58 protein-coding genes (2 of these 58 cut by a window edge) are annotated in these 57671 nt (G+C 46.7%); 50 read left to right on the forward strand and 8 right to left on the reverse strand.

The window, feature by feature from the left end; translation table 11 throughout:
- The 12 genes from FN782_RS05675 to FN782_RS05725 form a co-directional block, all read left to right on the forward strand.
- Positions 1-667, forward strand: partial view of a helix-turn-helix transcriptional regulator gene (locus FN782_RS05675; RefSeq protein ID WP_142505065.1) — the 3' portion only. Its footprint begins 305 nt before the window's first position; only the last 667 of its 972 coding nucleotides appear in the window; the start codon falls outside the window, past its left edge; it ends in the stop codon at positions 665-667.
- A gap of 645 nt (positions 668-1312) precedes the next feature.
- Positions 1313-2287: a sugar-binding protein gene (locus tag FN782_RS05680; protein WP_185956069.1), complete on the forward strand. Its 975-nt coding sequence runs from the start codon at positions 1313-1315 to the stop codon at positions 2285-2287.
- Positions 2284-3789: a sensor histidine kinase gene (locus FN782_RS05685; protein ID WP_142504823.1), complete on the forward strand. Its 1506-nt coding sequence runs from the start codon at positions 2284-2286 to the stop codon at positions 3787-3789. Before FN782_RS05680 ends, FN782_RS05685 begins: the two co-directional genes overlap by 4 nt.
- Positions 3767-5344, forward strand: a complete 1578-nt coding sequence (locus tag FN782_RS05690) for a response regulator (protein ID WP_142504824.1) — start codon at positions 3767-3769, stop codon at positions 5342-5344. The genes FN782_RS05685 and FN782_RS05690 overlap by 23 nt, the downstream gene beginning before the upstream one ends.
- 178 nt (positions 5345-5522) lie before the next feature.
- A complete protein-coding gene (gene xylF, locus FN782_RS05695; protein WP_142504825.1) occupies positions 5523-6590 on the forward strand; it encodes a D-xylose ABC transporter substrate-binding protein in 1068 nt (355 codons plus the stop codon).
- An 82-nt stretch (positions 6591-6672) separates the two neighbouring features.
- Entirely contained in the window at positions 6673-8169 is a 1497-nt protein-coding gene (locus tag FN782_RS05700; protein ID WP_142505066.1) for a xylose ABC transporter ATP-binding protein, read from the forward strand.
- Positions 8147-9370 (forward strand): sugar ABC transporter permease, encoded by a 1224-nt coding sequence (locus FN782_RS05705; RefSeq protein ID WP_425462683.1) that lies wholly within the window; start codon positions 8147-8149, stop codon positions 9368-9370. Before FN782_RS05700 ends, FN782_RS05705 begins: the two co-directional genes overlap by 23 nt.
- Positions 9371-9497: 127 nt before the next feature.
- A complete protein-coding gene (locus FN782_RS05710) occupies positions 9498-10616 on the forward strand; it encodes an ADP-ribosylglycohydrolase family protein (protein WP_246064882.1) in 1119 nt (372 codons plus the stop codon).
- Between the two features lie 49 nt (positions 10617-10665).
- Positions 10666-10938: a 4a-hydroxytetrahydrobiopterin dehydratase gene (locus FN782_RS05715; protein WP_185956070.1), complete on the forward strand. Its 273-nt coding sequence runs from the start codon at positions 10666-10668 to the stop codon at positions 10936-10938.
- Positions 10939-10966: 28 nt separating this feature from the next.
- Positions 10967-11302, forward strand: a complete 336-nt coding sequence (locus FN782_RS05720) for a tRNA-binding protein (RefSeq protein WP_142504828.1) — start codon at positions 10967-10969, stop codon at positions 11300-11302.
- Between the two features lie 424 nt (positions 11303-11726).
- Positions 11727-12005, forward strand: a complete 279-nt coding sequence (locus FN782_RS16690; protein WP_185956071.1) for a hypothetical protein — start codon at positions 11727-11729, stop codon at positions 12003-12005.
- A gap of 32 nt (positions 12006-12037) precedes the next feature.
- Complete coding sequence (locus FN782_RS05725; RefSeq protein ID WP_142504829.1) at positions 12038-12658, forward strand: sterol desaturase family protein; 621 nt, start codon at positions 12038-12040, stop codon at positions 12656-12658.
- 58 nt (positions 12659-12716) lie between these two features.
- Here the strand turns inward: FN782_RS05725 and lepB are convergent, their stop codons facing one another.
- Both lepB and FN782_RS05735 read right to left on the reverse strand, forming a co-directional pair.
- Positions 12717-13304, reverse strand: coding sequence for a signal peptidase I (gene lepB, locus FN782_RS05730; RefSeq protein ID WP_142504830.1), 588 nt, complete (start codon positions 13302-13304; stop codon positions 12717-12719).
- A gap of 143 nt (positions 13305-13447) precedes the next feature.
- Complete coding sequence (locus FN782_RS05735) at positions 13448-15799, reverse strand: FdhF/YdeP family oxidoreductase (RefSeq protein WP_142504831.1); 2352 nt, start codon at positions 15797-15799, stop codon at positions 13448-13450.
- 221 nt (positions 15800-16020) lie between these two features.
- On the opposite strand from FN782_RS05735, the gene FN782_RS05740 reads away from it, so the two are divergent.
- Positions 16021-16287: a hypothetical protein gene (locus FN782_RS05740; RefSeq protein WP_246064859.1), complete on the forward strand. Its 267-nt coding sequence runs from the start codon at positions 16021-16023 to the stop codon at positions 16285-16287.
- Between the two features lie 92 nt (positions 16288-16379).
- On the opposite strand, the gene FN782_RS05745 is transcribed toward FN782_RS05740, so the two are convergent.
- The 3 genes from FN782_RS05745 to FN782_RS05750 form a co-directional block, all read right to left on the reverse strand.
- Positions 16380-16814, reverse strand: coding sequence for an OsmC family protein (locus FN782_RS05745; RefSeq protein WP_142504833.1), 435 nt, complete (start codon positions 16812-16814; stop codon positions 16380-16382).
- Positions 16815-16836: 22 nt separating this feature from the next.
- A complete protein-coding gene (locus FN782_RS16695) occupies positions 16837-16986 on the reverse strand; it encodes a hypothetical protein (protein ID WP_185956072.1) in 150 nt (49 codons plus the stop codon).
- Between the two features lie 143 nt (positions 16987-17129).
- A complete protein-coding gene (locus FN782_RS05750; RefSeq protein WP_246064860.1) occupies positions 17130-18737 on the reverse strand; it encodes an alkaline phosphatase family protein in 1608 nt (535 codons plus the stop codon).
- A gap of 226 nt (positions 18738-18963) precedes the next feature.
- Here FN782_RS05750 and FN782_RS05755 point away from each other — a divergent pair, with 226 nt between their 5' ends.
- The 4 genes from FN782_RS05755 (at position 18964) to FN782_RS05770 (ending at position 21646) form a co-directional block, all read left to right on the forward strand.
- A complete protein-coding gene (locus FN782_RS05755) occupies positions 18964-19821 on the forward strand; it encodes a cytochrome c oxidase assembly protein (protein WP_142504834.1) in 858 nt (285 codons plus the stop codon).
- Positions 19822-19943: 122 nt separating this feature from the next.
- The gene (locus FN782_RS05760; RefSeq protein WP_142504835.1) at positions 19944-20525 is read left to right on the forward strand and encodes a DeoR family transcriptional regulator; all 582 of its coding nucleotides are present in this window, start codon (positions 19944-19946) and stop codon (positions 20523-20525) included.
- Positions 20526-20542: 17 nt separating this feature from the next.
- The gene (locus tag FN782_RS05765; RefSeq protein ID WP_185956073.1) at positions 20543-21004 is read left to right on the forward strand and encodes a FixH family protein; all 462 of its coding nucleotides are present in this window, start codon (positions 20543-20545) and stop codon (positions 21002-21004) included.
- Positions 21005-21046: 42 nt separating this feature from the next.
- Positions 21047-21646: an SCO family protein gene (locus tag FN782_RS05770; protein WP_142505069.1), complete on the forward strand. Its 600-nt coding sequence runs from the start codon at positions 21047-21049 to the stop codon at positions 21644-21646.
- 89 nt (positions 21647-21735) lie between these two features.
- Here the strand turns inward: FN782_RS05770 and FN782_RS05775 are convergent, their stop codons facing one another.
- Positions 21736-22281, reverse strand: coding sequence for a methyltransferase family protein (locus FN782_RS05775; protein WP_142504837.1), 546 nt, complete (start codon positions 22279-22281; stop codon positions 21736-21738).
- A gap of 258 nt (positions 22282-22539) precedes the next feature.
- Between FN782_RS05775 and FN782_RS05780 the strand changes: the two genes are divergently transcribed.
- From FN782_RS05780 to kynB, 7 genes are all read left to right on the forward strand, one after another.
- Positions 22540-22935, forward strand: coding sequence for a PaaI family thioesterase (locus FN782_RS05780; protein WP_142505070.1), 396 nt, complete (start codon positions 22540-22542; stop codon positions 22933-22935).
- Positions 22919-23824 carry a SagB/ThcOx family dehydrogenase gene (locus tag FN782_RS05785; protein WP_142504838.1) on the forward strand — a complete coding sequence of 302 codons (906 nt, stop codon included), beginning with the start codon at positions 22919-22921 and terminating at the stop codon, positions 23822-23824. The genes FN782_RS05780 and FN782_RS05785 overlap by 17 nt, the downstream gene beginning before the upstream one ends.
- A gap of 49 nt (positions 23825-23873) precedes the next feature.
- A complete protein-coding gene (locus tag FN782_RS05790) occupies positions 23874-24176 on the forward strand; it encodes a hypothetical protein (protein ID WP_142504839.1) in 303 nt (100 codons plus the stop codon).
- 70 nt (positions 24177-24246) lie between these two features.
- Entirely contained in the window at positions 24247-24417 is a 171-nt protein-coding gene (locus FN782_RS16700; protein WP_185956074.1) for a hypothetical protein, read from the forward strand.
- A 94-nt stretch (positions 24418-24511) separates the two neighbouring features.
- A complete protein-coding gene (gene kynA / locus FN782_RS05795) occupies positions 24512-25348 on the forward strand; it encodes a tryptophan 2,3-dioxygenase (protein ID WP_142504840.1) in 837 nt (278 codons plus the stop codon).
- A 24-nt stretch (positions 25349-25372) separates the two neighbouring features.
- On the forward strand, positions 25373-26644 hold the full coding sequence (kynU, locus tag FN782_RS05800) for a kynureninase (RefSeq protein WP_142505071.1): 1272 nt from the start codon (positions 25373-25375) through the stop codon (positions 26642-26644).
- Complete coding sequence (kynB, locus tag FN782_RS05805; RefSeq protein ID WP_142504841.1) at positions 26641-27264, forward strand: arylformamidase; 624 nt, start codon at positions 26641-26643, stop codon at positions 27262-27264. The genes kynU and kynB overlap by 4 nt, the downstream gene beginning before the upstream one ends.
- A 40-nt stretch (positions 27265-27304) precedes the next feature.
- On the opposite strand, the gene FN782_RS05810 is transcribed toward kynB, so the two are convergent.
- Positions 27305-27724 (reverse strand): hypothetical protein, encoded by a 420-nt coding sequence (locus FN782_RS05810; RefSeq protein WP_142504842.1) that lies wholly within the window; start codon positions 27722-27724, stop codon positions 27305-27307.
- A 239-nt stretch (positions 27725-27963) separates the two neighbouring features.
- The gene (locus FN782_RS05815) at positions 27964-28434 is read right to left on the reverse strand and encodes a cupredoxin domain-containing protein (RefSeq protein WP_185956075.1); all 471 of its coding nucleotides are present in this window, start codon (positions 28432-28434) and stop codon (positions 27964-27966) included.
- 283 nt (positions 28435-28717) lie between these two features.
- Between FN782_RS05815 and FN782_RS16705 the strand changes: the two genes are divergently transcribed.
- From FN782_RS16705 to infB, 26 genes are all read left to right on the forward strand, one after another.
- Positions 28718-28858: a hypothetical protein gene (locus FN782_RS16705; RefSeq protein WP_185956076.1), complete on the forward strand. Its 141-nt coding sequence runs from the start codon at positions 28718-28720 to the stop codon at positions 28856-28858.
- 385 nt (positions 28859-29243) lie between these two features.
- Entirely contained in the window at positions 29244-30404 is a 1161-nt protein-coding gene (gene sucC / locus FN782_RS05820) for an ADP-forming succinate--CoA ligase subunit beta (protein ID WP_142504844.1), read from the forward strand.
- A 42-nt stretch (positions 30405-30446) separates the two neighbouring features.
- Entirely contained in the window at positions 30447-31352 is a 906-nt protein-coding gene (gene sucD / locus FN782_RS05825; protein ID WP_142504845.1) for a succinate--CoA ligase subunit alpha, read from the forward strand.
- 58 nt (positions 31353-31410) lie between these two features.
- Positions 31411-32520 (forward strand): DNA-processing protein DprA, encoded by a 1110-nt coding sequence (gene dprA / locus FN782_RS05830; protein ID WP_142504846.1) that lies wholly within the window; start codon positions 31411-31413, stop codon positions 32518-32520.
- Positions 32521-32703: 183 nt separating this feature from the next.
- Positions 32704-33000 carry a hypothetical protein gene (locus FN782_RS05835; protein ID WP_142504847.1) on the forward strand — a complete coding sequence of 99 codons (297 nt, stop codon included), beginning with the start codon at positions 32704-32706 and terminating at the stop codon, positions 32998-33000.
- 130 nt (positions 33001-33130) lie between these two features.
- The gene (locus FN782_RS05840) at positions 33131-33310 is read left to right on the forward strand and encodes a hypothetical protein (protein WP_142504848.1); all 180 of its coding nucleotides are present in this window, start codon (positions 33131-33133) and stop codon (positions 33308-33310) included.
- A 96-nt stretch (positions 33311-33406) separates the two neighbouring features.
- Complete coding sequence (locus tag FN782_RS05845; RefSeq protein WP_142504849.1) at positions 33407-34720, forward strand: MDR family MFS transporter; 1314 nt, start codon at positions 33407-33409, stop codon at positions 34718-34720.
- A gap of 269 nt (positions 34721-34989) precedes the next feature.
- Positions 34990-37065 (forward strand): type I DNA topoisomerase, encoded by a 2076-nt coding sequence (gene topA / locus FN782_RS05850; protein WP_142504850.1) that lies wholly within the window; start codon positions 34990-34992, stop codon positions 37063-37065.
- A gap of 21 nt (positions 37066-37086) precedes the next feature.
- Complete coding sequence (gene trmFO, locus FN782_RS05855) at positions 37087-38397, forward strand: FADH(2)-oxidizing methylenetetrahydrofolate--tRNA-(uracil(54)-C(5))-methyltransferase TrmFO (RefSeq protein WP_142504851.1); 1311 nt, start codon at positions 37087-37089, stop codon at positions 38395-38397.
- A 254-nt stretch (positions 38398-38651) separates the two neighbouring features.
- Positions 38652-39191 (forward strand): ATP-dependent protease subunit HslV, encoded by a 540-nt coding sequence (hslV, locus tag FN782_RS05860; protein ID WP_142504852.1) that lies wholly within the window; start codon positions 38652-38654, stop codon positions 39189-39191.
- A 2-nt stretch (positions 39192-39193) separates the two neighbouring features.
- Positions 39194-40606 (forward strand): ATP-dependent protease ATPase subunit HslU, encoded by a 1413-nt coding sequence (gene hslU / locus FN782_RS05865; RefSeq protein ID WP_425462684.1) that lies wholly within the window; start codon positions 39194-39196, stop codon positions 40604-40606.
- Between the two features lie 17 nt (positions 40607-40623).
- The gene (gene codY, locus FN782_RS05870; protein WP_142504854.1) at positions 40624-41403 is read left to right on the forward strand and encodes a GTP-sensing pleiotropic transcriptional regulator CodY; all 780 of its coding nucleotides are present in this window, start codon (positions 40624-40626) and stop codon (positions 41401-41403) included.
- A 180-nt stretch (positions 41404-41583) separates the two neighbouring features.
- The gene (gene rpsB / locus FN782_RS05875; protein WP_142504855.1) at positions 41584-42288 is read left to right on the forward strand and encodes a 30S ribosomal protein S2; all 705 of its coding nucleotides are present in this window, start codon (positions 41584-41586) and stop codon (positions 42286-42288) included.
- Between the two features lie 109 nt (positions 42289-42397).
- Positions 42398-43048, forward strand: a complete 651-nt coding sequence (gene tsf, locus FN782_RS05880) for a translation elongation factor Ts (RefSeq protein ID WP_142504856.1) — start codon at positions 42398-42400, stop codon at positions 43046-43048.
- Positions 43049-43157: 109 nt separating this feature from the next.
- Positions 43158-43883 carry a UMP kinase gene (gene pyrH, locus FN782_RS05885; protein WP_185956077.1) on the forward strand — a complete coding sequence of 242 codons (726 nt, stop codon included), beginning with the start codon at positions 43158-43160 and terminating at the stop codon, positions 43881-43883.
- Positions 43884-44441 carry a ribosome recycling factor gene (gene frr, locus FN782_RS05890; protein WP_142504857.1) on the forward strand — a complete coding sequence of 186 codons (558 nt, stop codon included), beginning with the start codon at positions 43884-43886 and terminating at the stop codon, positions 44439-44441.
- 245 nt (positions 44442-44686) lie between these two features.
- The gene (locus FN782_RS05895) at positions 44687-45475 is read left to right on the forward strand and encodes an undecaprenyl pyrophosphate synthase (RefSeq protein ID WP_425462685.1); all 789 of its coding nucleotides are present in this window, start codon (positions 44687-44689) and stop codon (positions 45473-45475) included.
- 20 nt (positions 45476-45495) lie between these two features.
- Positions 45496-46293: a phosphatidate cytidylyltransferase gene (locus FN782_RS05900; RefSeq protein ID WP_142504859.1), complete on the forward strand. Its 798-nt coding sequence runs from the start codon at positions 45496-45498 to the stop codon at positions 46291-46293.
- 16 nt (positions 46294-46309) lie between these two features.
- Entirely contained in the window at positions 46310-47467 is a 1158-nt protein-coding gene (locus FN782_RS05905) for a 1-deoxy-D-xylulose-5-phosphate reductoisomerase (RefSeq protein ID WP_142504860.1), read from the forward strand.
- Positions 47468-47501: 34 nt separating this feature from the next.
- The gene (rseP, locus tag FN782_RS05910) at positions 47502-48836 is read left to right on the forward strand and encodes an RIP metalloprotease RseP (protein ID WP_142504861.1); all 1335 of its coding nucleotides are present in this window, start codon (positions 47502-47504) and stop codon (positions 48834-48836) included.
- A gap of 155 nt (positions 48837-48991) precedes the next feature.
- Entirely contained in the window at positions 48992-53281 is a 4290-nt protein-coding gene (locus FN782_RS05915; RefSeq protein ID WP_142505073.1) for a PolC-type DNA polymerase III, read from the forward strand.
- A 279-nt stretch (positions 53282-53560) separates the two neighbouring features.
- Positions 53561-54040, forward strand: coding sequence for a ribosome maturation factor RimP (gene rimP / locus FN782_RS05925; RefSeq protein ID WP_142504863.1), 480 nt, complete (start codon positions 53561-53563; stop codon positions 54038-54040).
- A gap of 6 nt (positions 54041-54046) precedes the next feature.
- On the forward strand, positions 54047-55159 hold the full coding sequence (gene nusA, locus FN782_RS05930; RefSeq protein ID WP_142504864.1) for a transcription termination factor NusA: 1113 nt from the start codon (positions 54047-54049) through the stop codon (positions 55157-55159).
- A gap of 63 nt (positions 55160-55222) precedes the next feature.
- Positions 55223-55501 (forward strand): RNase P modulator RnpM, encoded by a 279-nt coding sequence (gene rnpM, locus FN782_RS05935; RefSeq protein ID WP_142505074.1) that lies wholly within the window; start codon positions 55223-55225, stop codon positions 55499-55501.
- Positions 55494-55790 (forward strand): L7Ae/L30e/S12e/Gadd45 family ribosomal protein, encoded by a 297-nt coding sequence (locus FN782_RS05940; RefSeq protein ID WP_142504865.1) that lies wholly within the window; start codon positions 55494-55496, stop codon positions 55788-55790. The genes rnpM and FN782_RS05940 overlap by 8 nt, the downstream gene beginning before the upstream one ends.
- Positions 55791-55808: 18 nt before the next feature.
- Positions 55809-57671, forward strand: the 5' portion of a protein-coding gene (gene infB, locus FN782_RS05945; RefSeq protein ID WP_185956079.1) for a translation initiation factor IF-2. 324 nt of this gene lie beyond the right edge of the window; only the first 1863 of its 2187 coding nucleotides appear in the window; its start codon is at positions 55809-55811; its stop codon lies off the right edge, out of view.

Below are 57671 nucleotides of genomic sequence, written 5' to 3' on the forward strand. Positions count from 1 at the left end.
TCAAAAGATTCTTGCTTCCTTTCCAAACGCCTTGAAGAAAAATGTCCATGATGTTTGGAATCGAATCCATGTTGATACAACGCAATGGGGGCATTCACCTGGGAAAATTGAATCATTTAAAATTTTGCAACAGGCGATTTGGGAAGAAAGAAAACTTCAAATGAAATATGAACGGGCAGACAGGGAATGTATTGAACGAATTGTTGAGCCATTGGGACTCGTTGCGAAAGGAAGCGCATGGTATTTAGTCGCGTCCTCGAACGAGAACATTCGAAGTTACAGAGCTTCAAGAATCATTTCTGTCATATTGTTGACGGACGTATTCTCACGACCCGATGACTTTGATTTGGTTCAGTATTGGAGCCACTCCACACAGGAATTTATAAAAAGCCTGCCCAAATATGAGGTGGATGTTGAAATTTCTCCGTCGATCGTTCAGAGAATAAAATTTACTGGACGATTTGTTCGCGTATTAAAAATGGATATACCAGCAGAGAGTGAATGGACCCCTGCCAGCTTGTGTTTTGAAACGGAACAGGAGGCAAAAGAATATATTCTGGGTTTTGCGAATCAGATAAGAATCATTCGTCCTATCCGATTAAGGAAACAGATTTATGATATGGCAAAGCGTTTAGTGGACTTTTATGAGAGAGAGGGTTCCATATAAATGATAAACGAATGCGGGCGGGTATTTTCATAGTAAATAAAAGTGAATACACCACCCGTACTTGTTTCCGTGTCACTATTCTTGCCACAAATGCATCCTGGGGTTTCGGTGATCATGCGTTTGTCTCTTCCCTTTAAGAGTGGATTTCATATATAGGTATTTAATGGATGTGAACTACTCTCCATTAAAGCGGTAGAGCTTCTCGGTTCATCAAGCCGCAGGCGAGTACTCTCCGCGAGCTTCACTTCCCGCAGTTCCTACGGTACATGTTGAAAATGGTTTTGTGGGTCTTTCCACATGACAGGAATCGTTTTGCGTGTGTGACCGTTCCTTCCTCACCACAACCCCATACGATTCGGTTTTCAAGGTACAAATCGTTTAACGAGTTTTCGCTCGCATTTTGAGCATACCAAAAATTGTCGGACGAGGGGCCCCCCTCGTCCGACGACCGAAGGAAGTGCCCGTGGTGCGACCGGAGGAAGTGCACCACAGGCATTTCCTTCGGTCACCCGTGGTGCACTCGATTTCATCTACCCCATTAAAATGGGGAGAATTTCCGCTCGTATATCCTATTATTGCGATAAAATTGATAGAAGAATGAATGGATCGATTTGAACATGGTGAGGTGATGGGGTATTGCGAAGGGTGTTATTGATATCATCCATTGGTGCTTTAATTCTTTCTCTCTATTTTTCTGTTTATTTTGCTTGGCAATCGTTCCAGTATGGGGGGCCGATTGAACGAAAAGCGGCCAAAAAGGATTATAAATATCATGTGGTTTTTATCTCACAGGAAAAAGGGAGCGAATATTGGAAACAGGTGAAAAGGGGGGCAAAGGATGCTGCTGCCGAATATGACGTCGTTGTTGAGTTTAAGGCTCCTTTACAACCCAACATAGATGAGCATGTGGATTTGATTGAAATGGCGTCTGCTTCCAAAGTTGACGGAATTATTACACAGGGTTTGACAGAGGAAGCGTTTACCCCTGTGATTAATCAAGCTGTGGATCACGGAATCCAGGTTATTACCATGGATTCAGATGTGAAACACAGTAAACGGTATGCCTATATTGGGACGGATAACTATCGAGCCGGATTTCTGGCTGGCCAACGGATGGTCCGGGAGCTGGGAGGAAAAGGGGAAGTGGGTGTTGTGACTGGAAGCCGTCGAGCCAACAATATGATCCAACGGGTAGAAGGGTTTCGTGAGGCGATTCGCCAGCATGAAAAGATGCGGATTGTAACGGTGAAAGAGTCCAATATCAGCCTCGTTCAAGCTTCACAAAAAACGAAGGAAATCTTTAATCAATATCCAGATGTGGATGGTTTGTTTGGGACAAGCGCTTCTGATGTCATCGGTATGGTGGAAGAATCGGAAAGCAGAGGAAAGATGAATGATGTAGTGATTATCGGATTTGACCAGCTTCCCCAAACCCTGAAATATCTTAAAGAGGGGAAAATTGAGGCTACCATTACACAAGAGCCTTATCAGATCGGATATCAGTCGGTTCAGTCAATGATGGCCCTTTTACAGGGAAAGCCGATGGAACGAAGGATTTATACACCGGTGAAGGTATTGGACCGAGAGAATATGCAGGCTGAAGAGGAGGATGGTCCGTGATCCGGCTTCGAACAAAACTGTGGGTATTTTTTGTTTGTATCAGTTTATTATTGTACGGTGTTGCCTATATGTTGTATGACAACAGTCAGCGATCTGTTGAAGAATACAACCGAAGTTTTAATCGCTTTTTGTTGCTGAACAATGTTTCCCAACAGACGGATCATGTATTGGATGCATTAAACCTGTATATGAACGAAAAAGAACCCAATCATTTGGGAGCTTTTCAAGAAAAGAAAGAGAAGCTGGAAGCGTTTTCGAAAAGGCTGAAGCCGGAGATTGAACACCAAAAAAACGCACTGTTGCTTTCCAATTATTCCAATATGTTGAGCCGGTTTTTGCGAGAATCAGAGCTGACCCTGAATTATGTCAATCTGGGTGAAGATGTGCGAGCCGACTACCATTATGCACAAGCTGTGAAACTGTCCCGTTTTATCCTGGAAACGACACAGGATTTGATTGACCAGGAGCTGACGGATTATCACCCGTTTTATGCTGGTATGGTGCAGAAAAACCAATATTTGAAGTCGATGGGAACCGCTTTATTTGTCAGTATATTATTAATAGCCGGCTTGTTTACCTATTGGTTTGCTGGGGGGATTACCCGACCGGTGGAGGCGTTGGTTAAGGAAGCCAGGGAAATTTCCCGTGGAAATTTGGCAGGCGCCGAGATCCAGGTGAAAAGTAAGGATGAGATTTCCTATCTGGCGGATGCGTTTAATGAGATGCGCTCCAAATTGCAACAATTTATTCAGGAGCTGAAGGAAAAGGCAGTATTGGAAAGAGACTTGCAAGAACAGAAAGTGAAAAATTTGCAAAATGAGAATTTATTGCGGGAAATGGAATTGAAAAGCCTGCAAAATCAAATTCATCCCCATTTCTTGTTTAATACGCTGAATACCATTTCCAAACAGGCTTATCTGGAAGGGGCAGAGAAAGCGAGTGGCCTTATTGAATCGATATCCCAAATGCTCCGATACAATCTGAGAAGGATCAACAACCCGGTTACCTTAGAGGACGAAGTGCAACATGTGAAAAATTATTTCTCGATTCTAAAAGCGCGTTTTCGGGATCGCGTCCGTTTGTCGATTGATGTGGAACCATCCTGCCTGTCGCAACGCATTCCTGTGCTAACCTTACAGCCGTTGGTTGAAAACGCTTTTATCCATGGGGTGGAAGGGATTGAAACGGGTGCGGAGATCGGTGTTCATGTCTTTGAAGAAGGGCATCGGGTTGTGGTGGAAGTGATCGATAATGGCGTGGGTATGTCTCCGGAGACGGTTCGTCAGTTGATGCAACCGGAAGAGGAAGGGGAGCGTTCCTCACTCGGTCATTCCACCGGAATTGGTGTGCATAATGTGTTGAAACGGTTACGTTTATTCTATTCGACGGAAGAGGTTGTAAGGATTCAGTCTGAACAGGGAAAAGGGACACGGGTTCAGTTGTTGTTACCCATCGATAGGGAAGGAAGGGATCAGGATCATGTACAGACTGCTCATTGCTGAAGATGAACCGATTGAACGGGAAGCGATGCGAGTGATGATTGAACGCATTCTCTCTGATCGCATTCAGGTAGTGGGGGAGGCGGAGAACGGTCGTAAGGCTGTGGAGATGGCAGAAAAAACACAGCCGGATATTATTATGATGGATATTAAGATGCCGGGGATCAATGGGATCGATGCCATTCGGGAAATTCAAAAGAAACAACCGGATACCCGATTTATTCTGGTGACTGCTTATGACCGATTTCAATATGCACGGGAAGCCATGCGGATGGGAATCAAGGAATATTTACTGAAGCCCGGAACCATAAAGGAGCTGGAAGAAGCGATCAGCAATGTCGTTCGGGAGATTGATGAGGAACGACGTCGACGGGAACAGGAGCTGGATTTGAAAGACAAATGGATGCGGGTTCAGTCTCTGGTAGAAACGGAATGGGTGACTTCCCTTTTGTTGGAGCATATCCGTGATGTAAGTTGGGAAGATCTGCATGCCATATTGCAAGTGAAAATGGCTTCGGGGTTTGCATTTGTCATTTCCTCGATTTCGAATATGAACAACTCCGAAGAACAGCGTCGCTTATATGAAACGATGAAAGAAACAGTCAAAGACGAATGTCCAACCTGTTTAGTTGGGCCGATGATGGGTCGACAGGTTCCTGTATTTGTATTGTGGCAAGAACCCCTGGTATGGGGACAACCTTCAACCAAATCAAAAGTGGTCCATATATTGCAAAAAACGATTCAAGCCCTGAAGAAAAGGTTTGGGGGATCGAATCTGTTTATTGGAGCCGGTTTGGTCTACAATCATGCCGAAGGATTGCGCAAGTCCTATCGGGAAGCGCTGATTGCCGCCCGTCGTCCAACTTCGCCGGCCGGATATCTGTTATATGACGATCTTTCAACGGTCTATTCTCCGGATGAAGCAGTCCTGTTGCATACGGAAAAAGAGTTGCTGGCGGCGGTGCAACAGGGTGATGATGAATGTGCTTTGCAATGGTATGACCGGTATGTTCAGGAAGCGGATCTCTATCATCAACAAGATGACAAACCCCATCGTTTGATTGAACTGATGATTATTCTATACCGGGGGATGGATGCCCCGGAAACGGAGCGCCCTGATTGGAGTCAGTTTCACAAGCAGGCGTCCATTGAGGAGCAGGTGGAATGGGGACGTCATTATTTGTTGTCCCTGATTCACAATGCTCAAACCCGACGAAAAAGCCGATTAAAGGGAGGATTGGAGCGAGCAAAAGCCTATATTCATCAGCATTATCAGGATAACCTGACGCTGGCATCCGTAGCGGCTGAAGTAAATTTGAACCCGTACTATTTCAGCAAGCTGTTTAAAGAGGAATGCAATACGACCTTTATCGATTATTTAACCCGTGTTCGGATTGATCAAGCGAAGCAATTGATCCAATCCGGTGACTGGAGCCTGAAAGAGGTGTGCTATCAGGTCGGTTATCAAGATCCCAACTATTTCAGCCGTGTTTTCAAAAAGATGACAGGGGTTCCGCCAAGCCAGTACCGCAAAAGAATCACAAATCCGGATAGGTAATCACAAAAAAATGCTACCTGTCCTTTTTTTATCCTTCTCGGTTGCTAGTTTTGATCAGGTGTCAAAATACTGAAGAAGTTTTGCAGTTTTGTGAAGGGAATCGGAACGATAAAGAGATGAAAAGGCTGTAGAATCATAGATGAAAACGATTACAAAAACGTCCTGGGGAGGGACAGAAATGAAGAGGAAAAAGCGAACAGCACTTTTGACAGGACTCCTATTCCTTTTTAGTGTACTGCTTACCGCTTGTGGCGGAGGTAGTGGTGGAGCCGGTTCAGCGGATGATGAAATTGTAATCGGTTTCTCGATGGACACATTGGAAGAAGAGCGATGGAGAAAAGACCGAGACCTGTTTGTTAAAAAAGCGGAAGAGCTTGGAGCGAAAGTGAATGTACAGGCAGCCAACAGCGATGATGCCGTACAGCTTTCCCAGGTTGAACAGCTGATTACCCAGGGTGTGGATGTTTTGGTGGTCGTACCTCACAATGCTGAAGCGGCTGCGGCCATTGTAGAAAAGGCCCATGATGCGGATATTCCAGTGATTTCCTATGACCGGCTGATTCGGAATGCGGATGTGGATCTCTATGTCTCTTTTGATAACGAACGAGTGGGGGAAATGCAAGCAAAAGCGATCGTAGAAAAAGTCCCCAAAGGAAAATATGCACTGATTGAAGGGGCAGAAACAGACAATAACGCACACCTGTTTAAAAAAGGACAGATGAATGTACTGAAACCCCTGGTGGACAAAGGGGACATTGAGATTGTATACGATCAGTGGACGAAAGAATGGAAGCCTTCAGAAGCTCTGAAAAACATGGAAAATGCATTGACTGCCAATCAGGATGATATCGATGCCGTCTTGGCGGCCAATGATGGTACTGCCGGAGCGGTTGTCCGCGCATTGGCCGCTCAGGGATTGGATGGAAAAGTGCCTGTATCCGGACAGGATGCGGAGTTGGCTGGAACACAGAGGGTGGTGGAAGGCACGCAAACGATGACGGTTTATAAACCGATTCACAAACTGGCCAATAAAGCGGCCGAATTGGCAGTGGAGATTGGGAAAGGGAAAGATCCCAAAGCAGACTCCAAAGTAAACAATGGAAAAACGGACGTTCCGTCCATCTTGCTGGACCCCATTGCTGTGACCAAAGAAAATATGATGGAAACGGTGATCAAGGATGGGTTTCATAAGATGGAAGATGTTTATAAAAACGTTCCCAAAGATCAATGGCCGAAAAAGAAATAATGAATAAGGGGCCGGACAGGGCGTTGTGTCGTCCTGCCTGCTCTGTTTTAGGGGGGAGGCATTTGTGAGGTACGCTTTGGAGATGAAAGGGATTACCAAGGAGTTTCCGGGTGTCAAAGCGTTGGACAACGTACAGTTGAATGTGAAAAAAGGGGAGATTCACGCGCTTTGCGGGGAAAATGGGGCGGGGAAATCCACATTGATCAAAATCTTGAGCGGGTTATATCCGTCCGGGAGCTATGAAGGCGAATGTTTGATCCATGGAAAGCCCCAGTCGTTTTCCAGTATTCGGGATGCAGAAACTGCCGGAATCGCAATCATTTATCAGGAGCTGGCCTTGGTTTCAGAAATGACGGTGGCAGAAAACATTGTTTTGGGAGCAGAGCCGTCCCGAAAAGGTGTGATTGATTGGGATCAAGTGACCCATGATGTACAACGATGGTTGGCAGAAGTGGGTTTGAAAAATATCAATCCTCAAGAAAAAATCAGGAATTTGGGAGTTGGACAACAACAGCTGGTGGAGATTGCCAAGGCGTTGTCAAAAAAGGCAGAAATATTGCTGTTGGATGAACCGACAGCTTCACTGACTGACAGTGAAGTTGAGATTTTGATGGGAATTTTGCAAGAATTGCGCAAGCGGGGTGTGACATGCCTTTACATCTCTCATAAGCTCAACGAAGTGTTTCGGATTGCGGATACGATTACCGTATTGCGAGACGGGCAAACGGTTTCCACCCGACCAACTTCTCAAATGACGGAAGATCAAGTGATTGCACAAATGGTGGGACGGGAATTAACGGATCGATTTCCGAAATCGAAGCGTTCTCCTGGGGAGGTTCTCCTATCTGTCCAGGATTATTCCGTCTATGAACCCGGTACAAAGAGTAAAAAGGTGGACCGGATCTCCTTTGAGATTCGGAAGGGCGAAATTTTGGGGATTGCCGGTCTGATGGGCGCAGGACGAACGGAATTGGTAACCAGTCTTTTTGGAGGTTATCCCGGAAAAAGTGATGGGGAGGTCTGGATGGATGGGAAAAACATTCGCATCCAGTCTCCAAAAGATGCCATACGTTTGGGAATAGCACTGGTGACGGAAAATCGCAAAGAAACCGGGCTGATCTTGGGGATGGATATTCGACAAAACCTTTCCCTTGCCCATCTCGACCGTTTGCATAGAGGGGGCGTGTTGCAGGAAAACGAGGAAGTGAGCCTTGCGGAACAGTATAGCCAGGAATTGCGTGTAAAAGCACCGTCCCTGGAAACCGTGGTTGGAACCCTGAGTGGTGGAAACCAACAAAAAGTGGTGATCGGAAAATGGCTGATGACTCAACCCCGGTTGCTCATTCTGGATGAACCGACACGGGGGATTGATGTGGGTGCCAAATATGAAATTTATCAGATTATGAACCGGTTAGCGGAAAAAGGAATCTCCATTGTGATGGTATCCTCTGAGCTGCCGGAAATATTGGGAATGAGTGATCGGATTCTGGTGATGCACGAAGGACGCTTTACGGCGGAGTTGAGCCATGAGGAAGCAACGCAAGAGAATATCATGTATGCAGCGACAGGAGGTCAGTGATGCCATGGATGCAAAGCTACAACATTCCGGAAATGAGGCGGATAAAACCCTGACTGGAAAACAGAAAGCCATGCAATTGCTGGGAAAAATGGACTTGCGGGCTTATACGATGATTGCTGCCTTGCTCGGCATTTGGGTTTTTTTCTCTTTTATGAATGAATTCTTTTTGTCGCCGCGCAATCTCTCCAACCTGTTCTTGCAAATGTCTGTCACTTCCATTTTGGCCATTGGTATGTTGCTGGTGATTGTAGCTGGACATATTGATTTGTCCGTCGGTTCAATCGTCGGACTAACCGGTGGGATTGCGGCCATCTTGCAGGTCTGGTATGACTGGAACACACTTCCGGTGATTCTTGTTACCTTGTTCGTGGGTGTGTTGATTGGATTGATTCAGGGATGGTGGGTGGCATATCAAGCCGTTCCTGCCTTTATTGTGACCTTGGGCGGTATGATGATGTTTCGCGGTGTGTTGATGGGGATTTCCAAGGGTTCTACCATTGCCCCTTTGGAAGATACCTTCAAATTGATCGGTTCTGGATATATTCCTTATCTGATGGGCTGGGGATTGGCTGTGGTTGCAATTGTGGTGATTGCTGTATCCCAGTGGAAACAGCGGCAAACGCGAAAGAAATACGGCTTTGCCCTCTCCCCTCTTTATGCCGATGTGATTAAAATTCTTTTCTATGCAGTGTTGATCGGTATTTTTGTCTCATTGATGAACAGTTATAAGGGGATTCCTTTTCCCATTATCCTGGTGTTGGTGTTGGCGATTCTTTTCACCTTCATTGCCAAAAAGACACGTATGGGACGTCACATTTATGCGATTGGGGGAAATACGGAAGCTGCTCGTTTGTCAGGGATCAATGTGCGTTGGCGCACAATGACCGTGTTTGTATTCAGCAGTTTGCTGGCGTCCATCACAGGGATTGTATTGACGGCGAGGGTGAACGCTGCCACCATTGGTGCCGGTACCATGTATGAACTGGATGCGATTGCCGCTTGTGTCATCGGAGGCACCAGTCTGATGGGAGGTTCCGGAACGATTGTCGGTGCAGTGATTGGAGCTTTGGTAATGGCCTCGTTGGATAATGGGATGAGTATTATGAATATGGAGAACTTCTGGCAGTTTATTGTTAAAGGTGGCGTATTGATTCTGGCGGTTTGGTTCGACATGTATTCCCGCCGGAAGAAAACGGCTTAGGGATGAATGGTATTGAAACCCTCTGAAGAGGGTTTTTCTTATTGATCAAGAATATATACATTCAGAAAAATCAAGTAAGATTTTTAAGCGGAATAAAAGAATATGAGTGGAGGAAGCAATCGTGGCGATGAATGCAGAAGATTATAAAAGAGGAGCTTTGTTGGGACTTGCCTGGGGGGATGTTTTGGGTTGTCCGGTGGAAGGTTGGAGGGAGCATGAGATTGAAGCGGTATACGGTCTTTACCAAGCGTTGCCTGAACGTTATCCGCTTTCCGCGATTTCAGAGAAAAGAAGGCGAAAATTGCGTCCTTTGGGGCTTCATTCGGATGATACACAGCAGGCAATGGCATTGATCCAGGTTTGCCAGTCCCAAGACGGTTGGAATGATACAAAGTGGAAGGAGATCCTCGTTCAGGGGGTAGAAAGGGAAAGCTGGCGGGGAGTGGGGCGTAATTTTGTCCAGTCTGTCCGAAAGATGGCAAAAGGGAAAGATGTGAAGAAAACAGGCAGCCCTTCGGCGGGGATGGGAGCTGCGATGAGAGTGGGCCCCGCAGGGGCTTTATATCCGGAGAATCGGGAGTTGCGACTTCGGGTGGCTTTGGAGTCCTCACTCTCTACTCATTCTGATGTACGGGCGGCTGTTTTTTCCGCAGTTGTTGCTTCCTCTGTGGCCGGTTTGATCCAGGGGAACTCCCCAAAAGAGGTGTTGAAAGAAGTTCCCTATTATGCAGAGGAGGCGGAAGCGTTAGTTGCTGTCTTAGAGGAAGAAGGGTGGGTGATACAGAACAGAGGGTCCACACTCATTTCCGAGGGGTTACGAACCGCCTACCAATGGGCTGATCAACCCTTGGATACCATGCGACAACATATTTCCGACTTTGCTCGTCCCCATCTGCAAAAAGGATTTACTCGGGCACATCCCAACCAGGGCTTTGTCCTTTTGGGTGGGCTTCATGCCCTTCTTATGGCTTGCCGGAGCGATGCAGAACCCAATCAAACACTTTATCGCATCATACAACTGGGGTTTGATACGGATACGGTATGTGCCATCGCCGGGTCCATTCTCGGAGCCCGGTTTGGGACGGACTGGATTCCGTTCGATCGGTTATTGGATCAAGCCATTGGTGATTATGCGGATGCATTGGTTTCTGGTTCTGTTCCGGAAACGGTGGAGGTGTTTCTTCAACGTGAGGCGGAATGGACCCGTGAAGAACGGGCGTTTCAAAGGGAAATAAGGCAGTTTTGATGAAATGGATGTTGGAGAAATTTACTGTAAAGAGAGGGGACTTCCCGAAATGACCGAGCAACAGATACAGCAAGCGTTATCATCCATTACAGGGTGGGTGAGGGAAGATCAGACCATTGCAAAAGTGTTCCACTTTCCCACCTATATGGATGGTATAAAGTTTGTACAAAAGGTGGCGGAAGAAGCAGAGAAACAGCACCATCATCCCGACATTCTGATTGAATACCGTCAAGTGACACTTCGCTTAACGACGCATGACGAGGGGAGCTTAACAGAAAAGGACTTTCACCTGGCCAGACGGTTGGACATTCTCGTTTCATGATCAAAAGCTGGTAAAAGGAGTAATGGAGATGCCGGAGATTACCTATGATGATTTTGGCAAGATCGATATTCGAGCTGGAAAAGTGGTTAAGGCGGAACCGTTTCCAAAGGCTCGTAAGCCTGCCTATAAGCTTTGGATTGATTTTGGACCTTTGGGTGTCAAAAAATCCAGTGCACAGATTACGAAACTGTATCAGCCGGATGAATTGAAGGGAAAGCGGGTGTTGGGGGTTGTCAATTTTCCGCCACGTCAGATCGCTGATTTTATGTCGGAAGTCCTGATTCTTGGGGTCGTTTCTGACAGGGATGAAGTGGCTCTCATCCAAGCGGATCGTGAAGTGCCTTTAGGTGGACGGGTATTGTAAACCAAATGGACGGGGGGAGCAGAAGTGGAGAATCATACTGTTCAAGAGGGGATGAGGTGGTCAAGCAGCAGTCCTGTGAACGATATGGGGATTTGAGAGGTTTGTAAAAGGAAGAGTGGAACCTGTATCGGTATGCTGATGACCCTGTGGACAAGCCTTCTTCGCTCATGGATCAGCTGAAATGGTTGTTTCATAGGGTGGATGTTTTTTGGTTGAAGGCGGGGCATGCCGTTTTTGGAGGATTCAAATAAAAAGATAGCGAAGTCAGAAAAGGGAACCACTCTGCAAGGAGTGGTTCTTTGTTATTCATAGCAAGATGCAAACTCTGTGAACATAACATATACTGATCCCGCAATGGGAAAAGGTGTAGAAGATGGGTCCATCGAATCATGATATCAATCGACCATGAAATGGAGTGCTGGAAATGGATTTTTTCGCCTATCCTATGAATATGGTAACATGGGGTGTTCCGCTGGTTCTCCTTCTGACATATGTATTTCATAAAACCTTTCCTTCCAGAATATACCCCAGATATATACCGGCAATGCTCTCTTTGGTTGCAGCGCTGTTTTTTATGACATTCAGTTTGAGCAATCGAGGCTGGACCGGTTTTTCAAGTATGCTCCTGGCGATGATATTCTTTCTTCTTTTCATTGTTGGCCTGATCGGTGCTGTTGTGATGGGACGGCTGAATAAGGTGTGATTGGCCCTTAATTTTTAAAAGGGGGTTTTTATATGAGAAGCTATTTAAAAGAATTCTTTTCCCAGTTTGACATTTTGGCCACCGGTTTGGTGTGGTGTGCGGGAATGGTATACGTGGTTCCCGAACTGGATCGGGGATGGGTCTGGCTGTCCATTCTGGCGGGTATGGTGGGCTATGCCTGCAATGAGTATTTGATCCACCGGTTTTTCTTTCATTTGAAACCACCGAAGAACCCTTATTTGTTGAAACTTTTAAAGCGCCTTCATTATGATCATCATGTCGATCCGCAAAATTTGAAGTTATTGTTTCTACCCGTTTGGTACAGCTTTCCGATTATTTTCATTTTATCCTTTCTGGCATATTCGGTGACGGGAGATCCACTTTTGGCGGTTTCCTTTTCTGTAGGGGTGATCAGTTACCTTCTGTATTATGAATGGATGCATTACATCGCGCATCGTCCGGTGAAGCCGATGACAGCGTGGGGACGTTATATGAAAAGGGTTCACCTTTGGCATCATTTTAAAAATGAACATTACTGGTTTGGTGTTACCCACCCGTTTCTGGACATGGGCTTGGGAACGTATAAAGATCATACAGAGACGGAGCAGAGCAAAACGGTGCGAAATTTGGAAGGAAAACGAAAGAGTAGCTAGGACCATAAAAGAAAGGTAGAAAGAACCCCCGTCTCTAAATAAACGGGGGTTCAACACCTTAATGAAATGGCCAGCTCTCCAATTGCAGGACCATCTTCCCCAAAACGTGGTCGATTGGAACTGGTCCGATGACGCGGCTGTCACTGCTGTTTAGCCGGTTATCGCCCATAACGAAGACATGCCCTTCAGGGATGGTTACTTTTTTCCATTTTTCATTTGATGGTGGAGAAGTCGTACCATCTTTGGTATAGCTCTCTTTCAATGGCTTGCCATTTCGATAAACGATTTGATTTTTAAATTCCAACGTGTCACCAGGTTTGCCGATCACTCGTTTTAACCATCGGTTGTGGGCTTTTTCCTGTCCGGTGATTAACCGGTACAGGGAGCCTTCCTGGAATTCCTGCATCAATGACCGATCTTGGTCAATATTGCTGTCAATGACCACAATATCTCCATAATCCGGTACTTCCCCCAGAGTGTGAGATAACTTGGAGATCATAATGTAATTGTTGTCCTGAAGCGTGGGTTGCATTGAATTTCCGTGAACCTCAGCAGGTTCAATCAAAAATGTGGTAATGACCATGGAAAGGCCAGCGGCGATCAACAGGGTTGTTAACCAATGAACGATGGTTCGGATTAATCTCATAAAATCCCCTTTACTTTTGTCGGGTTTCTAAGATTTTATTTTTATTATAACGGAATGTTCTATGCTTTGTCTTAACAAATTCAATATATTTACCTATTAATACGATGGAATGGAAACATTCCCTGAAGGCGGAAGAGTATGATTTAACCGATTTCCGTCTCCAGTTCTTCTACCCGTTTTTCTGCGTATTTGATGTCTTTTCTTGCGTGAAAGGTTTCCGCCTTTTCCAAAATAACATGGGTGTTGTATTCGGGGATACCGGCATGCTCTTCATAGACTCCTTTGGGAATGAGACAGTTGCCTTCCGGCCAGTGAACGCCCAGGTTTCCGGATTGTATGGGAGCGTACCGTGCCCGACCAAACAGTTTCCCGTGACGGTTATAAAGGGCGATCGCATCTCCATCGTTGATATGGAGATTACGGGCATCCTGTTCATTGATCAGGATATCATAGCGTTCCGCATTGTTGAAGGGATCGGTTTGTCCATAAATCATAGAGTTAAATTGCTTGCCCCGCCGGGTAGTGACACGGAAATGACCTTCCGCGATCCGTTGCTCAGGTATTTCAATGGCCAGAAGATTTCCCCGCCCGTCAGGAGTGGGACAAAAGCCGCCTTCACACAGCCAGGCACCTCCCCATTGAAACACATCACCCTGTTTTTTCAAGTGTTGGATACCATCATAATTGGGTGCTGCTTTGGCGATTTCCTCCCGAATCTCTTGCGCTGTCTCCAATCCCAGAAGGTGTTTTTCATCCGGTTTAACCCGTGCGGCCAAATCCAGGTAGATCTCCCACTCCGCTCTGGCTTCTTCGATTCGGGGGCCCTTGATTTCCGGAGAGAAGTAAACCATCCGTTCCGTGGAGGTGGAAGTTCCTCCGCCAGGCTGCTCATATCGGGTCATTGCAGGTAAGACAATCACCGCTTCCTGAGCATCCAGCAAGGTGGACGTGTTCAGCATAATATCTTGGTGTACCCGAATATCCAAGCGCTCCAAGCTCTTTTTTACAAATTCAGGATTGGGCATCGTTTCAAGAAAATTTCCACCCGATAGGTAATACAGTCGGATTTTCTGTTCGTGATCATCGGGTAAAAGCGTGTTTTCCAGAGTGGTTCCCACAGTATTCCCTTGCCAGCGGGGAATATGAAATCCCCAGACCCGCTCCATTCGCAATATGTTTGTTTCATCAAACTCACCGTTTGGCAAACTGAATGGGTCTGCACCCATTTCACTGGATCCCTGTACGCCGGAATGTCCCCGAATCGGCATCAGTCCACAGTGTTCCCGGCCGATAAATCCCCGTAGTAAAGCAAGGTTGGCTACCTGGGAGATGTTGTCCGTTCCAAATCTGTGCTGGGTCAGTCCCATGGACCAAACAAAGACAGCAGAATGGGATCGGGCGAGAAGTTCAGCGAATTGGACCATTCGTTTTCGTGACAGTCCGGAAGAACGTTCAAGATCATCCCAATCATACTTGGAGACATGCTTTTTTAAAGCATTGTAACCATTGGTATGAGCCTGAACAAAGGCGTGGTTAATGGCAGAGCCGGGCTCCTGTTCCTCCATCTCAAACCAGTGCTTCATAACTCCATTCATAAAGGCGATGTCTCCACCGATGTTCACTTGATAAACATCATCGGCAATCTTTGTGCCAAAGAGGGCGGAATCAGGAATGGAAGGAATCCAGTAACGGTCCATCGAGGGTTCATAATGTGGATTGATCATGATAATTTTTGTACCCTTGCGTTTGGCAGCATACATATATTTTGTGGAAACCGGTTGATTGTTGGCGGCAACAGACCCCCAGAAAACCAGTACATCCGTTCCGATCCAGTCTTTATAATTGCAACTGGAAGCTCCGATTCCAAGTGATCGTTTCAGTGCCGTCTTTGAAGGGGAGTGGCAGATCCGGGAAGCATTATCAATATGGTTGGTTCCCAGAAAACGGGCCACCTTGGCTGCGGTGTAATAGGATTCATTCGTGATTCCACGGGAAGTGAGATAAAAGGCGACTTGATGGGGAGCGATTTGTTTGATCTTGTCCGCAATTCGATCCAGGGCTTCATCCCACGAGATTCGGCGGAATGTTCGGTCGCCCGGTTCTCTTAACAGGGGATAGGGAAGGCGCCCCAGTTTTCGAAGTTGACTGCTGTCCAACGCCCGGAGTTCATCGATATCTGAATGAAGGACATCCGAAGGGATGGCCGGCATGGTATTGAGGCGAAGGACGTTGAGTCGAGTGGTGCATAAATGAGGACCTTTCAGCGTTTGATCTTTCAGTCCCGCTACACCTAGCGCACATCCATCACAGACTCCCTGGGTCAGAATGCGAGTGGCATAGCTTAGATTATCTCGATTTTCCCAAATGGTTTTAAACGTTTCCCGTATATGGTGAGGTTTGATCTTGCCTAGTCCAAAGGGAACTTTGCTGACCCAAAGGTCCGGGTCCGGTGTTTTTGGAAGGGAAATGGGTCCTGTATGTTTGGTTTTTCCCATAAGGAGACCTCCTTTATAATCATCGATACCCATGCATTTTTGCATCATCCATCATACCTGACCTTCTTCCCAAATCTTTATAGCATTGTTCTATGCTATTTTATCAGTTTATTCCGGTCTTAGGGGGAGTAGAGCGAATAAACATGATTCGATCCAGGCAGGGATTTCATGTCCCGTGATTAAATATGGATTCATAATCTACTTTAAAGGGGGAATGGATGATGGATCAACATGTTTACGGTGTAGCACTGGTTCCGTTGATCATGGGAGTTGTAGAGTTGACGAAGTTGTGGGGGGTATCATCAAAGTGGGCTGCATTGCTTTCCGTGTTGCTCGGACTTACAGCTGGGTTGACACTTGTTTCCCCGGATAGCTGGATTAGAGGGACTATTGTGGGACTGGCGATGGGACTGTCAGCAAGTGGTCTTTATAGTGGAGTGAAAAATACAAGAGAAGGGGTTCGAAAAAGAATGTACAAGAGGAATTAGTCTATTTTTTCTGATCATTTTAAATTATGTGATAAAAGAGGGTGCTAAACACATAAAAAAGGGTCCGCTTCAGTCGACCCTTTTTTATGTGTTTACTTTTGAATGGATAGGGTTGGAACACCGCGAAGTGTATCTTTTACTGGGCATATTCGTTCCGCATGCTTAATCAATTCTTCAATTTGGTGGGAGGGAGAGGGAGAGTCAATTTCGATCCGATATCGAATTTGTTGAAATCCGGGGCGAACGTTAGGGTCTTTTTCCATAAAACCATCCAAATCCAAATCCCCTTCTACGTGGACAGAAATACCGTTTAGTATGACGTTATGTTGATCCGCCAGCATTACAACGATCACATTGATGCAACCACCAAGTGAAGCAAGGATATATTCCACTGGGTTGGGAGCTTGATCGGTTCCACCGAGGGATTCCGGTTCATCGATGGTTACAACTTTATCTCCGATATGGGCAGTCGATAGAACTCCTTGTCCTGACCAATTCACATCCGATGTAAATGTAACCTGAGCCATTATTTTCACCCCATTTATCGTATTAAAAAGAGTTTAATCCATTTATTCCGATTTGACAAGTAGGAATATCAGCCGTAAATAAAGCTACCAACAGGTAGCGAAGTGATGAAGGGGAGATTTCCGTTTCCGCATCTCTTTTCTCCAGCAAAGAAGTGGAATGAGTTCGCTTCACCCCCTCCGATCCCAACCAGCGGACAAAATATCCGCTAAACGGTTGGGACCGAAAGCGAGTCCGCTGGGTCGTCGGAAAAGGATGCTCACCGCAAATCCCCCTCTTATTATCTTTGTCAGCAGTCTCGCTACCAACAGGCAGCCTTATCGTTTGGATTCAGTGGTCGGTGAATCAAATAAAGACAGAATCCATGGTTTCATGTCCACCAATCGCCAGTGAGCAGGCCGTTGATCCGTTCCGGTGATGATCATGGGAGCAACGGAATCGATTTGATGAAGCGATCCGTGCCCTGCCCCGCCTTTATGAGTGGGAGAGTGGACATCGGCCAGTTCATATCCCGGTCGAGCCGTAATGATGAGGTAACGGCCGGAGTGAGAATGAAACGAAGTCCAAAGGCGGATGAGAGCATCTGGGTAATCTCCATAGCTGATCTGTTTTTTATCTGCTTTTACCGTGAGATCCAGCGCTTTTAAATCCCCTTTCATGTCCCATTTTTGATGATATGAATCCTCAAATTCCTGACCGGGTCGAAACTGCATTTCTGTATTTTTTTCGGCGTTGAACACTTGAATCCATCCGTTTTCGTTTTTCCAGGCCAGAATGTCGACCCGATCGTCTTTCTTTAACTGATCAGCCAGCTTGTTTAACGAAATCTCCTGTTTGAGGGCATAGACAAAGGCGGAGCGTTCATTGACGGCAAGGGCCACTTCTGTCTTTTCACTGGGCTGTTGGCCCGGCTTCAATACCTGATAATTATTCAGAAGTTGATCCAATTGCACAACCGGGTTTTGATTGGAAGGCACGATGGAGGTTTGCCCTCCATCTCCACATACCACCCAGGTGACGTGCTGAATCGCCTCATTCCAACTGCCAAAGGAATCTAGGAGTTCCGCAATTTCCCGATCCAGTTTTTGTACTGCTTTTTTCTCTTGTGGACCGGGACCTTTTTTGTGAAGCGGTTTGTCCAGATCAGGAAGGTAGACAAAAAGAAAATCGGGAAGGAGATCATTTTTGATCAGATATTTGGTAGCCTCAACAGAATAGGCATCTTTAAACCCAAACTCCTTGGTAAGACCGTCCGGGAGGGAAACCTTTCCCTGGAGAGGATTGGCGAACATCCCAAGTGCGAAGAAATCGGGAGCTTTTACGTTCACCTGATCAGGTAGGGACAATGGCTTGGCAACCCAGGAAGGAAAGGCCAGTTTATGGTCGTTGGAACCGCGGTAAATGAGACCGTTGATGGAACCGGTCCGTATTCCTCGCTCTTCCAGGGCTTCAAAAATAGTTTGGATCTCTTGGTTTAGATGTTTGTGGTTCAGGTTTTGCACCATATCCTCAGCAGCCTGTGTCAGACCGTCACGCAGGATTTCATTCAGTCCTGTTCCATAATTGACAATCCGCTGTTCCTGGTTATCAAACCAAATCAATCCGGGAATATGATGTCTGTCAGGATGCGCACCCGTAATCAGTGTACTGTCAACGGTGACTGACATGGTGGGGAAGGAACTGATCACCTCCTTTTGATAGTGACCATGGCTGATCAAAAAGGAAAATGCAGGAAGGTCCCCGCTTTTTATGCCTTGGTCAATGGCTTGAGACATCAAGGAGTCTGCCATGATCCAGATTACCTTGCGTCGATGATCCGGGTTGGAATGAAGTTTAGAAAAATCTTGTTCCTGTTGTTTGGGTTTGGACGAGAGAATGAAAAAAACCGTGATCGATAAGAAGATGAACATCAGAATCCACCGCATTTCCTTCACATCCTTGACAAAAAAGCCTTTATATCCAGATAATGTCTTTAATCGCGGGTGCTTTTATTCACTTTTTCCCACATTTTTAAATTTGACGTTCAAGGAAAGGGATTGCTTTCAACAATTTTTCATATCTCCTCGGCCCCTTTCCACGTAAGAAGAGATAAACTGGAAGATAATAAGGAGATGTGACTTCCTGTTATCACTTATCAAAGGAGGGACTGATATGGATACCATCATTGAGATGTTTTTGTACCCTTCAAACTGGAATATTGAACTGAACCTCTTGGTTTTATTGATTGCTTGTGCATATTTGGCTGTGGTTTCTCCTTTTCGGAGGCGGTTTAAAGAGGGTCAACCTGTTCCGGTCCGGCAAATATCGATGTTTCTGACAGCGCTTATGATTTATTATTTTGCCCTGGGAAGCCCATTGGATGCGATTGGACATGAACTGTTCAGCATGCATATGTTGCAAATGACCTTGTTGTATATTGTGATGCCTCCCATCTTGTTGGCGGGACTACCCAGTTGGATGGTTCGTCCATTTGTAAACTGGAAGCCTGTTCGCGCTTTGATTCAATTTTTAATCCGGCCGTTTATTTCCATGTTTTTGTTTAATGGTATGCTTTCTCTGTATCACCTTCCCTGGGTGTTTAACCAAATCATGGAAAGCGATCTGTTACATGTTGTAACCCATGTTCTGTTAATGGTTACAGCTTTGTCGATGTGGTGGAGCATCATTTGTCCAGTACCAGAAATGAACCGTTTGAGCGAATTGAAAAAGATGGGGTTTCTTTATGCGAACGGAATGCTTCTTACACCCGTTTGTGCCCTAGTCATTTTTGCAAATGAGCCAATGTATGCCCTGTTTATGGAGACTTCCGAGCTCTTTCCGGTGATGACACCGTTGAATGATCAACAAACAGGCGGCGTAATTATGAAGATTGTTCAGGAAATTGTTTATATCGCAGTGATTGGTTATATCTTTTTCCATTGGGTTCGAAAAGAACGGGAAAAAGACCGGGCGGAAACAGAAGGGGAATCTTCCGCAGAGACGATCTATCCTGCTCCAGATTCTGTGTGAATATGACATCAAACTTTCACATCATTACATGGTCAAAGAATTGAATATCCCAGATTATTTATTTAAACTGTTAAAAGAATATGTTGTTTGTTGTTATAACTTTAACATGAAGGGGTGGATCAATGCTCCCTACAGAGCGGCGTGAACAGATCCGTCGATTGGTAAAAAAGCGCCGGAATGTCAAGATATCTGAACTGAGTCAGGAATTGCAAGTCTCTGAGATGACGATCTATCGGGATTTAAAACCGATGCTGGAAGAAGGGTGGATGAAGAAGACTTACGGCGGAGTCACTTTGGTGCAAGAACCGGAAACCTCTCCTGTTTTGGGATGTATCTGTTGTGGTCGCCAACCGGACCCAAGATTGACGTATCGGCTTGTCCTGATGGACCAGCGAATTGAAACCGCTTGTTGCAGTCACTGTGGACTGCTTCGCCACCAACAGATACAGGATGAAGTGATTCAGGCCATTTGCCAGGATTTTTTCACCAATACAACGGTAAGTGCCATGCAAGCTTGGTATGTGATGGAAACGGAGGTGGACCTCCGCTGTTGCCAGCCGCAAGTATTATCGTTTGAACAAAAACATACAGCGGAAAAATTTGTCCGGGGGTTTGGTGGGATCGTTCTTTCATTCGCGGAAGCCATGACAGAAGTGTATCGGAAGATGAAACAGGACAGTTGCAGTTGTCATGACTCTTTTTAAAACAGGAGTGGATGCTGATGAGCGGAAAACGGTGGATGATCGGGATGTTGTCATTGGTGTTGATGGTTGCTTTGAGTGCTTGTGGCGGTACAGAGGAGTCGACTGAGAAAAAGGACGAGAAGGCTCACAAGGAAGAGAAAAAACATGATATGCATGATTCTGAAGAAGTAAAGGATGTACCCAAGGTGGAAATGACCTTTCCCGAAGAGGTGAAATCGGGAGAAAACATCCGGATTCAGGTGAAAATTATGCAGGAAGATCAACCTGTAAACGATGCGGATGATGTGCAGTTTGAAATCTGGGAAAAGGGTGCGAATAAGGAAGATCATGAAAAAATAGTCGCCAAACGGACTGGAGAAGGGGTTTACAGTATTGAAAAAGCGTTTGAAAAAGCTGGTGATTACAAAGTGATGTATCATGTGACTGCACGGGGAAGTCATGTGATGAAACCGGCCGAAACACTCACCGTTCAGCAGTAATACAGGGATGGAGGTGAGATTGTGAAAAAAAATGCGGTTTGGATGCTTCTTCTTTTAAGTATATTGGTGTTGGCTGGATGTGGAGTCGCCGATGAGACTGGAGAGAAAAAAGAGGAGAAGACGGAGTCTTCCCAAAAAACGGCTCTGAATTGGCCGGTGGAGGATTTCCGGTATACGGACCATGAAGGGAACAAATTTGGCTTGTCTGATCTAAAGGGTAAGATATGGATCGCAGATTTTATTTTTACAAACTGCAATACCATCTGTCCCCCGATGACAGCCAATATGGAAAAGGTCCAAAGTGAATTAAAGGAATCAGGCTTGGATGTCCAATTTGTTTCTTTCAGTATTGACCCGGAACGGGATACGCCTGAAGTGCTGACAAAATTTGCAAAGCAGCATCATGCCAACTTGTCCAATTGGCACTTCTTGACCGGGTATCCCTTTGACGATATTCAGGATTTGGCGGAATCCTCTTTTAGGATGAAAATCCAAAAAGATCCGGATTCCGATCAGGTTATTCATGGGTCGAGCTTTTATCTGATTGATTCTTCCGGAAAAGTGGTTTATCAGTATAACGGGATGAAACCGGATGTTCAGGAGATCATTCAGGATGTACAGTCGCTTCAAAAAGAAGGTTAATCATACAAAATCCCCTTTAAGCAGTCAGGCTCCAGAAGAGCATGATGTTTACTTAAAGGGGGTTTTTTGTCTGTGGACTCGTTCATATGTCAATACAAAAAAGGTATCAGTTTCCATGTGCGTAATTTGTAGTTTAAGTAAGCGGAACCAAAGCATGCGGTCAGCGCGTCCTCTTCCACCCGGATTCGGTAGGAGTAGGCAACAAAAAAACAGAGAATGTTGACAACGATCGCCAACCACGAAGCGGTGCTCAGTGCAAACCCCAAAAATGTTCCCAATGTCCCAAGGTATCCGGGATGGCGAATGTAACGGTAACAGCCTGTCACCACCAGTTGATGCTGTTTTTGGATTCCGATATTTCGACTGAAAAAGCGACCAAGCGTTTGCATGGCTGTAGCTCGGATCAAGACACCCACAACACCGAATGCCATTCCGATGAAAAAAAGCGGATGGGAATGATGATTGTTCATCGGTTTATAAAAGAATATCATCGTTGGAAGAAGGATCATAAACCCTTGTGCTACAGCTAGAGTGATGGTGGAGCTTCGGTTCTTCCTTTGTTCCTCAAGGGGTTTTTTTCGTATCGTTTCCAGCAGAAAATAGAGTATCACTGGAATATAGGCCAACCATACCATTAAGATCCCGTCCTCTTGATCAGATAGGATACGTTATGAAGCGGAGAGGATGGGAGAAACGGCTATTGACTTTATGACGGTATTTTCTCAAAAATTCCGCTTTTATTGAGGGAAGGGAAACAGAATTTCATTGTTGAATAACTAAATGGGCTATTTTAAAGTTTGCAAGAAAGCTTTCATTGTTTGCATACTAATTTGGCGGCTCATTGGAATGGAGGTTTTTTGGTGAACTCAGAATTATCTTTTGATCATACGGTAATGGAGCAGTTGGGAATCGAGTCTGTGAAGCTTAGTCCCGAAGCTGTGATATTGAAGATGCCTGTGGATTCACGTCATCATCAGCCCTATGGGATTCTTCACGGTGGAGTTTCTGTGGTTTTGGCAGAGTCGGCCGCCAGTTTGGGTGCTTGGCTTCATTGCAACCCGGAAAAGGAGTATCCCGTCGGTTTGGAAATCAATGCGAATCATATTCGTTCCAAACGAAGTGGGGTTGTGACAGCTGTGGCGAAGCCGCTTCATAAAGGGCGCACCACCATGGTTTGGGAGATTCAAATACAGGATGAAAAGGAAAAGCTGATCTGCGTTTCACGCTGTACGATCGCGATTTTATCCCATCAAACAAAAGGTACGGATCAACATGAGACAAAGGGATAGAGAGCGGTATCTTTTGAAACCGGGTGTTCAGGTCTTGGATCAGTCCGATTCCTGGATCTTTCGTTTGGGTCAGACGGAGGTCACCATCCCCAGGGAAGAGCTGGGTCCGTGGGAGCCAATGGATGATAGAGTGGGAGAAATCCTAGAGCTTCCCCGGTCTTCATTTGTGGATCGTTTGGTGGATAGCGGAATGCTGGTTTCTGCGGAGGGAAATATGGAGACTTGGGTTCATGAAGCTTCCTCTTGGCCGCCTGTTACCCGACAGTCGGGCTCTTTGTCAAAAGAGGTGAAAGGGTCCGCCAAAAGAATTCCCTTGGAGTTTCAAGCATTGCCGGATATATCTCTGGCATCTGCGTTAGCTTCCCGAAGATCGCCCAAGGCTTTGAAAGCCGGAGGGGATATTTCTGTCGGGGAATTGGGGACGTTTTTAAAGTGGACAGTGGGAAAACACCCTGGAAGGGAGAAACGGAAGTATCCATCGGCAGGGTCTCTTTACCCCAATCACGTTCACCTTTCAGTTCGCCAAGTCAATGGTTTGTCTCCCGGTCTGTATGTGTATTCCAGTATGGACCACACACTGGTCCGTCAGGAAGGAAGCAGTGATGTGGAATCAGCTCTGGTACAATCCGAGCTGGATTTTCATTTTTGTATATTGATCTCATCCGATTTACATGTGGCAACACAAGGCTTTGGCTTTCGGGGCTACCGATTCTGTTTGATGGAAGCGGGACATATGGTGCAAAATCTGCAGTTGGTGGCGCAGGCAATGGATTGGGAGGCCGTTCCTGTCGGAGGGTTTCGGGATCATCAAGCTGCTGAAGCGCTTGGTAGGGATAAAGAGGTGCTTACACCTTTGTACCTGGTACCTGTTGGTACCCTTGGTGAATAAATGCTGTTGTTGAAACCTTGTCAGTTAAGGAGAGAGGATGACTTACATCATGGCTTTTTACTTAAAATGCGGAGACGTTCTGTTGGGGACGTTATATCCCGATGATACGGATTTTCCTTGGATTTATTGTCAATTTGAACCAACTGAGCATTTTGAGGAAGTAAAACCGCTATTTGATCAGGTGTGCAAGTTAACGGAAAAAGATTATGAAGATGCACCGGATGACTGGGAAACAGCAGGAAGACTGTTGGATGAAATCCATGCAAAGTGTCAATTGATCGACGACCATGGACATCAGGCACTTATCGGTCAAATTTCTGGGAATGAGGCTTCTCTAAGATTATACACATGAGAGTAATGAAGGGAACGTTTAGTTCCCTTTGAGACTGCTGACAAAAATAATAAGAAGAAGGGGATATCCGGTGGAGCATCCTTTTCCGACAACTCAGCGGAACCCCTGGAGGTCCCAACCGTTTAGCGGATATTTTGTCCGCTGGTTGGGACCGGAGGGGGTGAAGCGGACTCCTTCCTCTTCTTTGCTGGAGGAAAGAGATGCGGAGACGGAAATCCCCTCTCCCCCTACTTTGTCATAAACCTCGAAGGGAACGTTCAGTTCTCTTTCTTTTTTGGGTGCGAAATGAAACGCTTTCATGTATCCTAAAACAAAGAGAAAAAAGGGGGAGGCAGATGGAAAAGGAAAGCAAACATCTAGAGCAGGGAATCCATCAGGATTTCAGTGAGGAAATGACTTATGGGGACTATCTTCAGTTGGATCAGATCCTAAATAGCCAGAAACCATTGTCGGGACATCATGATGAATGGCTTTTTATTATTATTCATCAGACCAGCGAGTTGTGGATGAAGCTGATTCTTCACGAATTGAACGCGGCAATTGCCAGTATTCAGGAGGGCGACCTGGAGCCGGCGTTTAAGATGTTGGCCAGGGTGGCGCGCATTCAGGAGCAATTGATTCAGTCCTGGGATGTCTTGTCTACGTTAACGCCTGCGGAATATATGCAGTTCAGGGATCAGTTGGGGCATGCCTCAGGGTTTCAGTCTTACCAAAACCGTCTGATTGAATATGCGTTGGGATATAAAAATCATCATGTGCTGTCCGTCCATAAACATCGTCCCGACTTATACGAACAACTGGAAAAAGCGCTTTACTCACCAAGTATTTATGACGTTTCCATTCAAGCCCTCGCGGACCGGGGGCTTCCAGTGGACTCTTCCCGGTTGAAGCGGGATTGGTCGCAAAATTACCAATCGCATCCCAGTGTGGAAGAAGCCTGGCTCAGGGTGTACCGGGATGTGGAGCAATATTGGGATTTATATGAGCTAGCAGAGAAGCTGGTTGATGTTGAAGATAAACAACAACAGTGGCGTTACAATCATATGAAGACGGTGGAACGGATTATCGGATATAAATCGGGAACCGGCGGCTCTTCTGGGGTAAGTTATTTGAAACGTGTGATCGATCATCGTTTTTTTCCAGAACTATGGAGCTTAAGGACAAAGTTATAGTAACGGAGGGAGGTTTCTGTGAACATGGTAACGTTGCGGGAAACTGCAGAGAAAATGGATAAGGAAGATGACTTGGCGCGATTTCGGGACGAATTTTATATCCAAGAGGGAAAGATTTATCTGGATGGAAACTCTTTGGGATTGATGTCCAAGCGGGCGGAAAAAAGTTTGCTGGAAGTGGTAAACAGTTGGCGGGACTTTGGAATCGATGGCTGGATGTCAGGGAAATATCCCTGGTTCCATCTTTCCGAAAAACTGGGGGAGCAAAGTGCCCCACTGGTGGGAGCAGAAGCAGGTGAAGTGATTGTTACCGGTTCTACTACCATGAACCTGCATCAGCTTCTGAGCACCTTTTATCGGCCGGAAGGGAAAAGAACAAAAATCCTGGCGGATAAACTGACGTTTCCTTCTGATATCTATGCGATGCAAAGCCAGCTTCAGTTGCGAGGGTTAAATCCCGATGAGCATTTGATCCGTGTGGGAAGCCGGGATGGATGGACGCTGGAAGAGGATGATATCATGGAAGCGATGACGGATGAAGTGGCGATCATGGTATTGCCTTCTGTTCTCTACCGCAGCGGACAGATTCTGGATATGGAGAAATTGACGAAAACAGCCAAAAAGCGAGGAATTTTAGTAGGTTTTGATCTATGCCATTCGATCGGAGCCATTCCCCATCAATTACACACATGGGAAGTCGATTTTGCCTTCTGGTGCAACTATAAATATATGAACAGTGGTCCTGGTGGCGTAGGCGGTTTGTTTGTCCATCAGAAGCATTTTGGACGGGTTCCGGGGTTGGCTGGTTGGTTCAGTTCTGATAAAAGCGTCCAGTTTGATATGGAGCATCAGTTGACTCCTGCAAAGGATGCCGGAGCTTATCAAGTAGGTACCCCTCATATTTTGAGTTTGGCGCCCTTGATCGGATCATTGGAGATATTTACTGAAGCGGGTATCGAACGGATTCGGGAGAAATCCCTGAAACAAACCGCTTATCTGATGGAGTTGGTGACGCAGGAGTTGGAAGGGATGGGCTTTTCCTTTGCCAATCCTGTGGAGAACCGACGGCGCGGAGGACATGTTTGTCTGGTTCACGAAGAGGCCGTCCGCATTTGCAAATCTTTAAAGGAAAAAGGGGTTGTGCCGGACTATCGCGCTCCGAATGCCATTCGGCTTGCTCCGGTTGCTTTGTATACGAGCTACTCGGAGATATGGGAAGCCGTCCAAATTCTAAAAGAGATTATGGAAAAGAAAGACTATGAACGACATGAGAAAAAGAGGGAGGTCGTGGCGTGACTCGCTGGATTGACATCTCACAACCTCTGGATGAGAATGTTCCGGTCTGGCCGGGAGATACTCCCTTTTCTTACCGGTTGACCTGGACCAAAGAGGATACAGGCTCGGTCAATGTGGGGCAGCTTACAATGAGCACACATACCGGGACCCATATTGATGCGCCGTTTCACTTCGATTCCAGTGGAAAAAAGGTGATCGACCTTTCGCCGGATTTGTATTTGGGTCCGGTTCGGGTCGTATATCTCAAACATCCTCAAACGATTGGTCCCGAAGAACTGAAAGGAGAAAATCTGGAAGGAGTCTCCCGCCTCTTGATCCGAACGGATACTTGGTTGGATCGGTCTTCTTTTCCTGCCGCTATTCCTCCTGTGCATCCAACATTGGCCCCGTTTTTGGCGGAGAGGGGAATCCGCCTGCTGGGTCTGGATCTTCCGTCGGTAGACCCATTGGACAGCAAAGAGCTTCCTGCACACCATGCTTTGACGTCCCATGGTGTGCATATTCTGGAGGGGGCGGTTTTGTACCGTGTGGAAGCAGGAGACTATGAAATGGTTGCACTGCCATTACCCTTGACTGAAGCGGATGGAAGCCCGGTTCGTGCGATGTTGCGGCCGATCTGAAAAACCTGCCGACGAATGGTCGGCAGGTTTTTGATGTCGATCACGATTGTTTAATATACTCCGGGTATTCTTTGAGAAACGTTCGAACCACATCTTCATATTCCTGATCAGGGATATCGTTTAGATCTCCGTCTTCCAAATAGAAAAAGTAGGGATTTCCGTCCGGTTGTTCCCGTCTGTAATACATGCCTACCAGTTTATTGTGGAAAACAAAGGTGGCTCCCAGTACAACAGAGAAGATTTCTTCTTCAGCTTCCAGTTGGCAAAAGAAGAACGGTTCAACCTGAGCCAGAACGGTCTCCGCATAGGTGTCACCAGGCTCGGTCAGGATCATCGCCTCTCCTTCATCTTCAACAATATACAGTTGTTTTTTTCTTTCTTTTGACCAGATGAGAAGCAGGTGCTTTACATTTTCATGAATAAAGACATATTGATGAGGAGTTGAAAAACGGATATTCAAATGGATGCCTCCAATTTTTTATCATAAGTACACTTTACCAGTCCCATGATACAGAAAAAATGTTTCTCCTTCCACCTTCTATATGAAAAGAGAAACATTTTATTGAGACTGCTGACAAAAGTAATAAGAGGGGATATCCGGTGGAGCATCCTTTTCCGACGACCCAGCGGAACCGCTTTTGATCCCAACCGTCTAGCGGATATTTTGTCTCGCTGGTTGGGGCCGTAGGAAGTCACTGATTATTCTTTTTCAAGGACTGTGATATAAGCAACCATGGGACCGCTGGCATCCACCGAGTGATGGTTGTGACAAAGCAACTTATAGGTTCCCGGTCGATCCGCTGTAAAGCGGACTTTTGCCTGTTCTCCCTTTTTCAAGGTTCCCTGGATTCCGAATTCTTTCAGCGAATAATGGTGTTCCTTTCCATTGAGGCCGTGCAATATTAGATTGACCCGGTCGCCTTCCTGAACAACCAGGGTTCCAGGATTCCAACGGTAGACCTCCACTTCTTTCCCATGATGTTTTGCCTTGTATTCGGTCGTTACCAAATGAAATGTTTTTTCCATCTGGGTTTCATTGGATGAGACTTCTTCCACTTCTTCAATTACGGTTTTTCCGCCGAACCAAGGGATGGGAAGCAAGGCCGTGGTAGCGATCAGGACAAGAGCAAAGGCGATACTTAAATACAACCATTGTCGTGAAGTAATCATCATTACGCCTCCTTCAATCCGGTTTATTCTTCCGGTATTGACAGAAATAACCCATTTTAATCCTGTTTTTCCAATATTTATATAAAAACAGTTGAAATCAAATATGAAGCTTGTTTGAAAAGACGTGTTGGTTTTTGCTTGTGTTGACTGCCAAGTATTTTCCACGCAAAAAAAGCATGCTATACTGAACAGGAGTAATGTTATTACAGAGGATGATTTTTAACATCTGTGAAATCAGGGCTTAAGGATCTTTCCTTCGGGTCCAAGTGCAGGAGGGTAAAAGATGAGTTCCCAGACAGATTCCAATAACCATCGTGAAGAAGAAAACGATTTTTTGGATATGGTGAAAGGGACCATGATATTTACTGGTTTGTTTATGGGGATTGCGCTTGTGGGTGCAATCTTGGCTGAGGTCTTAAAATGAATGCTGAAGAGGGCTGGATGTGACAGCCCTCTGTTTTTGGTGTCGTCCTGTAAGTCCAATCCATCCATGGTTCAGTGCAACAATCTGGATTTTCTACATAAACTGCGGAGCGGGCTTGGAGGAGACAGTTGTCTGTTGAATGAGATGGTAAGGTTGGCAGAGGCCTGATGATTGCGCTATACTTTCAGAGGATGCTGAGGTTTTTCCCTTCGAGGTTGATTATGACAGTTTCTGAATCTGAAACGATCTTTTTCATACATACGGATCAGTAGGAATTGAAACTGTCTGTCAGACTCGGTCCTCTTGAAACATCAGAGAATCGGGGAGCCGATCCAACACCAAATTTCTATGTAAACACAGTATTTAATGGATAGGAGGATGGGGCATGAACGTACATGAGTATCAGGGTAAAGAAGTACTGAAACAGTACGGGGTTGTGGTACCCAGGGGTCATGTGGCATTCACTCCGGAGGAAGCGGTGGATGCTGCGAAGGATTTGGGTGGAGACCTTTGGGTGGTCAAGGCTCAAATCCATGCTGGTGGACGTGGAAAAGCGGGCGGAGTGAAACTGGCCAAGAGTTTGGATGAAGTGAAGCAATATGCTGAAGAACTTTTGGGCAAGACGCTGGTTACCCATCAAACCGGACCGGAAGGAAAAGAAGTAAAGCGTCTTTTGATTGAAGAAGGGTGTAATATTGAAAAGGAATACTATGTGGGTGTGGTGATTGATCGCTCCACAGACCAGGTGACGATGATGGCTTCTTCAGAGGGCGGCACCGAAATTGAAGAAGTGGCTGCCAAAACCCCTGAGAAGATTGTGAAAGTGTCTGCGGACCCGGCTGTAGGTCTTCAGCCTTTTCAAGCACGTCAGTTGGCCTATGCGATTGGCATTCCGAAAAAGCTTGTCAACAAAGCGGTAAAATTTATGATGGGGTTATATCAAGCCTTTGTGGATAAGGATGGTTCACTGGCGGAAATCAATCCACTGATCACCACCAAAGATGGTGAAGTGATGGCATTGGATGCCAAGCTGAATTTTGATTCCAACGCCCTTTATCGCCACTCTGACATCGTTGAGCTTCGGGACTTTTCGGAAGAGGATCCGAAGGAGATTGAAGCGTCCAAGTTTGATCTCACCTATATTGCTCTGGATGGGAACATTGGCTGCATGGTGAATGGAGCGGGCTTGGCGATGGCTACCATGGATATTATCAAGCATTACGGTGGAGAACCGGCCAACTTTCTGGATGTGGGAGGCGGTGCCACCACCGAAAAAGTGACTGCGGCCTTTAAAATTATTCTGGAAGATCCCAATGTAAAAGGGATTCTCGTCAACATTTTCGGTGGAATCATGAAGTGTGATGTCATCGCCGAAGGAGTTGTGGAAGCAGCCAAAGAGATCGGTCTGGATCGCCCGTTGGTCGTCCGGCTTGAAGGGACCAATGTGGAACTTGGAAAGAAAATCCTGAATGAGTCCGGCCTTAAAATTACTGCTGCCGATTCCATGGCTGATGCTGCGGAAAAGATTGTTTCCTTGGTGAAGTAACAACATTACCCATCACATCTGGAAGGAAAGGCGGGTTCCAACTTGAGCATCTTTGTGAATAAGGATACAAAAGTGATCACACAAGGGATTACGGGTTCCAATGGTTTGTTTCATACCAAACAAGCAGTAGAATATGGTACGCAGATTGTCGGGGGTGTGACTCCCGGCAAAGGTGGGCAGTCCGTGGAAGGGATTCCGGTTTTTGATACGGTGGCTGAAGCAGTGGAAAAAACAGGAGCCAATGCGTCTGCGATTTATGTGCCGCCAGCCTTTGCTGCGGATGCAATTATGGAAGCGGTGGACGCACAACTGGATCTGGTGGTCTGCATTACCGAAGGGATTCCGGTTCTGGATATGGTAAAAGTGAAGCGCTACATGGAAGGAAAGAAAACTCGGTTGATCGGGCCCAACTGCCCTGGAGTGATTACTCCTGGCGAGTGCAAAATCGGGATTATGCCTGGCTATATTCATGCTCCGGGGAAAGTGGGGATTGTTTCCCGCAGTGGAACACTTACCTATGAAGCGGTTCATCAATTGACCCAACGCGGTATCGGCCAATCCACTGCAGTCGGGATCGGTGGAGACCCGGTGAACGGTACCAACTTTATTGATACCCTGGAAGCATTTCAAAATGACCCGGAAACATCTGCTGTGATTATGATCGGGGAAATTGGTGGAACTGCGGAAGAAGAGGCTGCTGAGTGGATTCAGGCCAATATGACCAAACCCGTGGTTGGCTTTATCGGAGGGCAGACGGCTCCTCCGGGAAAACGGATGGGTCATGCCGGCGCCATTATCTCCGGTGGCAAAGGAACCGCAGATGAAAAGATTTCCACATTGAAAGCGTGTGGAGTAACGGTTGCACCGACACCGGCAGACATTGGAGAAACATTGTCCAAGGTCCTGGAGGAAAAAGGCTTGCTGGACGAGTGCACCACCGTGAAATAACATCAGAGCTTGTCAAGGGACCTCTCAGGGGGTCCTTTTTTCTTTGGAGGTGAAAGCGATGGTCGATGGATGGGAAGAGCGGGAGGGGTTGGTGGCCCTGCACCAGATTCAGGGAGTCGGCTGGCATACATTGGATCGGATGCGTCAGACGGGATGGCATCCGGGGAGATCGCCGACACAGGATGATCTAAAGCGTTGGAGGGAGGCAGGGGTTTCCGGAAAAACAGTTGCTCGGATTTGGGAAAAATGGACACCGTCATTTATTCGCCGGGTAAGAGAGGAGATGGATCGACGGGGAATTGTTGCTGTCACCCTGTTGGATTCTTGTTATCCTCCGCTGTTGGGGCAAATTCCCCAACCGCCGTGGGTGCTGTATGTTCGGGGTGATTCCTCCCTTCTTCAGAATGCATGTCTGGCTGTGGTGGGAAGTCGCAAGCCAACTGCATATGGAAAACGGGTAACCCGTCAGTTGGCCGGTGAAATTGCGGAGGGAGGATGGACGGTAGTGAGCGGGTTGGCATCCGGGGTGGATGGAGAAGCACATCGGGCGGCTTTGGAGTCTTTTGGGAAGACGGTGGCCGTGATGGGTTGCGGGGTGGACGTGATTTATCCCCGTCATCACCGTCAACTGTACGCAGAAGTGGTTCAAAAGGGGGCCGTGGTTTCAGAATTTCCACCGGGGACGGCTCCTCATCCAGGCCTTTTTCCTCAGCGCAATCGCATTATTAGTGGATTAAGCCATGGCACACTGGTGACGGAGGCAGCGGAAAAGAGTGGTTCACTGATTACGGCCCATTGCAGTTTGGAGCAGGGAAGAGAAGTCTTTGCCGTTCCGGGGCCCATCACATCAGAGCTGAGCCGGGGCACCAATGGTCTGGTTCAACAAGGAGCAAAGTGTGTATTGCAGATCCATGATATCTGGGAAGAACTGACCCATATTCAACAGCCGGTTCCTGTCGGAAAAAGGGAAAAGCACGATGTCTCTTTGAATGCGGATGAAGCGGAATTGATGAAACGTTTGGATGATCGCCCATTTACGGTCGATTTTCTGCTTCCACATTTGAATCACTCTTTGGGAGAACTGCATCAGCTGTTGTTAGGTCTTCAGGTAAAGGGATTTGTTCGCCAATTGCCGGGAGCCCGGTTTGTAAAACACAAAGAGAGTTAATCTTAAAAATAATCATATAATGATGAAACAAGGGAATGGATGATTTGTACAAAATTTAAAAAGAGCATTCACTTGTGGGCTTTGTCAGTTTACCCATTTTTCAGGATATGAGTCATGTGTTTATACCAATTCCCCAATGGGTTCATATAACACAGTAAATCGAATGAAAGGAGTGGGATGGTTGTGGAGTTGAAATCGCTTGAAAACAATAAAGTCGTCATGAATCATCATCATAAGAAAAAGACATTCAATGTTCGCCCTGGTCAAACATTTAACTTATCTTGTGATTTCTTTGGAATTCGGGTGGCCAATATATTGCTTAGGCCAGGCGACTTTATCAAGGTAAGGTGTCGGGGACGCACTGCCATTGTGTTCAATTCATTCTTCCGTTTCAATCGGGGAGTGATTAACCTTCGGTCGGGAGAATTTGTAAGCTTTTTTGGTGGGTTTAAGCGCAGGAAAAGAAAAAAGTTTAAATAAGAAACATTGAAGAGAGTCGGAAGAATTCTCTTTTCTTGCTTGTTGAAGGAAACAAACCTATTGCTTTTTTATCTGGAGATCGGCTAGAATAAAAAAGAAGCATATCGGAATGAAGGAGGTGGAAAGGATCATGCGAGTCAAAGAGATGATCATCGACATGAAGACAATCAATGCTATGATTCCCCCATTGTGCTCTGAAACCGCACAACAAGGGGTACGTATGCCTTTTTTCGGCCATTGTATCCAAAATATGGATCGTCAAAAGGATATCCTTTCCACCTCTGATTTGATGTTTATGGGGAATCTATAAAAGCCATCAAATCCAGGCGCCGTGGGCAAGGTTATTCCTTGCCCACGGCTTTTTTTGTTTTTCAATAAAAAGATACATAGTGCTGGAGGGAAACCGATGCGTTGGAAAGATTGGGATCTGAATCTCAAAGTTCGATTACTGGGTGAGGGTGTTTTTAACATTCTTTTTTGGATGTTTTTCCCCTTTATGTCGATTTATTTTGCTCATTCTTTTGGGAAGTCATGGGCCGGAGGACTGTTAATTCTCTCCCAGGTGTTTGGGGTGATGGCCAATTTGGTGGGTGGTTATTGTGCAGACCGGTTTGGTCGCAAACGGATGATGGTGATTGCTGGAGTGGGAGAATCCCTTGCCTTTTTCTTTTTTGCCTTTGCCAACTCCCCCTGGTTTGAATCTCCGATCCTGTCTTTTATCTGTTTTTCCATCCTGGGAGTGGCTGGTTCTCTTTATTGGCCAGCAAGTCATGCGATGGTAGCAGACTTGGTGGAGCCAAAAAAGAGAAATGAAGTGTTTGCTGTTTTTTATACAGCGATTAATATTGCTGTCGTGATCGGTCCAATTCTGGGTGGATTGTTTTTCTTTCAATATCGTTTTGCTCTTTTGTTGACGGCTACACTGGTCAGCGCAGTTTTGACCATGGTGATTGCCCGCTATGTTCGGGAAACCGCTCCCCGTCCGGAAGATGCCTCCGGATTTCCGGAGGGAAAGAAACTTCCTTGGGTTCAGTTTCTGCTTGCTCAGTTGAAGGATTATCGTGTCATTTTATCTGACCGAAATTTTATGCTGTTCATTCTTGCGGGAATTTTGGCGGCCCAGACATTTATGCAGCTGGATCTGGCCATTGCATTGTATATTACAGAGATGGTATCGGTACAAACACTGTTCCATCTGGGAGATTGGGTTCTATCAACTGGAGGAGAGGAATTTTTTGGTTGGTTGATGGCGGAGAATGGACTTCTCGTAGCATTGTTTACGGTTTGGATCACACGCTGGGTGAATCGCTTAAAGGAGGGGCGCGTGTTTATTACTTCTTCACTCTTTTATGGCCTTTCCATGCTGATCATCGGAAGTTCCACAAATGTATGGATGATGATTCTGGGGATTGTTGTTTTCACAGTGGGAGAATTATTGGTGGTGGGTCTACAGGAAGGCTTTGTTTCCAAATTGGCTCCTGAGCATATGAGGGGACAATACTTTGCTGTAGCCAGCCTCCGTTTTTCCATCGGAAAGGCGATTGCTCCCTTTGCCATTCCGGTATCAGCCTGGGTCGGATATGGTTGGACATTCGCCGTATTGGCCGGGTTGGCATTACTCAGTGCTTTGACCTATTATGGTCTGTTCCGTCGACTGGACCATACAAGGGAGAAACCGCTTTCGTCTTCTCACCCTGAAGCCATGGATCAAAGCGTTTGATGATGGTAAGGCATCCGATCGGGTGCCTTTTTCAGTGAATGGAAAACGGATTTTGAAATCAATGGGTATGGGAAGTGGGATAACGGGAAAAGGTTTGATTATGGGATTTGCTCGGATATGAAAGGCAGTTGATTCCTGATGGGGGAATCTGATATGGTACAATAGCTACTTAAGGTTTCCCTTTAACAGGGAGGATTTGTCTTTTATTGTGAAGAAGGGAAACTGGCATCGGTGTTTGCATATGGATGCTTTTGAGGGGAGGGCGAGAGATGGCTGATTCGCTCGTCATTGTTGAATCACCCGCTAAGGCCAAAACCATCGGTAAATATTTGGGGAAAAAGTATATTGTGAAAGCTTCGATGGGGCATGTGCGGGATTTGCCCAAAAGTCAGTTGGGTGTGGATACAGATAATCATTTTAAACCGAAATATATTACCATCCGGGGAAAAGGCGATGTATTGAAGGAGCTTCGAGATGCCCGGAAAAAAGTGAAACGTGTTTTTCTTGCAGCTGACCCCGACCGTGAAGGGGAGGCGATTGCCTATCATTTGGCTCACAGCCTCAATTTAGAGCTGGATGAAGAATGCCGGGTGGTATTTAACGAGATTACAAAGCAGGCGGTTAAGGACGCGTTTAAAAAGCCGCGCAAGATTGATTTGGATCTGGTTGAAGCACAACAGGCCCGCCGTATTCTGGATCGATTGGTCGGATATGGAATCAGTCCGGTTCTGTGGAAAAAAGTGAAAAAAGGTCTTTCGGCCGGTCGGGTTCAATCGGTGGCTGTCAAATTGGTGATCGATCGGGAAAAGGAGATCCGAAACTTTCAACCGGAAGAGTACTGGACAGTGACTGCAGTATTGGATGCGGACGGCGAAATATTTGAAGCCAAATTTTACGGATACGAAAAAAAGAAAACGGAACTGAAAAACGAACAAGATGTGGAAAAATTGTTGGATCGGATCAAAGGCAAGCGGTTTGTTGTGGAAGAGGTGAAACAGAGCGAACGACGGCGAAATCCCGCTCCACCTTTTATCACCAGCTCTTTGCAGCAGGAAGCGGCTCGCAAGCTGAGATTTCGTGCCGGTAAGACTATGGCTTTGGCTCAGCAACTTTACGAAGGGATCGACTTGGGGAAAAAAGAAGGTTCCACCGGTTTAATCACCTATATGCGAACCGATTCCACGCGTGTTTCCGAGACCGCCCAAACGGAATCCATCCATTATATCAAGGATACTTATGGGGATGCCTATGTGCCCAAGAAACGCAAGGCTCATAAAAAGAAAGCCGGGGCTCAGGATGCCCATGAAGCGATCCGCCCCACTTCTGTAAATCGAACACCCAGTGCCATGAAGCCCCACCTGTCCAGGGATCAGTATCGCCTGTATAAACTGATCTGGGAACGCTTTGTTGCCAGCCAGATGGCACCGGCTGTATTGGATGCCATCACGGCTGAAATTCGGGTGGGCGATGCATATTTTCGGGCGACGGGTTCCAAAGTGAAGTTTCTAGGCTTTATGAAGCTGTACATTGAGGGAGACGATGACGGAAATAAAGAGCAGAACAAATTTCTGCCGCCTTTGGAAAATGGTCAGAAACTGAAGAAGAAATCGCTGGACCCCAAACAGCATTTTACCCAACCCCCGCCTCGCTACACAGAAGCGCGATTGGTTAAAACATTGGAAGAAAAGGGGATTGGAAGGCCCAGCACCTATGCTCCCACTTTGGATACCATTCAGAAGCGTGGGTATGTGATGTTGGAGGACCGTCGCTTTGTACCGTCTGAGCTGGGAGAGATCGTCATTTCCTTGATGGAGGAGTTCTTCCCGGAAATTTTGGATGTGGAGTTTACCGTTCATATGGAAGAAGAACTGGACCATATTGAAGAGGGGAAAGTGGATTGGGTAGAAATTTTGGAGCGCTTCTATGAACGGTTTAAAAAGCGGTTGGAAGTGGCTGAGGAAGAGATGAGAGAAGTGGAGATCAAGGATGAGGTCTCCGACGAGGTTTGTGAGAAGTGCGAACGTCCCATGGTCTATAAATTTGGACGCTACGGAAAATTCCTGGCTTGCTCCGGATTTCCAGAGTGTCGCAATACCAAGCCGATTTTAAAGTCTACGGGTATAACCTGTCCAAAGTGCAATCAGGGCGAGATTGTGGAGCGTAAAAGCAAGAAACGGAGAACGTTTTATGGATGTGAGCGCTATCCGGAGTGTGATTTTGTATCCTGGGACAAACCGGACCCCAGACCCTGTCCCCGATGTGGTAAACTGATGGTGGAAAAGCGACGGAAAAAGAATACATTGATTCAATGCACGGAGTGCGATTATCAAGAGGAGAAAAACTAGAGAAAAAGGACGGAATGTGTCATGTATGATGGACCCGTAACGGTAATTGGAGCGGGGCTGGCTGGGAGTGAAGCGGCTTGGCAATTGGCCCAAAGGGGTGTTTCCGTTCGGCTTTATGAGATGCGTCCCAAAAGGCAGACACCTGCTCATCGCACGGAGAAATTTGCAGAATTGGTCTGTAGCAATTCCTTGCGTTCCAATGAATTAACCAATGCCGTTGGTGTTTTGAAAGAGGAGATGCGGCGCCTTGATTCATTGATTATCCAGTGCGCTGATGCCCATTCTGTTCCAGCGGGTGGAGCGTTGGCGGTTGACAGGGATGGCTTTTCCGATTGTGTGACAACCAAACTGAACAACCATGAGAATGTGGAAATCATCCGGGGGGAAATCGAGGAGATTCCTGAAGGAATCACGATTATAGCGACAGGACCGCTCACTTCTGATAAGCTGTCGCAGAAGATTCGAGCCCTGACGGGGGAGGATTATCTCTATTTTTATGATGCTGCCGCTCCGATTGTGGAAAAAGACAGCATCAATATGGAGAAAGCCTTTGTCGCCTCCCGATATGATAAAGGAGAAGCGGCGTATATCAATTGTCCCATGACTGAAGAGGAATTTGATGCATTTTATCATGCTTTGGTGACAGCAGAAGTGACACCACTGAAAGACTTTGAAAAGGAAATTTATTTTGAAGGATGTATGCCGATTGAAGTGATGGCCGGTAGAGGAAAGAAAACGATCCTTTACGGTCCGATGAAACCCGTGGGTCTTATTGATCCCCGAACAGGAGATCGTCCATTTGCCGTTGTCCAGCTTCGGCAGGATAATCAAGAAGGAACATTATTTAATTTGGTTGGTTTTCAAACCCATTTGAAATGGGGAGAACAGAAGCGGATCATCCGGATGATCCCCGGCCTGGAGGAAGCGGATATTGTCCGCTATGGGGTGATGCACCGAAATACATTTATAAACTCTCCCCGTGTGTTGAGGCCAACGTATCAATTCCATAAACGGGATGATTTGTTTTTTGCGGGACAAATGACAGGGGTGGAAGGGTATGTCGAATCGGCGGCAGCTGGTTTGATCGCAGGAATCAATGCAGCTCGTTTGGCTTTGGGAAAAGAGCCGGTTATCTTTCCTCCGGAAACAGCAATGGGAAGCCTGGCTCACTATATTACCACTGCTTCTCCGGATCATTTTCAGCCGATGAATGCCAATTTTGGCTTGTTTCCCTCCCTTCCCGTTCGCGTCAAACCGAAAAAAAACCGAAATATGAAGATTGCCGAACGTGCTTTGCAGTCTGTGAAACGCTTTTCTGATCAACTGAACTGATTTTTGGATTCTGCCGGGCCTTTTCCTCCCGGTTTCAAAATAATAATTAGAATATTCAGTCATAACATTCCGTTTATCTTGCGGTGGTGAAAGTCCTTGTGGTACGATGGGATGGAGTTTATAGCTGGGAACCTTTTACATCTTTTTGAAGAAAGAAATGATCACCATTCATAGAAAGGGTAAAATGCGTGTTTCGCTCGTTTTTCCGTCCCGGCGTAAAATAAAAAGGGAGTGGAGTGAAGGAGGAAGGTTCATTGCAGAGTATGCATGCGACGACAATTTTTGCGATCCGACATAACGGTTCTGGGGCGATCGCAGGAGATGGACAGGTAACGTTTGGAAATCAAATGATTATGAAGCATCAGGCTAAGAAAGTGAGACGTCTGTATCGCGGACAGGTGGTTGCAGGGTTTGCCGGGTCGGTGGCCGATGCTGTTACCCTCTTTGAAAAATTTGAATCCAAACTGGAAGAATATAATGGAAACCTCCCAAGAGCGGCTGTAGAATTGGCGAAGCAATGGCGGGCAGATAAAGTTCTTCGCCGTTTGGAAGCGATGTTGGTCGTAATGGATCAGGAGCATCTTCTTTTGGTCTCAGGAACCGGCGAGGTGATTGAGCCCGATGACGGGATGATGGCGATCGGTTCCGGAGGCAGCTTTGCTCTTTCTGCGGGACGTGCGCTTCACCGCTATTCCCCCGATTTAACAGCAGGGGAGATTGCGAAGGCGGCTCTCACGATTGCATCGGAAATCTGTGTCTTCACCAATGACAACATTGTTTTGGAGGAGGTATGACAGTGGCATCTGAGGAACAGAAGCGGCAACAGTGGACCCCAAAACAAATTGTGGAGGAATTGGACAAATACATCGTTGGACAGGACAAAGCCAAGAGAGCAGTTGCAATCGCTTTGCGAAACCGTTATCGTCGAACACTTTTACGGGAAGAATTGCGTGACGAGGTGGTACCCAAGAATATTTTGATGATGGGTCCTACCGGAGTGGGGAAAACAGAAATCGCCCGCCGGTTGGCCAAGTTGGTCGGAGCACCCTTTGCCAAGGTGGAGGCGACGAAGTTTACCGAGGTTGGCTATGTGGGGCGCGATGTGGAATCGATGGTGAGAGACTTGGTGGAGACAGCGATCCGTATGGTGAAGGCGGAGAAGATGGAGGAAGTGAAAGAAAAGGCGGAGGAACTGGCAGATGAACGGATCGTTTCCATCCTGGTTCCTTCTGATCGGGGAACAGGTCAATTTAAGAATCCTTTGGAGATGTTTTTTAATACAGGGAAAGAAAGTCAGGACGATGGAAGCGAAAAAGAGAAAGATCTGGAGTTGGAACGGAATCGCCGTAAAATCCGTTTTCAACTGAAAAGTGGCGAACTGGAGGATCGAGTGATTGAGATTGAAGTGGAAGACCAGTTGCCGATGATGGATATGTTTGCTGGTTCTGGCGTCGAACAAATGGGCGTCAATATGCAGGAAATGTTGGGTCAGTTTATGCCTAAGAAAAAGAAAAAACGACGTCTTCCTGTCCGTGAAGCCCGCAAGGTTTTAATCCAGGAAGAGGGGCAGAAATTGATCGACATGGATCAGGTTCAGCAAGATTCACTGGACCGTGTGGAACAGATGGGGATTATTTTTATTGATGAAGTGGATAAAATTGCAGGTAAGGACCGGGAAGGAGGACCTGATGTCTCCCGTGAGGGAGTACAAAGAGACATTTTACCCATCGTGGAAGGGTCCACGGTCATGACAAAATACGGTCCGGTCAAGACGGATCATATTTTGTTTATCGCAGCAGGAGCGTTCCATACTGCCAAGCCTTCCGATATGATCCCGGAACTGCAGGGGAGATTTCCGATCCGTGTGGAGCTGAACGATTTGACTTCCGACGATTTTATCCGTATCTTGACGGAGCCGAAGGGAGCACTGCTGAAACAGTATTCAGCGCTGTTGGAAACAGAAGGGATTCAGGTTCACTTTACTGAGGAGGCCATTCGGGAAATTGCCCAATTGGCTGCGGAAGTGAACAAAGGAACGGAAAATATCGGTGCTCGTCGCTTGCACACCATGATGGAACGGCTGTTGGAGGAGCTATCCTTTGAGGCACCGGATATCGTTTTGGAAGAAGTGCGAATTACCCCTGAATACGTTCGGGAGCGTTTGGGAGATATTGTGGAAAACAGGGATCTGAGTCAATATATTCTATAAGGAGTGCAAACAGAAGAATGGACCTTTTGACAAAAGCCAGAGAGATTAACAGTCTTCTTCAAAAAACAGGAGGACAGGCTGTCAGCTTCAAGGAGATGGCTGAAGTACTTGAAGAGATTATCCTGTCCAACATCTATGTAGTCAGTCGCAAAGGAAAAATTCTTGGATATGGGATTGCCCAGGAGAACAATGTTGATGAGATGCATCGAGAAGTCCTCCGGGAAGGAAGGTTTCCGGAAGAGTATAACGAACAGTTAAAATCGATTCGGGAAACCGCCGCCAACCTGGATGAAACAAGTGAATACAGTTTGACACATCAAGTGGGAGCAGGGCACGAACACCGTTATACAACAATTGTTCCCATTATCGGAGGAGGGGAACGGTTGGGAACCCTTCTCTTGACGCGTTTTGATGCTCCATTTGTGGAAGATGATTTGGTATTGGCTGAATATGGTGCAACAGTAGTTGGCATGGAAATTCTGCAAATGAAAGCGGAGCAGGCAGAAGAGAAAGCCCGTGAACGGGCGATGGTGCAACTGGCTGTTGATTCTCTCTCTTTCAGTGAGTTGGAAGCAGTGGAACATATTTTTGAAGAGTTGGATGGAATGGAAGGAATTCTGGTGGCTAGCAAGGTGGCTGACCGAGCAGGGATAACCCGGTCTGTCATTGTTAATGCGCTGCGAAAACTGGAAAGTGCAGGAGTCATTGATTCCCGTTCCCTTGGAATGAAAGGTACCCATATCAAGGTGTTGAAAAAACAATTGATTCCCACATTGGAGAAATTAAAGCAGTCCTAGGGAGGAGCTGCAAAAAAATTCACCGCCACGTCCTTTAGGCTTGCAGCGGTGGATTTTTCTATGGTATATTATTAGACGGTGTGAATACACACGTCGGTGGATACGTCCGGTCGGTGCCCACGGTGGTCCCGGTTGCAACAGAAGCCGGCGGAGGAATAACCAAAAGGAGGAGAATGTATAATGGCTGTAGTTTCCATGAAACAGCTTTTGGAAGCGGGTGTTCATTTTGGACATCAAACCCGTCGTTGGAATCCGAAAATGGAAAAGTATATCTTCACGGAGCGGAATGGGATCTATATCATCGATCTGCAAAAGACGGTGAAGATGATTGAAGATGCCTACAACTATGTACGGGATCTTTCCGCCAAAGGTGGCAAGATTCTGTTTGTGGGGACAAAAAAACAGGCACAGGATGCTGTTCGGGAAGAGGCTGAGCGTTCGGATATGTTCTATGTCAACCATCGTTGGCTTGGCGGTACGCTCACCAACTTTCAAACCATTCGTCGTCGGATCAACCGCTTGCATCAATTGGAAGCGATGGCTGAGGACGGTACCTTTGATGTGCTTCCGAAAAAGGAAGTTGTCATGTTGAACAAAGAGAAAGACCGTCTTGAGAAGTTTCTTGGCGGGATTAAACACATGAAAGATCTTCCTGACGCTGTCTTTATTATTGACCCTCGCAAGGAACGCATTGCGGTGGCGGAAGCCCGCAAATTGGGGATTCCGATTATTGCGATTGTGGATACCAACTGTGATCCCGATGAAATTGATCACATTATCCCTGGGAACGATGATGCGATCCGTGCAGTGCGCCTTTTCACTTCCAAGATGGCTGATGCTGCTTTGGAAGGGAAACAGGGAGAACAGACAACGACTGCGTCCTGACGACAGGAGAGCAAATGGAGTGGTCGCGGGATGCGTGACCACCCTTTTTATACATGTAAAGATCGGCTTAAAAGAGAAATGTTAAGTCACAATACAGGAGGAACGAACAATGGCGATTTCTGCTGCCCAAGTAAAAGAGTTGCGTCAAAAAACAGGTGCTGGCATGATGGATTGTAAAAAGATGCTTCAGGAAGCCAATGGTGATATGGAAAAAGCAATGGAATTGCTTCGTGAAAAGGGGCTTGCCAAAGCCGAAAAGAAAGCGGATCGGATTGCAGCTGAAGGCTTGGTGGAATCTTACATACACGCCGGTGGACGGATTGGTGTGCTGGTGGAAGTAAACTGCGAAACAGACTTTGTGGCGAAAACGGATGAATTTAAGGATTTCGTCAAAGATGTGGCCATGCAGATTGCTGCGATGAATCCACAATATGTCCGTCGTGAAGAGGTTCCAGAGGAAGAAGTGAACAAAGAGCGGGAAATTCTTAAGAATCAGGCTCTTGGGGAAGGAAAACCTGAGCACATTGTTGATAAAATGGTGGAAGGTCGCCTCAACAAATTTTACGAGCGGGTTTGCCTTTTGGAACAAGCCTACATCAAAGATAGTGACAAATCACTGGATGAACTGGTAAAAGAGAAAATCGCCAAAATTGGTGAGAATATCTCCATTCGCCGGTTCGTACGCTTCGAATTGGGCGAAGGGTTGGAAAAACGGGAAGATGATTTCGTATCCGAAGTGATGTCCCAGGTGAAGCAGTAACCAACATTTTTTTGGGGAACACGGTGTGTTCCCTTTTTTTCACGGAAGTGGAAAAGAAGAGGATTTGTTGTTTCCATGTCGAATTGTTCTGGAATGGGGGGTTATGAAGGTGGCTGGTCTGAGATACAAACGCGTTGTACTCAAGCTAAGCGGGGAAGCGCTGGCGGGTGAACAGGGCTATGGTATCAACCCGGATATAATTCATTCCATTGCCAAAGAGATCAAGGAAGTTGTTGAATTAGGTGTTGAGGTCTCCATTGTTGTTGGCGGTGGTAATATATGGCGGGGAATGGCTGGAAGTGCAAAAGGAATGGATCGTGCAACAGCGGATTATATGGGAATGTTGGCAACCGTGATGAACTCACTGGCGATGCAGGATGCTTTGGAAAAAGCAGGAGTACCTACACGGGTACAAACATCCATTGAGATGCGCCAAGTGGCGGAGCCTTATATTCGACGTCGCGCGATTCGTCATCTGGAGAAGGGACGGGTGGTTATTTTTGCTTCCGGGACGGGTAACCCCTACTTTTCTACAGACACCACCGCAGCGCTTCGGGCGGCAGAAATTGAAGCAGAGGTCATCCTGATGGCGAAGAATAAAGTGGATGGTGTTTATTCCGCTGACCCCAGCCGGGACCCCAAAGCGGTAAAATATGAAACGCTGACCTATATGGATGTGTTGAACCAAGGTCTTGGAGTCATGGATTCTACAGCTTCTTCTCTCTGTATGGATAATGATATCCCACTTATTGTTTTCAGTATTGACGGACAAGACAACATTCGCAAGGTTGTGATGGGTGAACAGATTGGTACTGTCGTAAGGGGGAATGCATAAATGTTATCAGATATTCAACAAGATGCCACTCAGCGAATGGAAAAAGCGATTCAGGCTTTAAAAAGAGAGTTGGCTTCCATTCGGGCCGGACGTGCCACACCATCCCTTTTGGACAAGGTTGTGGTTGAATACTATGGAAGTACAATGCCGCTTAACCAAGTGGCCAACATTTCCGCACCGGAACCGCGGCTGTTGGTTGTACAACCATGGGATAAGTCCACACTGGGTGATATTGAGCGAGCCATTTTAAAATCGGAGTTAGGTTTGACACCCGCCAATGATGGCAGTGTCATCCGAATCAATATCCCGGCTCTGACTGAAGAGCGCCGGGCAGAATTGGTGAAGGTGGTCAAGAAAACCGGAGAAGAATCGAAGGTGGCCATTCGAAATATCCGTCGCGATGCAAATGATGAAGTGAAAAAAGCTGAAAAGAATGGGGATATTTCAAAAGATGAAGCCAGACGCAGCCAGGAGGAAATCCAAAAGTTGACGGATCGTTTTATCAAAGAAGCTGATCAGGCTGTTGAAGATAAAGAAAAGGAAATGATGGAGGTTTAACACAGGGTGATCCCCCTTCCTTAGAAAGGGGGATTTATTGTATAACGGTCTATGAGATCGTTTGATTTTAGCTAGAAAACAGAGAGAAATTATTGCATACTATAAATGCGTACACATGAGTAGAATACCGTTAATAATGGATGATTTCACTGTTCGTTTCAATCCGGAATCCCCACATCGACTCTCCCGGCGGGTTCCGGCACCGCTTAAATGCCGGATGCTATGGACTTTCGGAGGAATGTATGATGATTCAAGCTTTTAAAAAATGGTTAATTGGATATAAAGACGAAAAGCAAACAGATGAGAGCAGACAACGGATTGAAAAACTTCAAAAAGGTCGGCTGCCCCGGCATGTGGCAATCATTATGGATGGAAATGGTCGCTGGGCCCAAAAACGGGGATTACCGCGGGTGGCTGGTCATCGGCAGGGCATGATAACCATTCGTCATATTACACGGGCAGCTGATGATCTTGGGATTGAGGCATTGACACTTTATTCATTCTCGACTGAAAACTGGAAACGTCCTGAGGATGAAGTAAATTATTTGATGAGTTTGCCTGAAGAGTTTCTTCGAACCGATTTGGATGAATTGGTGGAACGGAATATCCAGGTGCGGATGCTTGGTCGAGGGGAGGATCTTCCCAAACATACTCTGGAAGCCATCAACAAGTTCAGAGAGGCGACAAAAAACAATACCGGACTGATTCTCAGTTTTGCCATGAACTATGGAGCACGTAGCGAAATTGTTAGAGCGTCAAAACAGATTATAGAAGATGTGGAATCGGGTAAGCTGGATAAAGACAGCTTGGATGAGTCATTGTTTGGAAAATATTTGTATACGGTAGACCTTCCGGAGCCCGATTTGTTGATTCGAACAAGCGGGGAAGTGCGGATCAGTAATTTTATGCTGTGGCAACTGGCGTACAGTGAACTTTGGTTTACAGATGTTCAATGGCCGGATTTTACTAGGGAGAGGTTCTATCAGGCAATTGAAGATTTTCAGTATCGTTCCCGTCGTTATGGAGCGGTTTGAAGAAAACGGGTGAGAAATACATGAAACAACGAATGATTACGGGGGTGTTGGGAGGAGCGGTTTTTCTGACCCTTCTCTGGGTGGGCCGATGGGGCTATGCCGGGATGGTGACCATCATGGCCACTATTGGATTTCTTGAGTTCTGTCGAATGAAACGGGTCTCCTTTCAATCGGTTCAGAGCTGGATCGGTTTGATGCTGGTGTGGAGCCTATTGCTTGCCGGTTTGACCGAGCAAGGGATGTTAACGATTGGGTTGCTGAAGGAAACGGACAGTATTCTGACAGGGTTATTATTGTTTCTCGTTTTGACGGTAATCAGTCGCAACCGAATTCATGTGGACGAAATTGCCTACCTTTTTTTGGGGGCTTTATACATAGGGTATGGTTTTTCATATATGATACAGGCCCGTTTAGTCCAAGACGGTCTCGCTTGGTCACTTCTGGTTGTGACTGTGACCTTTGCCAATGATACGGCTGCTTATTTCCTGGGCAAACGCTGGGGAAAGCGAAAACTTTGGCCTTCTGTCAGTCCCAACAAAACATGGGAAGGTTCTTTGGGAGGAGTGGGCTTCTCCCTGATCGTCAGTTTTGTACATGCTATCTTATTTCCTGCATTAGGTGATATGTTTGTCGTTTTGGGCATTGGATTCTTGGTCAGTGTGATGGGGCAGTTTGGTGATCTGATTGAGTCAGCAGTGAAGCGATCCATGGGAGTGAAGGATTCGGGTACACTGTTGCCTGGGCACGGAGGAGTGTTGGATCGTTTTGACAGTCTCCTTTTTGTTTTTCCTGTCCTTCATCTGGTCCAACTCATCTGAGGGAGTGAATTAATCGATGAAGAAACGAATAGCCATACTCGGCTCCACCGGTTCAATCGGGCAGAGTACGATCGATGTCATTCGCCAGCATCCGGACCGCTTTGAAGTGACCGCACTTGCTGCGGGGAGCAATGTGGATGATATGGTTCGCCAGGTGAAGGAATTTCATCCTTCTCTGGTGTCGATGTCTTCCAAAGAAGCGGCAGAGGAAGTAAAGCTTCGTGTGCATGGTCCGATTCGGGTGGTATATGGAGAGGAAGGTCTGGGAGAAGTGGCTGCTCATCCGGATGCCGACTACCTGGTGTCTGCTTTGGTGGGAAGTCAGGGTCTTCAACCTACGCTCACAGCGATTCGGGAAAAGAAGACAGTGGGTTTAGCCAATAAGGAAACACTGGTTATGGGTGGGGCCATTGTAATGGAGGAAGCGAGAAAACACGGTGTATCCATCCTCCCCATCGATAGTGAACATTCGGCCATCTTCCAGAGTTTGCACGGAGAAAATCCTTCTCAAGTCCGGCGATTGGTTCTGACCGCATCTGGCGGGGCTTTTAGAGATTGGCCGAGAGAAAAAATGGAGAAGGCGACACGGGAAGAAGCGTTGCAGCATCCCAATTGGACGATGGGAGCAAAGGTTACCGTTGATTCAGCTTCCCTGATGAATAAAGGGTTGGAAGTGATTGAAGCGCGATGGTTGTTCGATCTTTCCTATGACAAGATTGATGTGTTGATCCATCCGGAAAGTATTGTCCATTCACTGGTGGAGTTTGTGGATGGGGCCGTTCTTGCGGAGTTGGGGATGCCAGATATGAAGGTGCCCATTCAGTATGCTTTAAGCTATCCGGATCGTCTCCCACTACAGACAGAGCGCCTAAGCCTGGAGAAAGTGGGGACGCTTCAATTCCGGGAGCCTGACCTCAAGCGCTTCCCTTGTTTAAAGATGGCTTATGAAGCGGGGCGTTTGGGCGGAACGGCACCAACCGTATTAAATGCAGCCAATGAAGTGGCTGTAGCGCACTTCTTGGAAGGTGGGCTGCCCTTTTTGACCATTGAGGAGATTATTGGAGAAGTTCTCTCACAACATACTCCATTGCATGAGCCTGGATTGGAGGATCTTTTCGATGCGGATCGCTGGGCTCGGGAGGTTGCTCAACAATGCCTGGAGAAAACATTTTGAATCAGCCCGTGACCAATGAAGGCGGTGATGGATCATGCAGACAATAGTATCATTTATTTTGTTGATCAGTCTCTTGGTGTTTATCCATGAACTGGGTCATTTCCTGTTCGCCAAGCGCGCGGGAATTTTGGTTCGGGAGTTTGCGATTGGCTTCGGTCCCAAACTGATTTCCTGGTTTCGGGGAGAGACACAGTATTCGATCCGGATTCTCCCTTTGGGAGGATATGTTCGAATGGCCGGGGAAGATCCGGAGATTATGGAGTTGAAAACGGGCTCCCATTTGGTATTGGATCGAGATGGAGACGGACGTGTGATTCGAATCCGTGCACCCAAATCCGACGCACAATTTACTGATGAAGTGGCTAGAGAGTATGGGGAAGTGGATGATTTCGCCGGGACCGATTTACCGAACCATCTTCCCGCTGCAAAGGATAAAGTTTCCGGTAAACTGCTGGAAGCAGATATCGAAGATCAGTTGTTCATCCTGCTGGAACATGAGGAAGGAAAAGAAATTCGATATCCGATTCATCCCCAAGCCGTGATTCAGTATGATGAAAAAAATATCGTTCAAATTGCACCGTTGGACCGTCAGTTTGGTTCCAAGGGCATTCTCGATCGCGCGCTTACCATTTTGGCTGGACCTGTTTTTAATTTCCTGTTGGCCATTGTTTTGATGATGGTGGTTACGTTAATGGTCGGTTTGGAAACCAAAGTGTCGATCCAAGATGTTGTTTCTGGTTCCCCTGCGGAGAAAGCGGGAATCAAACCGGGAGACATCGTTCGGGAAGTGCAAGGGAATGATGTCACGAATCTGAACGATATACGTCTTCCATTGCAAGAGGCACAGGGATCTTCCGTACACATTGTGTTGGAGCGGGCCAACCAGACCTATGAAACGGATATTCAGCCGGAAAAGAAAAATGATGTTTATATGATTGGGATTGAGATGAAACAGGAGTTGCGGGATGCCACCGTCTCAGAAGCCGCTGTGAACGGATTTAAAAAAACCTATGAACTGGGCGGATTGATGGTGAAAGGAATCAGTCAGCTGATCACCGGTCAGGTCGGCTTGGAAAATATGGCAGGTCCTGTGGGGATTGCCGATATTACCGGTCAAGCGGCAGAAGCGGGCTGGTTACCATTAATTCGGTTAGCCGCATTGTTGAGCTTAAATCTTGGAATCCTCAATATCCTCCCTTTTCCAGCACTGGATGGAGGCCGTCTGATGTTTATTTTGTGGGAGGCGGTTCGTGGAAAGCCGATCGATCCCAGCAAGGAAAGTCTTGTTCACTTTGTGGGATTTGCCCTGTTGATGGTGTTGATCCTGTTTATCACCTACAATGATATCCAACGCGTCTTTTTCAGTTAGGAGAGATGAGAGCCCCGCCGGGTCGGTGGGGTTTTTCCTTGAATTTACCTGTAGAACCGGGAAGGACTTGCTAGTCCTTCCCGATGGTTTTTGATACACTCGTGTTGAATAAAAAGATAGGAGAGCGGGAACTTGGAGGTGTATGAGTTTTGGCAATGACAGCGGTCAAACGGAAACGACTGGAAGAAGTTTTTCGAGAGGCCCAAGTCCCCGATGAGGAAGCAGAATACTTTAAAGGCGCATACATAGAAAAAGTGAAGGTAAGTCGGCAGAAGCGACGGTGGACATTTTGTTTGCAGTTGGCTCAACCGATTCCACCCAATGTTCTGTTTAAAGTAGAGGATCGGATTTCCCAATCCTTTCGTTCTGTAGCGAATGTTCAGTTTGCCATTCGATATGAACGTGCGGACTTGTCGCAACTGATGGAGATGTACTGGCATTGGATCCGCAAGCGGGTGGCAGAACGTGTTTCAACGTCTGCTGCAGGGTGGTTGTCCAAGGCTGTATGGCAGATCGACGGCAAACGGCTTTTGATTACATTTTCTAACCCGATTCTGAATAAAATGGCTGTATCCAAGCAGCTGGATCAAGCTGTGGAGGCTCTTTTTCAGGAAATATCCGGTACCCGGCTTAAGGTGGAATTTGCTTCTCAGTCCTCCAATGAAGCGAAGGAAAAGTTTTTGGAAGAGCGGGAAGAAGTGGAAAAGAAGCTCCTGGAAGAAGCGATGAATCACATTGAGGAGTCCGCTCCCCCTCCTGAAGAAAAAGAATCGGAAGAGGAAGGTCCAGTTTCCATCGGTTACCATTTCAGTGATGAACCGATTTTAATCAAAGAAATTACAGATGAAGAGCGTCGTGTGACGATTCGTGGGTGCGTGTTTAAATCTGAAATCCGGGAGCTTCGTAGCGGCCGAACATTACTTACGTTTAATGTGACCGATTATACAGATTCCATTGCGGTAAAGGTGTTTGCACGGGATAAAGAAGATGCAGGCAAGCTGAATCGCGTGAAAAATGGGATGTGGGTAGCTCTTCGGGGTTCTGTCCAATATGATACATTTGCTCGCGATTTGGTTGTAATGGCCAATGACTTAAAGGAAATACCCCCTTATAAACGGCAAGATCGTGCAGAAGAAAAGCGAGTGGAGTTGCATCTGCACACAGCCATGAGTGCCATGGACGGGGTATATGATCCCGCATTGATGGTGAAGCAGGCGGCGGATTGGGGTCATCCCGCAGTGGCGATTACCGATCATGGTGTGGTACAAGCGTATCCCGATGCTTTTTCCGCTGGGCAGAAATATGGAATTAAAGTGATTTTTGGCTTGGAAGCGTTTGTGGTGGATGATGGTGTACCGATTGTGATAAATCCTTCCAACCATCGGTTAAAAGATGATACTTATGTGGTGTTTGATGTAGAGACAACCGGTTTGTCCGCGGTTCATGACGAAATCATTGAATTGGCGGCAGTCAAGGTGAAGGATGGGGAGATTGTGGATCGGTTTGAGTCCTTTGTCAATCCACACCGTAACTTGACGGCGATGATTACGGAGTTAACGGGTATTACGGACGATATGGTAAAAGATGCCCCGGATCTTCCTGATGTATTGCCCCAGTTTCTGCAATTTACTGAAGGCTGTGTTTTAGTGGCTCACAATGCTCGGTTTGATATGGGCTTTCTCCAGGAAGCCTGTCGCAAAACGGACCGAAAACCGATCCATAATCCGGTGATCGATACGCTTGAATTGGGGCGGTTTTTATATCCACAGATGAAAAATCACCGTTTGAATACCCTTTGCAAGCGGTTTGACATCCAATTGACCCAACACCATCGTGCGATTTATGATGCCGAGGCCACAGGTTATCTTCTCTGGCGTATGGTGTTGGATTGTGAAGAAAAAGGGATTCTGGAACAAGATCAGTTAAATGAATGGTTGGGTGATCGGGATCTGAGCCGTTTGAGACCTTTTCATGCAATAGTTTTGGTAAAAAATTACAAAGGTCTGAAGAATTTATATCGATTGGTTTCGAAATCTCATCTGGAATATTTTCATCGGATGCCCCGGATTCCCCGAAGCCTTTTGGAGAAACACAGAGATGGATTGTTGATTGGATCGGGTTGTGAGAAGGGGGAGCTGTTTGAAGCAGCTCTGCAAAAATCACCACAAGAAACGGAGAAAATTGCCGGTTTTTATGATTACCTGGAAATCCAGCCGGTGGAAATCAATCAACATCTTGTTCAAAAAGAAATTATTGAAAATGAAGAACGACTGAGAGAAGCCAACCGACTGTTGGTGGAAATTGGCGAAAAGCTGGGAAAACCGGTGGTGGCTACATCCAATGCACATTATTTAAATGAGTCGGATGCGATGTTTCGAGATATACTGGCCTTTAACCAAACGGGAGGATTTCGTAATAAAGGTCCTCTTCCCAAGGCATATTTTCGGACAACGGATGAAATGCTGGAGGAGTTTAAGTATTTGGGAGAAGAGAAGGCTTTTGAAGTGGTAGTCAGAAACCCCCAGGCGATTGCGGAGCAAATTGAGGAGATGAAGCCGTTTCCGGATGATTTGCATACGCCGATTATTGAAGGAGCGGATGAAGAGCTCCGCCGAATTTGTTATGAGACTGCCGAGAACCAATATGGTACTCCATTGCCTGAGATCGTGGAAAAACGCCTGGAGAAAGAACTGGGAAGTATTATCCGGGAAGGATATGCTGTGATCTATCTGATCTCTCACAAGCTGGTGACCAAGTCTCTTTCTGATGGTTATCTAGTGGGCTCCAGGGGGTCTGTCGGTTCTTCTTTTGTGGCAACGATGAGTCATATCACAGAGGTGAACCCCCTTCCTCCACATTACAGATGTCCAAAGTGCAAATATAGTGAGTTTATTGAAGATGGTTCCTATGCATCCGGGTTTGACCTCCCCGATAAACATTGTCCGCAATGCGACACAGAAATGAAAAAAGACGGACATGATATTCCGTTTGAAACCTTTCTCGGTTTTAAAGGGGACAAAGTGCCGGATATTGATTTGAACTTTTCGGGTGAGTACCAACCACGAGCTCATAAATACACCGAAGAACTCTTTGGAAAAGAGTATGTTTATCGTGCGGGTACAATCTCTACCGTTGCTCAAAAGACAGCGTTCGGTTATGTGAAAAAGTATGAGGAAGAAAAGGGATATCAGTGGAGAGGTGCGGAAATTGATCGCATGGTGGAGGGGTGCACCGGTGTGAAGCGGACGACTGGTCAACATCCAGGGGGGCTAATGGTGATCCCGCAGAACAAGGATGTGTTTGACTTCACTCCGATCCAACGACCGGCTGATGATGTCAAATCAGAGACGATTACCACTCACTTTGACTATCATGCGATCAGTGGACGTTTATTAAAGCTGGATATCCTAGGGCACGATGACCCGACGGTGATCCGCATGCTTCAGGATTTGACAGGAGTGGACCCCCAAACGATTCCGGTAGATGATCCGGAAGTGATGAAACTTTTCAGTGGCACGGAGTCCCTGGGGGTGACACCGGAGGAGATTGGAACGGTGACGGGGACACTTGGTATTCCGGAGTTTGGAACCCGTTTTGTCCGACAGATGTTGGAGGATACAAAGCCGACGACTTTTGGGGAATTGGTTCGGATCTCTGGTTTGTCCCATGGAACAGACGTGTGGTTGAACAATGCCCAGGATTTGGTGCGTTCAGGCACAGCTGTATTGGCTGAAGTGATTTCCACTCGCGATGATATCATGGTTTATCTGATCTATAAGGGAATGGAAGCCTCCATCGCATTTAAATTGATGGAAAAGGTGCGTAAAGGAAAAGGGTTGACCGAGGAAGAGGCAGACTTGATGAGAAGTCATGATGTTCCCGAATGGTATATCGATTCCTGTCGAAAAATCAAATATATGTTTCCGAAAGCGCATGCTGTGGCCTATGTATTGATGGCACTTCGGATCGCGTGGTTTAAGGTGCACTATCCGATTGAATACTACGCTACCTACTTTACGGTGCGCGCTGACGATTTTGATGTAGAATTGGTATTAAAGGGTGCCGATGCAGTCAAAAAGACGATCCTTGAGATAGAGGAAAAAGGAGTGACAGCTACTCCAAAGGAAAAAGGGCTTTTGACGGTTTTGGAATCCGTTCGGGAGATGTTGGCCCGTGGATTGTCTTTCCGTCGCGTCGATCTTTACCGTTCACATGCCACCCGCTTTTTGGTGGATGGAAACGCCTTGATCCCACCTTTCTCATCCGTTTCCGGAATTGGAGCCAATGCAGCCAGAAACATTGCTCAGTCAAGGGAGGACGGCGAGTTTTTGTCTATTGAAGATCTCCAGAAACGCTCTCGCATTTCCAGCTCTGTGGTGGATGTGTTGAAACGGCTCGGTTGTCTGGAAGAGATGCCGGAGAGCAACCAGTTGTCTCTTTTCTGATCGGGGTGTTGCTGAACGGTGTTTTGCAAAGTTTTGCGAATCAAACCATGATGTGGTATGATGGCGATGGAGTTTTTCTCATGTTGCCATTTCTGAAAGAGATGGATGATGGGCGCTTGGGTCTGAGTCTCCACTTTTGCGTTGTAGATTGTGATCTTTTTGGCTATACTATATTGTATAGATATGAATTCGGCCGAAAAGAGTGGGTGGTCACCCACTCTTTCCCTTTGTAATCAAATTTTCTGCAGAAAGTGAAAGGCCGGAAGGAGGAAGTCAAACATGAGTCGCAACGTGATTGATGCGGTGGAGCAGTTGGTTGAGCCGATCCTGGAAACAGAAGGGTTAGAGCTCTACGATACAGAATACAAAAAGGAAGGTAAAAACCGGTTCTTGCGCATCTATATTGATCGTCCGGAGGGGAAAGTGGATCTGGATGATTGTAGCCGGGTCAGTGAACAGATCAGTGCCGAATTGGACAGGGTGAATCCCGTTTCAGGTCAATATTATCTGGAGGTTTCCTCTCCAGGAGCCGAGCGCCCTCTGAAAAAGCCACTTCATTTTGAGCGGGCCATTGGCAAGCGGGTTTTTTTAACTACCTATGAGTCCATTCAGGGCCGAAAAAAATTTGAGGGACTGTTGACTCAATATACTCCGGAATCTCTAATGATAGAATTGGAGGATGATTCCGTGGAAATCCCGCCGGATAAGGTGGCCAAAGCACGTTTGGCCGTCGCGTTCCAATCGAAGGGAGGAGAATGAAAAGAAATGAATGCGGAGTTTATCGAGGCCCTCAACCAACTGGAAAAAGAGAAGGGTATCAGTAAAGAGGTATTGATTGAAGCGATTGAGGCAGCCCTGATATCCGGCTATAAGCGAAACTTTAATTCCGCCCAGAATGTCCGGGTGGATATTGATCGGGATTCAGGTCAGGTCAGAGTGTTTGCCCGTAAAACAGTGGTTGAGGAAGTATTGGACCCTCGGCTGGAAATTTCCCAAGAAGCTGCTGCAGAAATTAGTCCCGCTTATGAGCTTGGGGATATTGTGGAAATTGAGGTGACTCCAGCGGACTTTGGCCGAATTGCTGCGCAAACAGCCAAACAGGTTGTCACGCAACGGATTCGGGAAGCGGAACGGAGTATCATCTATGAAGAATTTGTGGATCGTGAAGAAGATGTTGTGACGGGTGTCGTGCAACGGGCCGATAATCGTCATTATTTTATTGATCTGGGTCGTGTAGAAGCGCTGCTCCCTTTCACAGAAACCATGCCAGGGGAGCGCTTTAAACATAACGACCGGGTGAAAGCGTATATTACCCGTGTTGAAAAGTCGACGAAAGGGCCACAGGTTTATGTTTCAAGGACCCATCCTGGACTGCTGAAACGGCTTTTCGAGTTGGAAGTTCCTGAGATTTACGATGGAATCGTTGAAATCCGCTCAGTGGCACGGGAGGCTGGTCAACGCTCCAAAATTGCTGTCTCTTCCCGAAATGAAGAGGTTGATCCTGTAGGTGCCTGTGTGGGACACCGGGGAATGCGGGTTCAAACCATCGTCAATGAGTTGAGAGGGGAGAAAATTGACATTGTCCGTTGGTGTGAGGACCCCGTAGAATTTGTTTCAAACTCACTCAGCCCTTCTAAAGTGGATAGTGTTGAAATTCAGGAAGAGGAAAAAATCGCCCAGGTGGTGGTACCCGATCACCAATTGTCACTCGCGATAGGCAAAGAGGGGCAAAATGCCCGGTTGGCAGCCAAATTGACGGGATGGAAGATTGATATTAAAAGCCAATCGGAAAGAGACAAATTTTCGGAAGAAGAGCCTGTTGAAGCGGAGATTCCGAAAGTGGACGATATAGAGGATTCAACGCAACTAGGCGACTGATCCGTCACTTTTTTCGTGGAATGATAGCCGAAATTTCCATCCACAGCAGGAGGTGGCTGGATGATGAAGAAAAGAAAAGTCCCATTGAGAAAATGTATTGCTTCTCAGGAAATGTTTCCGAAAAAAGAATTGATTCGCGTTGTACGCACGCCTGAAAATGAAATTTTAATCGATCCTACAGGAAAAAAGTCCGGCAGAGGTGCGTACATATGTTCGAAGCCGGAATATGTGGAGCTGGCGAAGAAGAAGAAAGCACTGGACCGAGCGTTGAAGACCAAAGTGAATGAAGAATTTTATAAACGATTAGAGAAGTATATTGTGACAGGGGAATGTGATGAGTAAGCTTTACAATATGCTTGGGCTTGCGATGCGTGCCCGTAAAGTTGTATCCGGTGAAGAACAAGTTCTCTCCGCTGTCCGGTCCAAGACCGCCTGCCTTGTGCTAATTTCCAATGATGCTGCACCCAATGCAAAGAAAAAGTTATCGGATAAATGTGCCCATTATCACATTCCGTGGGTTGAAGTGGGCTCCCGAAGCGATTTGGGCAGAGCCATCGGAAAAGCGGAACGGGTTACTGTCGCCGTGACTGAACCGGGCTTTGCTGACGCCATCAAAAAGTGGTGTGAGTAACTGACGGAGGTGAGCAATTTGACGAAAATCCGTGTTTATGAGTATGCGAAGAAAATGAACATGAGCAGTAAGGAAATACTGACCATCTTGAAACGGCTGAACCTTTCGGTCAATAATCACATGAGTGTCATGGATGATGAGATGGTGAAGAAAGTGGAACAATTTTTTAAAGATGTAAAACAGGGGGCGAAGAAATCGGAACAGAAAACGGCTGATACAGCGAATGAAACCAAGCGTGAAGAGGGATCGAAGAACAACAAAGGAAATCATCAACAATCGGGAGGACAAAATCGAACCTCTCGCCGCAAGCCCAAAAACACAAAAGAGGGAGCAAAAAACGGCAATGGTCGTGACCAACGGCGTCAAAACCGCAGGGGTGGCGGTCGGGCCCGTAAAGGCAATCGCCGAGATGATCGGAGGCATCAGCAAAACCGACCCAAGCAAGCTCCTGTACTTCCATCGGAAATTGAAGTGACTGGCCCGATGACAGTGGGCGATCTGGCACGGTTGCTTCGGCGGGAAGCTTCAGAGGTTATCAAGAAGTTAATGAGTTTAGGTACGATGGCAACAATAAACCAGGAAATCGATGTTGATACAATCTCCCTTGTGTCGGAGGAGTTTGGTGCAAAGGTGAAAGTAAAAGAAGTCATCGATGAATCCGCTTTTGAAGAGCTGGAAGAGGAAGATACACCGGAAGAATTGAAAGAACGTCCTCCAGTCGTAACGATTATGGGGCACGTGGATCACGGAAAAACCACCCTTTTGGACAGAATCCGTGAAACCAAAGTGACTGCTGGTGAAGCAGGTGGAATTACTCAGCACATTGGTGCTTATCAAGTGGAGGCCAATGATAAAAAGATCACCTTCCTGGATACTCCAGGCCATGCTGCTTTTACCACAATGCGTGCCCGCGGAGCCGAAGTGACGGATATCACCATCTTGGTGGTTGCAGCAGATGATGGGGTGAAACCTCAAACTGTGGAAGCGATCAATCATGCCAAAGCGGCTGAGGTACCCATCATTGTAGCAGTGAACAAAATGGATAAACCGGAGGCCAACCCTGATCGTGTGAAACAACAACTGACAGAGCATGAATTGATCCCCGAAGATTGGGGTGGAGAGACGATCTTTGTGCCGGTTTCCGCGGTGACAGGGGATGGAATTGATGAACTCTTGGAAATGATTCTCTTAGTGGCAGAAGTTCAAGAGTACAAGGCCAATCCAGATAAACGGGCCCGTGGAGTTGTCATTGAAGCGGAGTTGGATAAAGGACGCGGTGCCGTGGCTCGATTGTTGGTGCAAAACGGGACGCTCAACGTGGGTGATGCCCTTGTCGCAGGAAGTTTCTTCGGCAAGGTGAGGGCGATGATCAATGACCGCGGTCAACGGGTTAAATCAGCAGATCCATCCACACCGGTGGAAGTTTTAGGTCTTTCGGATGTTCCTGAAGCCGGTGATCCGTTTATGGTCTTCACAGATGAGAAAAAAGCGCGGGATATCGCTGAGAAAAGGATCGAGAAAAAGCGACAGAAGGAATTGGGAGCTTCCAGTCGTGTCACGCTGGATGATCTGTATAAACAGATTCAGGAAGGTGATATGAAGGATCTGAATGTGATCATCAAAGCGGACGTACAAGGGTCGGCGGAAGCCCTGCGCGGTTCATTTGAAAAGATTGATGTAGAGGGCGTTCGGGTTCATATTGTACATTCCGGTGTCGGTGCGATCACCGAATCGGATGTGACTTTGGCTTCCGCTTCCAATGCAATCATCGTTGGATTTAATGTTCGTCCAGAGCCTCAGGCCAGGGTGACGGCTGAACAGGAAAACGTGGACATTCGCCTTCACCGGGTCATTTATGATGCAATTGAGGAAATTGAGTCG

The organism is Melghirimyces algeriensis (assembly GCF_900182565.1).
GTDB lineage: Bacteria > Bacillota > Bacilli > Thermoactinomycetales > DSM-45169 > Melghirimyces > Melghirimyces algeriensis.

Coding starts and splice junctions, on each gene's coding strand:
- FN782_RS05690 (WP_142504824.1), top strand. CDS start 3,767: ATGTACAGACTGCTCATTGCTGAAGATGAACCGATTGAACGGGAAGCG.
- xylF (WP_142504825.1), top strand. CDS start 5,523: ATGAAGAGGAAAAAGCGAACAGCACTTTTGACAGGACTCCTATTCCTT.
- FN782_RS05700 (WP_142505066.1), top strand. CDS start 6,673: ATGAAAGGGATTACCAAGGAGTTTCCGGGTGTCAAAGCGTTGGACAAC.
- FN782_RS05705 (WP_425462683.1), top strand. CDS start 8,147: ATGCAGCGACAGGAGGTCAGTGATGCCATGGATGCAAAGCTACAACAT.
- FN782_RS05710 (WP_246064882.1), top strand. CDS start 9,498: ATGAATGCAGAAGATTATAAAAGAGGAGCTTTGTTGGGACTTGCCTGG.
- FN782_RS05715 (WP_185956070.1), top strand. CDS start 10,666: ATGACCGAGCAACAGATACAGCAAGCGTTATCATCCATTACAGGGTGG.
- FN782_RS05720 (WP_142504828.1), top strand. CDS start 10,967: ATGCCGGAGATTACCTATGATGATTTTGGCAAGATCGATATTCGAGCT.
- FN782_RS16690 (WP_185956071.1), top strand. CDS start 11,727: ATGGATTTTTTCGCCTATCCTATGAATATGGTAACATGGGGTGTTCCG.
- FN782_RS05725 (WP_142504829.1), top strand. CDS start 12,038: ATGAGAAGCTATTTAAAAGAATTCTTTTCCCAGTTTGACATTTTGGCC.
- lepB (WP_142504830.1), bottom strand. CDS start 13,304: ATGAGATTAATCCGAACCATCGTTCATTGGTTAACAACCCTGTTGATC.
- FN782_RS05735 (WP_142504831.1), bottom strand. CDS start 15,799: ATGGGAAAAACCAAACATACAGGACCCATTTCCCTTCCAAAAACACCG.
- FN782_RS05740 (WP_246064859.1), top strand. CDS start 16,021: ATGGATCAACATGTTTACGGTGTAGCACTGGTTCCGTTGATCATGGGA.
- FN782_RS05745 (WP_142504833.1), bottom strand. CDS start 16,814: ATGGCTCAGGTTACATTTACATCGGATGTGAATTGGTCAGGACAAGGA.
- FN782_RS05750 (WP_246064860.1), bottom strand. CDS start 18,737: ATGCGGTGGATTCTGATGTTCATCTTCTTATCGATCACGGTTTTTTTC.
- FN782_RS05755 (WP_142504834.1), top strand. CDS start 18,964: ATGGATACCATCATTGAGATGTTTTTGTACCCTTCAAACTGGAATATT.
- FN782_RS05760 (WP_142504835.1), top strand. CDS start 19,944: ATGCTCCCTACAGAGCGGCGTGAACAGATCCGTCGATTGGTAAAAAAG.
- FN782_RS05765 (WP_185956073.1), top strand. CDS start 20,543: ATGAGCGGAAAACGGTGGATGATCGGGATGTTGTCATTGGTGTTGATG.
- FN782_RS05770 (WP_142505069.1), top strand. CDS start 21,047: ATGCTTCTTCTTTTAAGTATATTGGTGTTGGCTGGATGTGGAGTCGCC.
- FN782_RS05775 (WP_142504837.1), bottom strand. CDS start 22,281: ATGGTATGGTTGGCCTATATTCCAGTGATACTCTATTTTCTGCTGGAA.
- FN782_RS05780 (WP_142505070.1), top strand. CDS start 22,540: ATGGAGCAGTTGGGAATCGAGTCTGTGAAGCTTAGTCCCGAAGCTGTG.
- FN782_RS05785 (WP_142504838.1), top strand. CDS start 22,919: ATGAGACAAAGGGATAGAGAGCGGTATCTTTTGAAACCGGGTGTTCAG.
- FN782_RS05790 (WP_142504839.1), top strand. CDS start 23,874: ATGGCTTTTTACTTAAAATGCGGAGACGTTCTGTTGGGGACGTTATAT.
- kynA (WP_142504840.1), top strand. CDS start 24,512: ATGGAAAAGGAAAGCAAACATCTAGAGCAGGGAATCCATCAGGATTTC.
- kynU (WP_142505071.1), top strand. CDS start 25,373: ATGGTAACGTTGCGGGAAACTGCAGAGAAAATGGATAAGGAAGATGAC.
- FN782_RS05815 (WP_185956075.1), bottom strand. CDS start 28,434: ATGATTACTTCACGACAATGGTTGTATTTAAGTATCGCCTTTGCTCTT.
- FN782_RS16705 (WP_185956076.1), top strand. CDS start 28,718: ATGAGTTCCCAGACAGATTCCAATAACCATCGTGAAGAAGAAAACGAT.
- sucC (WP_142504844.1), top strand. CDS start 29,244: ATGAACGTACATGAGTATCAGGGTAAAGAAGTACTGAAACAGTACGGG.
- dprA (WP_142504846.1), top strand. CDS start 31,411: ATGGTCGATGGATGGGAAGAGCGGGAGGGGTTGGTGGCCCTGCACCAG.
- FN782_RS05840 (WP_142504848.1), top strand. CDS start 33,131: ATGCGAGTCAAAGAGATGATCATCGACATGAAGACAATCAATGCTATG.
- FN782_RS05845 (WP_142504849.1), top strand. CDS start 33,407: ATGCGTTGGAAAGATTGGGATCTGAATCTCAAAGTTCGATTACTGGGT.
- topA (WP_142504850.1), top strand. CDS start 34,990: ATGGCTGATTCGCTCGTCATTGTTGAATCACCCGCTAAGGCCAAAACC.
- trmFO (WP_142504851.1), top strand. CDS start 37,087: ATGTATGATGGACCCGTAACGGTAATTGGAGCGGGGCTGGCTGGGAGT.
- codY (WP_142504854.1), top strand. CDS start 40,624: ATGGACCTTTTGACAAAAGCCAGAGAGATTAACAGTCTTCTTCAAAAA.
- rpsB (WP_142504855.1), top strand. CDS start 41,584: ATGGCTGTAGTTTCCATGAAACAGCTTTTGGAAGCGGGTGTTCATTTT.
- tsf (WP_142504856.1), top strand. CDS start 42,398: ATGGCGATTTCTGCTGCCCAAGTAAAAGAGTTGCGTCAAAAAACAGGT.
- frr (WP_142504857.1), top strand. CDS start 43,884: ATGTTATCAGATATTCAACAAGATGCCACTCAGCGAATGGAAAAAGCG.
- FN782_RS05895 (WP_425462685.1), top strand. CDS start 44,687: ATGATTCAAGCTTTTAAAAAATGGTTAATTGGATATAAAGACGAAAAG.
- FN782_RS05900 (WP_142504859.1), top strand. CDS start 45,496: ATGAAACAACGAATGATTACGGGGGTGTTGGGAGGAGCGGTTTTTCTG.
- FN782_RS05905 (WP_142504860.1), top strand. CDS start 46,310: ATGAAGAAACGAATAGCCATACTCGGCTCCACCGGTTCAATCGGGCAG.
- rseP (WP_142504861.1), top strand. CDS start 47,502: ATGCAGACAATAGTATCATTTATTTTGTTGATCAGTCTCTTGGTGTTT.
- FN782_RS05915 (WP_142505073.1), top strand. CDS start 48,992: ATGACAGCGGTCAAACGGAAACGACTGGAAGAAGTTTTTCGAGAGGCC.
- rimP (WP_142504863.1), top strand. CDS start 53,561: ATGAGTCGCAACGTGATTGATGCGGTGGAGCAGTTGGTTGAGCCGATC.
- nusA (WP_142504864.1), top strand. CDS start 54,047: ATGAATGCGGAGTTTATCGAGGCCCTCAACCAACTGGAAAAAGAGAAG.
- rnpM (WP_142505074.1), top strand. CDS start 55,223: ATGAAGAAAAGAAAAGTCCCATTGAGAAAATGTATTGCTTCTCAGGAA.
- FN782_RS05940 (WP_142504865.1), top strand. CDS start 55,494: ATGAGTAAGCTTTACAATATGCTTGGGCTTGCGATGCGTGCCCGTAAA.